The organism is Verrucosispora sp. WMMC514, from assembly GCF_027497295.1.
GTDB lineage: Bacteria > Actinomycetota > Actinomycetes > Mycobacteriales > Micromonosporaceae > Micromonospora > Micromonospora palythoicola.
In genome coordinates this window covers 6,520,805-6,578,475 of sequence record NZ_CP114906.1, presented here as the reverse complement: position 1 = coordinate 6,578,475, position 57,671 = coordinate 6,520,805, and the positions used below count along the sequence as shown (strand labels likewise).

General features: G+C 71.3%; 47 protein-coding genes and 1 riboswitch (2 of these 48 running past the window's edge). Of the genes, 30 read left to right on the top strand and 17 right to left on the bottom strand.

What is annotated here, in order from left to right:
• The 3 genes from O7597_RS30375 to O7597_RS30365 form a co-directional block, all read left to right on the top strand.
• Positions 1–661: the 3' portion of an alpha/beta hydrolase gene (locus O7597_RS30375; RefSeq protein WP_269742116.1), read on the top strand. 74 nt of this gene lie to the left of the window's left edge; the window shows 661 of its 735 coding nt (coding positions 75–735); its start codon lies beyond the left edge, outside the window; it ends in the stop codon at positions 659–661.
• Positions 662–729: 68 nt separating this feature from the next.
• Positions 730–941: riboswitch (cobalamin riboswitch) on the top strand.
• 110 nt (positions 942–1,051) lie between these two features.
• On the top strand, positions 1,052–2,977 hold the full coding sequence (gene metE, locus O7597_RS30370) for a 5-methyltetrahydropteroyltriglutamate--homocysteine S-methyltransferase (protein ID WP_281581497.1): 1,926 nt from the start codon (positions 1,052–1,054) through the stop codon (positions 2,975–2,977).
• Positions 2,890–3,288 carry a hypothetical protein gene (locus tag O7597_RS30365; RefSeq protein WP_281581496.1) on the top strand — a complete coding sequence of 133 codons (399 nt, stop codon included), beginning with the start codon at positions 2,890–2,892 and terminating at the stop codon, positions 3,286–3,288. The genes metE and O7597_RS30365 overlap by 88 nt, the downstream gene beginning before the upstream one ends.
• A 108-nt stretch (positions 3,289–3,396) precedes the next feature.
• Here O7597_RS30365 and O7597_RS30360 read toward each other — a convergent pair whose 3' ends face one another.
• The 4 genes from O7597_RS30360 to O7597_RS30345 all read right to left on the bottom strand — a co-directional run bounded on the left by O7597_RS30360 (position 3,397) and on the right by O7597_RS30345 (position 9,734).
• A complete protein-coding gene (locus O7597_RS30360; protein ID WP_281581495.1) occupies positions 3,397–4,815 on the bottom strand; it encodes a hypothetical protein in 1,419 nt (472 codons plus the stop codon).
• A 373-nt stretch (positions 4,816–5,188) separates the two neighbouring features.
• Positions 5,189–5,593: a tetratricopeptide repeat protein gene (locus O7597_RS30355; RefSeq protein ID WP_281581494.1), complete on the bottom strand. Its 405-nt coding sequence runs from the start codon at positions 5,591–5,593 to the stop codon at positions 5,189–5,191.
• Between the two features lie 58 nt (positions 5,594–5,651).
• A complete protein-coding gene (locus tag O7597_RS30350) occupies positions 5,652–6,929 on the bottom strand; it encodes an IS701 family transposase (protein WP_281580117.1) in 1,278 nt (425 codons plus the stop codon).
• A gap of 114 nt (positions 6,930–7,043) precedes the next feature.
• A complete protein-coding gene (locus O7597_RS30345) occupies positions 7,044–9,734 on the bottom strand; it encodes a BTAD domain-containing putative transcriptional regulator (RefSeq protein ID WP_281581493.1) in 2,691 nt (896 codons plus the stop codon).
• A gap of 487 nt (positions 9,735–10,221) precedes the next feature.
• On the opposite strand from O7597_RS30345, the gene O7597_RS30340 reads away from it, so the two are divergent.
• The 5 genes from O7597_RS30340 (at position 10,222) to O7597_RS30320 (ending at position 15,312) form a co-directional block, all read left to right on the top strand.
• Complete coding sequence (locus O7597_RS30340; RefSeq protein ID WP_281581492.1) at positions 10,222–10,995, top strand: (Fe-S)-binding protein; 774 nt, start codon at positions 10,222–10,224, stop codon at positions 10,993–10,995.
• Between the two features lie 17 nt (positions 10,996–11,012).
• Complete coding sequence (locus O7597_RS30335; protein WP_281583344.1) at positions 11,013–12,422, top strand: LutB/LldF family L-lactate oxidation iron-sulfur protein; 1,410 nt, start codon at positions 11,013–11,015, stop codon at positions 12,420–12,422.
• The gene (locus tag O7597_RS30330; RefSeq protein WP_269742111.1) at positions 12,419–13,015 is read left to right on the top strand and encodes an LUD domain-containing protein; all 597 of its coding nucleotides are present in this window, start codon (positions 12,419–12,421) and stop codon (positions 13,013–13,015) included. The genes O7597_RS30335 and O7597_RS30330 overlap by 4 nt, the downstream gene beginning before the upstream one ends.
• A 282-nt stretch (positions 13,016–13,297) precedes the next feature.
• Positions 13,298–14,164 carry a hypothetical protein gene (locus O7597_RS30325; RefSeq protein ID WP_269742110.1) on the top strand — a complete coding sequence of 289 codons (867 nt, stop codon included), beginning with the start codon at positions 13,298–13,300 and terminating at the stop codon, positions 14,162–14,164.
• Between the two features lie 185 nt (positions 14,165–14,349).
• The gene (locus O7597_RS30320) at positions 14,350–15,312 is read left to right on the top strand and encodes a hypothetical protein (protein ID WP_281581491.1); all 963 of its coding nucleotides are present in this window, start codon (positions 14,350–14,352) and stop codon (positions 15,310–15,312) included.
• Between the two features lie 37 nt (positions 15,313–15,349).
• Here the strand turns inward: O7597_RS30320 and O7597_RS30315 are convergent, their stop codons facing one another.
• Complete coding sequence (locus O7597_RS30315; protein ID WP_281581490.1) at positions 15,350–18,448, bottom strand: BTAD domain-containing putative transcriptional regulator; 3,099 nt, start codon at positions 18,446–18,448, stop codon at positions 15,350–15,352.
• 213 nt (positions 18,449–18,661) lie between these two features.
• On the opposite strand from O7597_RS30315, the gene O7597_RS30310 reads away from it, so the two are divergent.
• From O7597_RS30310 to O7597_RS30300, 3 genes are read left to right on the top strand one after another with little or no spacing between them, the layout of a single operon-like run.
• Entirely contained in the window at positions 18,662–19,003 is a 342-nt protein-coding gene (locus O7597_RS30310; protein WP_281581489.1) for a hypothetical protein, read from the top strand.
• Positions 19,004–19,023: 20 nt separating this feature from the next.
• Positions 19,024–20,088: a saccharopine dehydrogenase NADP-binding domain-containing protein gene (locus tag O7597_RS30305; protein WP_281581488.1), complete on the top strand. Its 1,065-nt coding sequence runs from the start codon at positions 19,024–19,026 to the stop codon at positions 20,086–20,088.
• Positions 20,088–20,579 (top strand): hypothetical protein, encoded by a 492-nt coding sequence (locus O7597_RS30300; RefSeq protein WP_281581487.1) that lies wholly within the window; start codon positions 20,088–20,090, stop codon positions 20,577–20,579. The genes O7597_RS30305 and O7597_RS30300 overlap by 1 nt, the downstream gene beginning before the upstream one ends.
• Positions 20,580–20,635: 56 nt before the next feature.
• On the opposite strand, the gene O7597_RS30295 is transcribed toward O7597_RS30300, so the two are convergent.
• On the bottom strand, positions 20,636–21,589 hold the full coding sequence (locus O7597_RS30295; RefSeq protein ID WP_269742104.1) for a LysR family transcriptional regulator: 954 nt from the start codon (positions 21,587–21,589) through the stop codon (positions 20,636–20,638).
• Positions 21,590–21,837: 248 nt separating this feature from the next.
• Here O7597_RS30295 and O7597_RS30290 point away from each other — a divergent pair, with 248 nt between their 5' ends.
• Both O7597_RS30290 and O7597_RS30285 read left to right on the top strand, forming a co-directional pair.
• Entirely contained in the window at positions 21,838–22,548 is a 711-nt protein-coding gene (locus tag O7597_RS30290) for a ThuA domain-containing protein (RefSeq protein ID WP_269742103.1), read from the top strand.
• Entirely contained in the window at positions 22,518–23,636 is a 1,119-nt protein-coding gene (locus O7597_RS30285) for a Gfo/Idh/MocA family oxidoreductase (protein WP_269742102.1), read from the top strand. The genes O7597_RS30290 and O7597_RS30285 overlap by 31 nt, the downstream gene beginning before the upstream one ends.
• A gap of 98 nt (positions 23,637–23,734) precedes the next feature.
• Here O7597_RS30285 and O7597_RS30280 read toward each other — a convergent pair whose 3' ends face one another.
• Positions 23,735–25,315 (bottom strand): SGNH/GDSL hydrolase family protein, encoded by a 1,581-nt coding sequence (locus tag O7597_RS30280; RefSeq protein ID WP_281581486.1) that lies wholly within the window; start codon positions 25,313–25,315, stop codon positions 23,735–23,737.
• A gap of 306 nt (positions 25,316–25,621) precedes the next feature.
• Between O7597_RS30280 and O7597_RS30275 the strand changes: the two genes are divergently transcribed.
• Positions 25,622–26,065 carry a hypothetical protein gene (locus tag O7597_RS30275; RefSeq protein ID WP_269742100.1) on the top strand — a complete coding sequence of 148 codons (444 nt, stop codon included), beginning with the start codon at positions 25,622–25,624 and terminating at the stop codon, positions 26,063–26,065.
• 32 nt (positions 26,066–26,097) lie between these two features.
• Here the strand turns inward: O7597_RS30275 and O7597_RS30270 are convergent, their stop codons facing one another.
• On the bottom strand, positions 26,098–26,301 hold the full coding sequence (locus O7597_RS30270; RefSeq protein ID WP_281581485.1) for a hypothetical protein: 204 nt from the start codon (positions 26,299–26,301) through the stop codon (positions 26,098–26,100).
• Here O7597_RS30270 and O7597_RS30265 point away from each other — a divergent pair.
• Complete coding sequence (locus O7597_RS30265) at positions 26,281–26,535, top strand: histidine phosphatase family protein (RefSeq protein WP_281581484.1); 255 nt, start codon at positions 26,281–26,283, stop codon at positions 26,533–26,535. The two genes, O7597_RS30270 and O7597_RS30265, sit on opposite strands and share 21 nt — an antisense overlap.
• A gap of 96 nt (positions 26,536–26,631) precedes the next feature.
• Here O7597_RS30265 and O7597_RS30260 read toward each other — a convergent pair whose 3' ends face one another.
• From O7597_RS30260 to O7597_RS30250, 3 genes are all read right to left on the bottom strand, one after another.
• Entirely contained in the window at positions 26,632–27,096 is a 465-nt protein-coding gene (locus tag O7597_RS30260; RefSeq protein ID WP_269742096.1) for a MarR family transcriptional regulator, read from the bottom strand.
• 8 nt (positions 27,097–27,104) lie between these two features.
• Complete coding sequence (locus O7597_RS30255; protein WP_281581483.1) at positions 27,105–28,352, bottom strand: NAD(P)/FAD-dependent oxidoreductase; 1,248 nt, start codon at positions 28,350–28,352, stop codon at positions 27,105–27,107.
• A 149-nt stretch (positions 28,353–28,501) separates the two neighbouring features.
• The gene (locus O7597_RS30250; protein WP_269742094.1) at positions 28,502–29,542 is read right to left on the bottom strand and encodes a PHB depolymerase family esterase; all 1,041 of its coding nucleotides are present in this window, start codon (positions 29,540–29,542) and stop codon (positions 28,502–28,504) included.
• Between the two features lie 271 nt (positions 29,543–29,813).
• Between O7597_RS30250 and O7597_RS30245 the strand changes: the two genes are divergently transcribed.
• Positions 29,814–30,449 (top strand): LysE family translocator, encoded by a 636-nt coding sequence (locus O7597_RS30245; protein ID WP_281581482.1) that lies wholly within the window; start codon positions 29,814–29,816, stop codon positions 30,447–30,449.
• A 48-nt stretch (positions 30,450–30,497) separates the two neighbouring features.
• Here the strand turns inward: O7597_RS30245 and O7597_RS30240 are convergent, their stop codons facing one another.
• Entirely contained in the window at positions 30,498–32,051 is a 1,554-nt protein-coding gene (locus O7597_RS30240) for an AMP-binding protein (RefSeq protein ID WP_281581481.1), read from the bottom strand.
• Entirely contained in the window at positions 32,048–33,619 is a 1,572-nt protein-coding gene (locus tag O7597_RS30235) for an NAD(P)-binding domain-containing protein (RefSeq protein WP_281581480.1), read from the bottom strand. The genes O7597_RS30240 and O7597_RS30235 overlap by 4 nt, the downstream gene beginning before the upstream one ends.
• Positions 33,620–33,692: 73 nt before the next feature.
• Here O7597_RS30235 and O7597_RS30230 point away from each other — a divergent pair, with 73 nt between their 5' ends.
• From O7597_RS30230 to O7597_RS30200, 7 genes are all read left to right on the top strand, one after another.
• On the top strand, positions 33,693–35,240 hold the full coding sequence (locus O7597_RS30230) for an aromatic amino acid ammonia-lyase (RefSeq protein WP_281581479.1): 1,548 nt from the start codon (positions 33,693–33,695) through the stop codon (positions 35,238–35,240).
• A 34-nt stretch (positions 35,241–35,274) separates the two neighbouring features.
• On the top strand, positions 35,275–36,855 hold the full coding sequence (locus O7597_RS30225; RefSeq protein WP_269742089.1) for an FAD-dependent oxidoreductase: 1,581 nt from the start codon (positions 35,275–35,277) through the stop codon (positions 36,853–36,855).
• A gap of 12 nt (positions 36,856–36,867) precedes the next feature.
• On the top strand, positions 36,868–37,971 hold the full coding sequence (locus tag O7597_RS30220; RefSeq protein ID WP_269742088.1) for an alpha-hydroxy acid oxidase: 1,104 nt from the start codon (positions 36,868–36,870) through the stop codon (positions 37,969–37,971).
• A complete protein-coding gene (locus O7597_RS30215; protein ID WP_269742087.1) occupies positions 37,968–39,335 on the top strand; it encodes a cytochrome P450 in 1,368 nt (455 codons plus the stop codon). Before O7597_RS30220 ends, O7597_RS30215 begins: the two co-directional genes overlap by 4 nt.
• A gap of 92 nt (positions 39,336–39,427) precedes the next feature.
• Positions 39,428–40,114, top strand: a complete 687-nt coding sequence (locus O7597_RS30210; RefSeq protein ID WP_269742086.1) for a response regulator transcription factor — start codon at positions 39,428–39,430, stop codon at positions 40,112–40,114.
• Positions 40,111–41,421 carry a HAMP domain-containing sensor histidine kinase gene (locus O7597_RS30205; protein ID WP_281581478.1) on the top strand — a complete coding sequence of 437 codons (1,311 nt, stop codon included), beginning with the start codon at positions 40,111–40,113 and terminating at the stop codon, positions 41,419–41,421. Before O7597_RS30210 ends, O7597_RS30205 begins: the two co-directional genes overlap by 4 nt.
• Before the next feature lie 169 nt (positions 41,422–41,590).
• Positions 41,591–42,802 carry a cation:proton antiporter gene (locus O7597_RS30200; RefSeq protein ID WP_281581477.1) on the top strand — a complete coding sequence of 404 codons (1,212 nt, stop codon included), beginning with the start codon at positions 41,591–41,593 and terminating at the stop codon, positions 42,800–42,802.
• Positions 42,803–42,900: 98 nt separating this feature from the next.
• Here the strand turns inward: O7597_RS30200 and O7597_RS30195 are convergent, their stop codons facing one another.
• The 4 genes from O7597_RS30195 to O7597_RS30180 form a co-directional block, all read right to left on the bottom strand.
• Positions 42,901–44,583: a hypothetical protein gene (locus tag O7597_RS30195; protein ID WP_269742083.1), complete on the bottom strand. Its 1,683-nt coding sequence runs from the start codon at positions 44,581–44,583 to the stop codon at positions 42,901–42,903.
• Positions 44,580–45,536: an ABC transporter ATP-binding protein gene (locus O7597_RS30190; RefSeq protein ID WP_269742082.1), complete on the bottom strand. Its 957-nt coding sequence runs from the start codon at positions 45,534–45,536 to the stop codon at positions 44,580–44,582. Before O7597_RS30190 ends, O7597_RS30195 begins: the two co-directional genes overlap by 4 nt.
• A 180-nt stretch (positions 45,537–45,716) precedes the next feature.
• Positions 45,717–46,478 carry an ABC transporter permease gene (locus O7597_RS30185; protein WP_269742081.1) on the bottom strand — a complete coding sequence of 254 codons (762 nt, stop codon included), beginning with the start codon at positions 46,476–46,478 and terminating at the stop codon, positions 45,717–45,719.
• Complete coding sequence (locus tag O7597_RS30180; RefSeq protein WP_269742080.1) at positions 46,475–47,428, bottom strand: ATP-binding cassette domain-containing protein; 954 nt, start codon at positions 47,426–47,428, stop codon at positions 46,475–46,477. The genes O7597_RS30185 and O7597_RS30180 overlap by 4 nt, the downstream gene beginning before the upstream one ends.
• Positions 47,429–47,806: 378 nt before the next feature.
• Here O7597_RS30180 and O7597_RS30175 point away from each other — a divergent pair, with 378 nt between their 5' ends.
• The 7 genes from O7597_RS30175 to O7597_RS30145 form a co-directional block, all read left to right on the top strand.
• Positions 47,807–48,022 carry an MbtH family protein gene (locus tag O7597_RS30175; protein WP_269742079.1) on the top strand — a complete coding sequence of 72 codons (216 nt, stop codon included), beginning with the start codon at positions 47,807–47,809 and terminating at the stop codon, positions 48,020–48,022.
• A gap of 39 nt (positions 48,023–48,061) precedes the next feature.
• Entirely contained in the window at positions 48,062–48,706 is a 645-nt protein-coding gene (locus tag O7597_RS30170) for an FMN-binding negative transcriptional regulator (protein WP_281581476.1), read from the top strand.
• A gap of 130 nt (positions 48,707–48,836) precedes the next feature.
• The gene (locus O7597_RS30165) at positions 48,837–49,493 is read left to right on the top strand and encodes an LmbU family transcriptional regulator (RefSeq protein ID WP_269742077.1); all 657 of its coding nucleotides are present in this window, start codon (positions 48,837–48,839) and stop codon (positions 49,491–49,493) included.
• Between the two features lie 74 nt (positions 49,494–49,567).
• Positions 49,568–51,142: an amino acid adenylation domain-containing protein gene (locus tag O7597_RS30160; protein WP_269742076.1), complete on the top strand. Its 1,575-nt coding sequence runs from the start codon at positions 49,568–49,570 to the stop codon at positions 51,140–51,142.
• A 17-nt stretch (positions 51,143–51,159) separates the two neighbouring features.
• Positions 51,160–51,390, top strand: coding sequence for an acyl carrier protein (locus O7597_RS30155; RefSeq protein WP_281581475.1), 231 nt, complete (start codon positions 51,160–51,162; stop codon positions 51,388–51,390).
• A 118-nt stretch (positions 51,391–51,508) separates the two neighbouring features.
• Complete coding sequence (locus O7597_RS30150) at positions 51,509–52,696, top strand: NAD(P)/FAD-dependent oxidoreductase (protein ID WP_269742074.1); 1,188 nt, start codon at positions 51,509–51,511, stop codon at positions 52,694–52,696.
• A 40-nt stretch (positions 52,697–52,736) separates the two neighbouring features.
• On the top strand, positions 52,737–57,671 hold the 5' portion of the coding sequence (locus O7597_RS30145; protein ID WP_281581474.1) for a non-ribosomal peptide synthetase. It continues 2,820 nt past the right edge of the window; only the first 4,935 of its 7,755 coding nucleotides appear in the window; its start codon is at positions 52,737–52,739; its stop codon lies beyond the right edge, outside the window.

Here is a 57,671-nt window from a genome sequence, read left to right as displayed (position 1 = left end):
TTTCCTGTGGACACCCGCGTTCGCGACCGCACCGGTTCCGCTGATCCTGCTCGGTCACCCGCCACTGGGGCTGGGCCGGATGTACCCCCGTCTGGTGGCGCGGGCCCGGGGCGCCGCAGCGGACGGCTTCGCCGCCGCCGCGGTCGAGCTGCCCGGCAGCGGTGACCGGCCGCGTTGGGCCGCCGCCGAGCAGGCTCGCGCCGAACTGCACCGGGTGCTGGCGGCGGGCGAGGCGGTGAGCGACGAGATCGTGGACGCTCTCGTCCTCCCGCTCGTCGACCGGGCGGTCCCGGAAGCACAGGCCGCCCTGGACTCCCTCCTGTCGCTGCCCGAGATCGGCGGCCCCGTCGGGTACTCCGGGGGAGTGATCTCGGTCGGCGTCCGACTCGCGGTGGTGGAGCCCCGGATCGTGGCCGCCGGTCTCTTCGCCGGAAGTTTCGTCCCGCGCCTCATCGTCGAACAGGCCCGGCAGGTCACCATTCCGCTGCACATGCTGTTGCAGTGGGACGACGAGGGCAACGACCGGCAGGCGGCGCTGGAGCTGTTCGACGCCTTCGGCTCCACGGAGAAGACGCTGCACGCCAACATGGGCGGACACACCGGTGTGCCCTGGTACGCGGGGGAGGACGCCGGCCGGTTCTTCGCCCGGCACCTGCGCTAGTGCGGTGTCCGGCCTGCTCGCGGTCCCGCAGGCCGGACACCTCGGGCTTAGCCGGCGGTGTGGCCCGTACGATGGCCGGTGGTGCTGGTTCGTCCCGCCCGGGTGGGTGGGGCGTCGTAAGAGGGAACCCGGTGTGAATCCGGGACTGCCCCGCAGCGGTGAGTGGGAACGACCGCCGTCAACAAAGCACTGGACCGTGAGGTCTGGGAAGCGACGGCCAGTAGGCGACCTGGTGTCATGCCCGCGAGTCCGAAGACCTGCCAGTGCTGCGCACGCCGCCGGCGTGCGTCGCCGGCGGTCCCGTGGGAGGACCAGGGCGGAAGCCGGTACCCGAGGTGTACCCGTCTTCCCTCCCGTGTCCGCCGGACACTTCGAGGGAAGGAACCCTTGGTGAGTACCGCATTCGGGCAGAGCACCGTGCTCGGCTACCCACGCATCGGCGCGAACCGTGAACTGAAGAAGGCCGTCGAGGCGTACTGGGCCGGCACCATCGACGCCGAGGCTCTGGCCGCCACCGCCGCCGGCCTCCGGGCGCAGGTGTGGCGGACGCTGCGCGACGCCCGTCTCGACGCGATCCCGTCGAACACCTTCTCCTACTACGACCAGATGCTCGACACGGCGGTCGCGGTCGGCGCGGTCCCGGACCGGTTCACCCGGCTGGGTCTGTCCGCGCTGGACACCTACTTCGCCATGGCACGTGGTGTCGACGCCGAGCCGGCGTTGGAGCTGACGAAGTGGTTCGACACCAACTACCACTACCTGGTGCCGGAGATCGCCCCGGACACCGTCTTCACCGCCAACCCGGCTAAGGCGCTTGACGAGTACGCCGAGGCCCGCGACCTGGGCATCACCACCCGGCCGGTGTTCGTCGGACCGGCCACGTTCCTGCTGCTGGCCAAGGGCGTCGACCCGTTCGCTCGGCTGGACGACCTGGTCCAGACGTACGCCCGGATTCTCGCCGAGCTGGCGCACGCGGGCGTCAGCTGGGTGCAACTGGACGAGCCCGCCTACGCCGCCGACCGTAGCCCAGCCGAGATCGACGCCCTGCGCCGCGCCTACACCCGGCTCGGCGACCTCACGCACCGACCGCGGATCTTCGTGGCGACCTACTTCGGTGACCTCGGCGACGCGCTGCCGGCCCTGCTGGACACCCCGGTCGACGCCGTCGGTCTGGACCTGGTCGCCGGCGCGGGCAACCTGCACCGTCTCGCCGCCGCCGGACCACTCGGTGGCAAGACCATCGTCGCCGGCCTGGTCGACGGTCGGAACGTCTGGCGTACCGACCTGCGGGCCGCTGTCGCGGCCGGCGCGACGGTCGCCGGGCTGGCCGACCACGTCGCCGTCTCGTCGTCCTGCTCGCTGTTGCACGTTCCGGTCGACCTGTCCGCCGAGACGCATCTCGACCCCCGGCTGTCCGAGCGGCTGGCGTTCGCCCGGCAGAAGGTCGACGAGATCGTCGTGCTCGGCCGCGCGCTGCGCGACGGCACCACCGCGCTGCCCGCGCCCCTGCCGGCCACCCCGGCAAACTGGCGTCACGACGACGTACGCGGCCGCCTCGCCGCGCTGCGCCCGGCCGACCGGCAGCGCGGCGACTATCCCACCCGGGCCGCCCGGCAGCAGGAACGACTGGGTCTGCCGGAGTTGCCGACCACCACGATCGGGTCGTTCCCGCAGACCGCCGAGCTGCGGAGGGCCCGCGCCGCGCACCGGGCCGGCAGCCTCGACGACGCCGGCTACGCGTCCCGGATGCGCACCGAGGTGGAGCAGGTCGTCCGGTTGCAGGAACAGCTGGGTCTGGACGTGCTCGTGCACGGGGAGCCGGAACGCAACGACATGGTGCAGTACTTCGGCGAGCAACTCGACGGTTTCGCCGCCACGCGGCACGGCTGGGTGCAGTCCTACGGCTCCCGCTGCGTACGCCCGCCGATCATCTACGGCGACGTGTCACGCAAGGCACCGATGACCGTCGCGTGGTCCACCTACGCGCAGTCGTTGACCAGCAGACCGGTCAAGGGCATGCTCACCGGTCCGGTCACCATCCTGGCCTGGTCGTTCGTCCGTACCGATCAGCCCCTCGCGGACACCGCCGACCAGGTCGCGCTCGCCCTTCGCGACGAGTGCCGCGACCTGGAGTCCGCCGGGATCCGGGTCATCCAGGTCGACGAGCCGGCGCTACGGGAGACGCTGCCGCTGCGCAGGGCCGACCAGAAGACGTACCTGGACTCGCGGTGGCGGCGTTCCGGCTGGCCACCAGCGGCGTCGCCGACGACACCCAGATCCACACCCACCTGTGCTACTCGGAGTTCGGCGAGGTGATCGGTGCCATCGACGCCCTCGACGCCGACGTCACCAGCATCGAGGCGTCCCGGTCCAAGATGGAGATCCTCGACGACCTGGCCGCGATCGGCTACGGCCGGGGTGTGGGCCCCGGGGTCTGGGACATCCACTCGCCCCGGGTGCCGTCGCGCGACGAGGTGGTCGAGGCGCTGCGCCGGGCCGTCGCGGCCGTGCCGGCCCGCCGGTTGTGGGTGAATCCGGACTGCGGCCTCAAGACGCGCGGCTATCCGGAGGTCGAGGCGTCTCTCCGGCACCTGGTGGCCGCCGCCGCCGAGGTACGCGGGAGCTGACCGCACCGGGCCGGGTGGTACCGACCTGAGCGGAACTGTATGAAGGACCGGTTGGCCGGCACGGGGTAACCCGTGCCGGCCAACCGGCCTCAGCATCGACGAGCGTTGTCAGCCGAGGGTGCCGCCGATGTGTTTCCAGTCGCTCCAGGTGCCTTGCCAGGTTTTCTGGTAGACGGTGCCGCCGGGGCTGCGGGCGAAGACGTCGTACTGGCCGTCGTGGTAGGTGACGGCGGGGGTGCCGGCGACGGTGCCGCCGAGGGATTCCCAGCCGAGCCAGCCGCCGGGTCGCCAGGTGTTCTGGCTGAGTTGGCCGCTGGGGCTGATGCCGAAGACGTGGTATTCGCCGTTGGCGTAGACGGCGCCGAGTCCGCCGTCGACGATGCCGCCGATGCTCTTCCAGTCGCTCCAGGTGCCTTGCCAGGTTTTCTGGTAGACGACGCCTCGGGGGCTGCGGGCGAAGACGTCGTACTGGCCGTCGTGGTAGGTGACGGCGGGGGTGCCGGCGACGGTGCCGCCGAGGGATTCCCAGCCGAGCCAGCTGCCGTTTCGCCAGGTGTTCTGACTCAACTGGCCGCTGGGGCTGATGCCGAAGACGTGGTGTTCGCCGTTGACGTAGACGGCGGCGAGGCCGCCTTGGATGATGCCGCCGAGACTTTTCCAGTCGCTCCAGGTGCCTTGCCAGGTTTTCTGGTAGACGACGCCTCGGGGGCTGCGGGCGAACACGTCGTACTGGCCGTCGTGGTAGGTGACGGCGGGGGTGCCGGCGACGGTGCCGCCGAGGGATTCCCAGCCGAGCCAGCCGCCGGGTCGCCAGGTGTTCTGGCTGAGCTGACCACTCGGACTGACCCCGAACAGGTGGTACTCACCCTCCGCCCGCACCACAGCCGGACCACCGGGCTCAGACACGGACCAGAGCGCCTCGACAATGCGTTGTGCGTCAGCGGCCTGGGGCTGGTAACGCTCCGGGAACTTCGATCCCTGTACGTCCTGGCACACGTCCCCGATCTGCGCGGTCATCCACGAATTGTTCGGATACTCGCGGATCATCTTGTCGAGGAACGCATTGGTGGCCCAGGTGGGGTTCAGACGCTGAGCCGCAGTGCCCCAGGAAGCACGCTGCTGGAACAGGCCGAGGCTGTCGTGGTCGAGTTCCACATTGATGTTCTGGATGGTGCTTTCCACGATCGTGGTGGTGATGGCGATGACCGCCGCGCGCGAGGCCAGGTCGCGGTCGCGGACCGTGTCGACGACCATACGAGCGCAGGAGACGCGGTACGCGGTCATCGCGCCAGCCATGGTGCCGGTCAGCTGACCGTTGAGTTGGCTTGCGATGGTGCTGTCGGACGTGGTGGTGCCGTTCGGGTCACACGGGCTCGACGGATATCGGTCGGCGACGTCGGTGGACAGGGGCAACGCCGGGCTCGGGTCGTCGGCAGCCGGCGAACCGCTGGCCGGTGCGGCGAGCAGGCCGGGCACCGCGACGGCGAACAGCGCAGCGAGTCCAACCCGCAGCAGTGTTCCGCTCATCAATTCTCCTCACTCGGGAGGTTGGATCGCCTGCCCATCCGCTGGGCAGGCGGCCCCGGTGGGTCACCGGGAATGGTGGGTTGTCGGCCCGCGCCCGCCCCCGATGCGTTTCCAGTCGCCGGAACCGGGTTGCCATGACCTGTTCGACTGATTCGGCTACTTCGTGCGCGGCACCGCTTCTCCACCGATCACTAGCCAGCAATGTAGTGAGCCTCGGCGGTGCATCCGTTGAGAGAATGTTGTGGAGGCTTGCGAAGACCTTGCGGCCGCCACAACTTCCCGAACTCGCAGTTCAGCACGGGCCACAGACGTACCGGAAGATGGGCCTACTCGCCGCCGCGCCCACCGGTCGGATAACGGAAGTCCGTACTCGTCACCGAACGGCGGGCTGCCGACGCTCCGCCTCGGTCAACCGCTTCTCCACCTCGAAGCGTTCCGGCATGTCGAGCTCGATCAGGAGCTTCAGGGCTCGCCGCCACAGTGTCCGAGCGCGGTCAGGCTCAGCGGCCACCAGGCAGCACGCGATGCCGTCGAGAGAAATTGCGAACTCGCGACGGTGACCGATTTCGCGCACCAGTTCCAGGGCAGCCTCGAAGTGCTCACGCGCGGCGTGAACGTCGCCGGCGGCGAGAGCGGCCCGTCCGAGCCCGTTGTGGGCTGCGGATTCGATGCCCGGGTTTCTCTTGTCCCGCAGCGCGTGGATCACCTCGTGGTACACCTGCGCGGCCAGATCTGGCCTGCCCAGGGCGAGTTCGATGGAGGCGAGCTCGTTGAGCACCTCGCCCTCGCCCCACTCGGTCCCGAAACGACGATAGTACGGCAGCCGCCGTTTGGGATCATGGCTGGAGTTCGAGGTTGAGTCGGCGTGTGTAGTGGGCTCGGCGGGCTCGGGCTTGATGCCGGCGTCTCCATCCTGACCAGTGCAAACGGTGGGCGAGGTCGGTGATCGGGCGGATGATGCAGGCGTTGATCAGTCGGCGGATCTCGTTGACGGTCAGCTTGATCAAGCCGTGGTCGGTGGAAGCGTCGGTCGCGGCGTCGGCGGCGCAGATCGCCAGGACGGCGAGTGCGGCCAGGGCGAGGGTGGTGAACCGGTGCCAGGAGTCCCAGCGGCGGACCTGGTGCTGGTCCAGGCCGACCTGGCCCTTGGCGGCCTGGAAGCTCTCCTCGACGGTCCAGCGGATGCCCGCGACCCGCACGAGCTGAGCGAGAGTGGCCGGCTTCGGGGTCCAGCAGCGGTAGAAGGCCAGCTCACCGGTGGTCGTGTTCTTTCGAATCAGGAGGCTGTGCCGTCCGCCGTCGTCCGGGTCGGCGTCGGTGCACACGTCGTCGAGCCAGGCCCAGTCGTAGAAGCGTGGGCCCTTGGATCCGGCCCCGGCCGAGCGGCGTTGCCATGCGGTGGCGGGCAGGTCGGCGGCCACCCGGTCGGCGCGGACGCGGGTCTTGCCGCCGTCGAGCGGCACCAGATGACTGCGGGACACCGCGAGGACATAGCCGAGTCCGCGTTCGCGCAGCAAGGCACGAAACACGCTGCTGTTGCCGTATGCCTCGTCCGCGGCGGCCCACCCCGCCGGGACACCGGCATCAAGGGCTGCGGTGATCATGTCGGCGGCCAGCTCGCACCGGGTCGCGAACCCGACCTCGTCGGGCACCCCCGCGGCGGCGCAGCGGTCACGGTCGTCGGTCCACGACACCGGCAGATACACCCGTCGATCGATCAGAGTGTGCCCGTGCCGGCTTGCGTAGGCGAGGAACACCCCGACCTGGCTGTTCTCGATCCGCCCGGCCGTGCCCGTGTACTGCCGCTGCACCCCGACGGTGTGGCTGCCCTTCTTCAGGTCTCCCGTCTCGTCCGGAACCAGGACCGCGTCCGGGTCACCGAACCGGCCCGCGACCAGAGCCCGCAGGTCATCACGAACGGCGTCGGCGTCCCACACCGCCCGGTACAACAACCGCTGCATCGCGTCCGGCCGGACGTGCCCGGCCTGCTCCGCCAACTGCCAACATGTCTTGACTTCAAGGTCAGATAGCAGACCAGAGACGAACTCTCCCGCCGCCCGCCGCGGCTCCACCCGCCCGAACCGGCCCGCGAAGCAGCCGAGCACCCCGGCCATGACCCGCTCCCACGCGGCGGGGTCTACGCTGTGGCCTGCGGCCACCGCCAGATCTGAAGTTATGTCCACAACGTACAGACGATCACGCGGTGGCCGCCTCGCGTCCACCCCACCTCAACAGCAAGATCTCAAACGGCGGCTGCCGTAATAGATCAGCAAGGATGCGGTGAGGAGACGCTTCGCGTACCCGTGCGCGCCCTGACGGGAGCGAATGGAACCGATGTTGCGGAGGACGTTGGCCACGACCTGCTGGTCACCGTTCTCCGCGGCGAGGAACAGCGAACGCCGTAGGTGCAGAAGCCCTTCTTCGTATCGCCCGGTGATCGCGTAGATCTCTCCGAGCCCACTCAGCAGACGGGGAACGTCCGGGTCCGGTTCGATCGTGTCACGCAACTCCCGAAGCGCCTGCAAGCCGTGGGCGATAGCCTCCGGATGTCGTCCGGCGTTCAGGTAGATGATGCTCACGTTGCCGTGCAGAACCGCGAGCCACGCCTTGTTACCGAGGCGCTGCCCCGCCGCCATCGCAGGCTCCATGAATTCCAGGCACCGCTGCGTCTCGCCCCGACGGAAGTAGGCGGACGCCAGATAGTTGCAGCTCGCGGTGAGCGCCTCGTCGTCGTCGAGCGCTTTCGCCGCAGCCAGCGCCTGCTCCTGCATGGCGATGAGCTCGTCAAGGCTGCCGGCTTGGTACAGGTGACGCCAGCACACTCGCGCCAGGCGCCACACATAGGAATAGCAGTGGACGTCCATCGCGAGCGCGACGGCCGCGGCCAGGTTCCGGCGCTCCACTGCGCACCAGCTGGACGGCAACGCACCAAGTTCCTCTACGAGGTCGGGGCGGCGGGGCGCGCCAGGCTCGAAGAAGCGGCGACTTCTGGGCGACTCGATGGACCGGCGGGCAACGTCGGCCGCGTGCAGATAGAAGTCCAGCAGACCCTCGACGGCGGCGCGTCGGTCGTCATCGCTGTCCGTGGCGGTGCACAACTCGAAGGCGTACTCGCGGACGAGGTCGTGCAGCCGGTACCGCCCGACGGTCGGCTCTTCGACCAGGTAGCTGTCAACGAGTTCATCCAGCAGCTGCTGCGTCCGCGGCAGCGGCAGCCCGACCAGCGCCGCAACGGCACAGGCGTCGAAATCGGCGCCGGTGTGCAGGCCCAGCAGGCGGAACACCCGGTGCGCCGGGGGCGACAGCTGCGCGCACGACAGCGCAAAGGCCGCCGCTACGGTGCGGGTCTCCGCCGTCAGCTCAGGAAGAGTCGGGCGATCGCCTCTCAGCCGTGCGGCCAGGTCGCTGACCCGCCAGTTCGGGCGGTGCGCAAGCCGCGTCCCGGCCAGGCGGATGGCCAATGGGAGATAGCCACACCGGCTCACGACCTCGGATGCCGCCGCCGGCTCCGCGGCCACCCGGTCGGAGCCCGCGATACGGGCGAGCAGTTCGGTCGCTTCCGCCGGTGTCATCACCGGCAACGGCTCCAGCCGTACGCTGTCGAGCCCCAGTCGCCGCCGGCTGGTGACCAACGTCAGACAGCCGGGCGCTGTCGGCAGCAGGGGTGCGATCTGGGCTGAGTTGCCGGCGTTGTCCAACACCAGCACCAGACGACGGCCGGAGAGCAGGGTGCGCCAGTACGCGACCCGTCCCTCGAAGTCCACCGGCAAGCGGTCCGGCGGGACCTCCATCTGCTGCAACAATGCCGACAGGGCCGTTCGAGGATCCATCGGGTCGCGCGCGCTGTGACCGTGCAGGTCGATGAACAGCTGGCCATCCGGATAGTCGTCCTGGAGCAGCACCGCCAGTTGCACGGCCAACGTCGTCTTGCCGCTGCCGGGCATCCCGTCGATGATCTGCACCATCGTCGACTGCTGGTCCTCGGCGCGCACCGCTACGGCGATTCGAGCAATGATCTCCGAACGGCCGGTGAAGTCAGGCGCCTGCCGCGGCAGCGTACGTGGCCGGTGAGCCAAGGAGCCGGCGATGGTGCTGAGGCCGGCAGCAGGTGCGCGGCTTGCGGTCGCGGAGGGAGTGGGCACCGGGGAGACGGCATCCGTGTCGGCCAGGGACGGCTCACCCCTGAGGATCGACAGGTGGAGCTGTTGTAGCACCGGGCTCGGGTCGACGCCCAGCCCATCGGCCAGCTGACGGCGGAATCCCGCGTACCGATCCAGCGCGTCAGCGCTTCGACCGGTGGCATGCAGGGCACGCATGAACACGTCGACCGGCGGTTCGACCAGCGGATGTTCGGCGCTCAGACCGGTCAACTGGGCGAGGACCTCGTCCGGGTTACCCTGCCGCAGTTCGATACGTGCCCACTCGACCACGGCGTCGACACGCTCCGCGTTCCACCCCGCGCGTACCTGGGCGGCCCATTCGCCCGGTACGCCGGCCAGCGGCTGCCCGCGCCACAACGTCAACGCCTCTCGGATCAGCCGAGTGCGATCGAAGTCGTCCAACCCTCGGCGGTCACGCGCCGACTGAAGCAGCAACCGAAACCGGTGCCCGTCTATCCTTCTCTCTTCCGCGCTCAGCAGGTAGCCACCCGGCTCGCGGGCCAACCGCACGGACGTCGACGGCGTCGGGTCCGCCCGGGACAGCAGTTGCCTGACCCGGGAGATGTGTGAGTGCAGGACTCGACGTGCCTGCTCCGGCTGTTCCTCTCCCCACACGCGGTCGATGAGGGTCTCCACCGGAACGACCCGTCCCGCGTCGACGAGCAGCGCGGCCAGAACCGCGCGTTGGCGCGGCTGCCCCGGGTCCAGTCGCTGATCCGCCGCCCACACTTCGATCGGACCCAAGAGCCGAAACTCCACCGACACCCCACTCGCTGGTCTGTCCGGGCGCCCAGCCGAAGGTCGGCAGCCCAGCCACGCAGATCACGTCTGTCCCAGAATCGGATCGCTGCCCGTGGCGTACTGCGGAGCGCGGTCGCGTTCGCAGCCAGGCGAGGTCATCTCGAGTGGTGCCCATAGTGACGGGTGGGTCACCCGCGCCACGGAACGCGGCTATCGCCCGCCGGCCGTGATGAAGCCGGCCGTGTGCGCCACCGTGGCCCACCGCCGGTGCCACCGGGGCATGTCAGGACGATCGATGTCCGGCATGAGCGGAGCCTAGCAGCGCCGCCCACGCGCTGCTGCCCTCCGCCTGAGCCGCCGGTGACCTGCCGGCACCCGCACCCTGCCCGGAACCGCCGACGGTCGATGGCGACCTTGCTGCGGTGCGGCGGCTCGTGCGGCAGACTCGGCGGATCATGCGTTACGGGCCCGGTGGCGGCGCGGGCCGGCGAGTGGGAGGTGTGACGTGCGGATCGCGTTGTTCGTGACGTGTCTGGCGGACACCCTGTTTCCGGCGGCGGCGAAGGCGACGGTGCGGTTGTTGGAGCGGTTGGGGCATGAGGTGGTGTTCCCCGACGGGCAGACGTGTTGTGGGCAGATGCACGTCAACACCGGCTACCAGGCGCAGGCGGTGCCGTTGGTGCGGCGGCATGTGCGGACCTTCGATCCGTACGACGTGATCGTGGCCCCGTCGGGGTCGTGTGTGGGGTCGGTGCGGCACCAGCACGCCATGGTGGCGCGGCGGGCCGGTGACGAACGGTTGGCGTCGCGGGCGGAGTCGGTGGCGGCGCGCACGTTCGAGTTGTCGGAGTTGCTGGTGGACGTGTTGGGGCTGACCGACGTGGGCGCGTTCTACCCGCACCGGGTGACGTACCACCCGACGTGTCATTCGTTGCGGATGCTGCGGGTGGCCGACCGGCCGGTACGGCTGCTTCGTGAGGTGCGAGGGCTCGACCTGGTGGAGCTGCCGGCGGCGGAGCAGTGCTGCGGGTTCGGTGGCACCTTCGCGGTGAAGAACGCGGACACCTCGACGGCGATGCTGGCGGACAAGATGCGCCACGTGCTGGCCACCGGCGCCGAGGTCTGCACGGCCGGAGACTCGTCGTGTCTGATGCACATCGGTGGCGGGCTGTCCCGGGCGGGGGCCGGGGTGCGGACGGTGCACCTGGCGGAGATCCTGGCCTCGACGGAGCAGGGCGGCACGATGAGCGAGCGAAGCGAACCGGCGGTGCGGTCGTGACCCGTACCTTCCTCGGTATGCCGGCGACCGCGCCGGCCGGTGTCGGGCACCTGCGCGGCGCGGAGACTTTTCCGGTCGCCGCCCGGCGGGCGCTGGGCGACCCGCAGTTGCGCCGCAACCTCGGGCACGCCACGGCGACGATCCGGGCGAAGTCGGCCGGTGTGATCGGTGAGGTGCCGGACTGGGAACAGTTGCGCGCGGCCGGGTCGGCGATCAAGGCCGACGTCATGGCCCGGTTGCCGGAGCTGCTGGAGCAGCTTGAGGATCGAGTGACGGCGGCCGGGGGAGTGGTGCACTGGGCGGCCGACGCCAACGAGGCGAACGCGATCGTCGTGGACCTGGCGCGGGGCACCGGCAGTGACCGGGTGATCAAGGTCAAGTCGATGGTGACGCAGGAGATCGGTCTCAACGAGGCCCTCGAGGCGGCCGGGATCGCGCCGGTGGAGACCGACCTGGCGGAGCTGATCGTGCAGCTCGGTGAGGATCGGCCGAGTCACATCCTGGTGCCGGCGATCCACCGTAACCGGGCGGAGATCCGGGAGATCTTCCTGCGGGCGATGCCGGGGGTGGATCCGGGGTTGACCGACGAGCCTGCGGTGCTGGCGGCGGCGGCGCGTCGGTTTCTGCGGCAGACGTTCCTGTCCACGTCGGTGGCGGTGTCCGGGGCGAACTTCGCGGTGGCGGAGACCGGCACGTTGGCGGTGGTGGAGTCCGAGGGCAACGGTCGGATGTGTCTGACCCTGCCGCGCACGTTGATCACCGTGATGGGTGTGGAGAAGGTGGTGCCGACCTGGCGGGACCTGGAGGTGTTCCTGCAACTGCTGCCCCGGGCCTCGACCGGGGAGCGGATGAACCCGTACACGTCGATGTGGACCGGGGTGAGCCCGGGTGACGGGCCGCAGGAGTTTCATCTGGTGCTGCTGGACAACGGTCGCAGCGCGGTGCTCGCCGACGAGGTGGGTCGGCAGGCGTTGCACTGCATCCGCTGCTCGGCCTGTTTGAACGTGTGCCCGGTCTATGAGCGCACCGGTGGGCACGCGTACGGGTCGGTGTATCCGGGTCCGATCGGTGCGGTGCTGTCGCCGCAGTTGACCGGGGTGGCCGACAATGCGTCGCTGCCGTACGCGTCGTCGCTCTGCGGGGCCTGCTACGACGCCTGCCCCGTTAAGATCGACATTCCGGAGCTGCTGGTGCACCTGCGCGACCAGGCGCCGCATCCGCGCGGCGAGTTGGCCGCGATGGCGGCGGCCGCGTACGCCATGGACCACCCGGCACTGTACGCGGCGGCGCAGCGCGCGACCCGGCTGAGCCGGCTGACCGGCCGGCGCGGTCGGGGCCTGCCACCGCCGCTGTCCGGCTGGACCGCCGGCCGTGACCTGCCCGAGCCCCCGGCGCAGACCTTCCGGCAGTGGTGGGCGAGCCGGTGACCGCCCGGGAGGTCATCCTCGCCCGGCTCCGCGCCGCCCTCGACCCCGCGCCGGCGCCGGTGGAGGTGCCACGCGACTACCGACGCGACGGCCCGGTCGACCTCGACCGGCTGGTCGACCGGCTCACCGACTACCGCGCCCACGTGCACCGGGTCGCCGAGACGGACGTCGCCGACACCATCGCCGCCATCCTGCCGACCGGCGCGACCGTCGTCGTGCCACCGGCACTGCCGCGAGCCTGGCTGCCGGCGACCGTGACCGCCCGACCCGACGACGACCTCGACAACCAGCAGATCGCCGCCGCCGACGCCGTGGTCACCGCCGCCGCCGTCGCCATCGCCGACACCGGCACCGTCATCCTCGACGGCTCACCCGACCAGGGCCGCCGCGTTCTCAGCCTCCTACCCGACCTGCACATCTGCGTCATCCGCGCCACCCAGGTCGTCGCGGGCGTGCCCCAGGCACTGACCCGCCTCACCCCACACCGACCCCTGACCTGGATCAGCGGTCCGTCAGCCACCAGCGACATCGAACTCAACCGGGTCGAAGGCGTCCACGGCCCCCGTACCCTGCACCTCATCCTGCTGCCCTGAGGTGATCGGAAGGTCGACGGCAGGAGCTCAGATTCCGAAGCCGCCGGTGCCGGCGAGGCCCGTGCCGCTCGCCCGCCGTGGTTCCTCCGGCTGTTCCCCCTTCTGCGCCGGTCGGCCACGATCGAGCGCGACGCGGAGCGGGCCCCCGTCGCCGGTGTGCCGGTCGGTCCGCCGTGACGCGGCGCTGAGGCGGCCGTGAGGCCACCCCGGATCGTGAGATACCTGCCGCACCGTCCCGCCGGGGCGTAAACGTCTCGCGGCAGGTACGAAGTGGAGTGCACGATGCGAACTCGATCCAGGCTCGCCCGGCTCTCGGGCGCGACGGCCCTGCTGCTGGCCAGCACCGCCGTTGCCGTGGCCACCGGTGCGGGGCCGGCGCAGGCGACGGTGGTGAACGTCAGCGTGGCGGGCGCCTTCCCCAACCAGTCCGCGGTGGCGACCTGTCCGGCCGGTGAGTTCCTCGCCGGTGGCGGTGGCTCCGTCGACGGTGGTGGCGGCGATGTCACGTTGACCGACATCATTCCGAACCTGGCCACCCAGTCGGTGACCGTCTGGGCGCACACGAACCCGGGCGGCGTGGCCGGGGCGTACACCCTCGTGGCGCAGGCGATCTGCGTGCCCGGCGCAGTCCCGGCCAACTACCAGCGGGTCACCTCGGCCAGCGGCAGCAACGCCGACCCGATCAAGAACCAGGTGGCCGCCTGCCCGGCCGGCACCGATCTGCTCGGGCTGGGCGCGGAGCTGCGCACCGCCAACGGGGAGGCCTTCTACCAGCGGATCGAGCCGAACGCCGCGCTCACCGCCGGGGCGGTCACCGCGGGTGCGGCCGGCGGCTTCGCCGGGCCGTGGGAACTCGTCGGGTACGCCATCTGCGCCACCCTGCCCGCCAACCTCACCGGCACACTCGTCAGCCTGACCGGGGCGGCCAACAGCGCCAGCCCCAAGGGGCAGGTGTCCGCGGGTTGTCCGGCCGGCGCGCTCGCCACCGGCGTCGGCGCCACGGTCGACGCCACCGCCACCGGCAACGTCCTGCTCACCCGGGTGACGGCGACCGTCGCCCAGAACAACGCCCAGGCGATCGCCGCCGAGGACGGTGTCTACCTGCCGCCGTGGGACCTGGAGAGCCACGCCATCTGCTGGGGCCCGTAACCGTTCACGGCCCGCGCCGCCAGCGGGCGCCACGCCTGGTCACGTCGGTCGACGTGACCAGGCGTGGGCGCTTCCGGGAGTCCGCCGTGCGCCACCATGACGTCACCGTGACGGGCCCCGCCGATGATTCCGGCAAGCGCCACGCGAACCGTTCGCGGCAGCGTCAGCAGGAAAGGACTGTCGTCATGAGCAGGGGAACGACACTCGGCACCCACACCCGGGCGAGGCGCGCTGCCGCGGCAACCGCCGCGGCGGTCGCGGTCGCGGCGACCCTCGTCCTACCCGGGACGGCCCACGCCGCGTACCGGCACCGGGCGGAGAGCGGCTACGACACCACGTCGTCCAAGAGCGTGACCGCGACGTGCGGGCCCGGCGAGGTGCTGATCGGCGCCGGCGGCCGGATCAGAAACGGCAACGGGGGAGTCCGCCTGGCCGCGATCGTGCCGGGCGCGACCTCGGTGGTGGTACGCGGCGAGGCGTACCCGGACCACACGGAACCCTGGTCGGTGATCGCCGCCGCCATCTGCGCGCCGGACGACGGCACGCCACGGGTCGTCGAGATCTCCCCACCAGGTTCGCGAACCGCGGCCTGCCCTGCGGACCTGGTGCTCAGCGGCACCGGGTTCGACCTGCCCGCCGGGGTGCCGCTGGCCGGGCTGGTCCCCGACGCCGACGGCGGGGGCGTGACCGTCCGCACCGCCTTCCAACCGGTCGGCGCCGGCCCGGTCGCCTACGCGGTCTGTGTGGACGGCAACCGTGCCTCGTGGGACGGCGTCGGACTGCGCTACAAGCGGTTCGCCGCGACCAGCCCGGTGGGTACGTCGTCGCCGAGGATGGTGACCGTGCAGCGTGAGTGGGAGGACGAATTCCCGTCGATGTCCGGCGTCGGCGGCGAGATCACCGTGCTGCCCGATCCCTCCGACCCGTTCCCGGCGCCCGTCTTCGACATCTTCATCGACGCGATGATGCCCAACGACGACGGAACCCGGGTGACCGTGGCGGCGGTCCAGCGGGCCGCCGTCGCGGCGGGCCGGTCCGTCGGTGGCGCTGCGGCGGCGGGCAACGGGCTGCGCTCGCTCGACCGCCACTCGACCGACGACACGTTGTGGACGGTCACCGGCTACAGCACCGACCACGACATCTACTGAGCCGCCGGAGGTGGGGGACCGGGCGACGCCCGAGCCCTCACCCCGACCGGGGTACGACCGTCGCCGGCGACCGTACCCCGGCCCGTGGTGCCAGGATGATCTCGTCCGGCGGCCGTACCCCGATGGCGCGCATCGCCGATCGGTAGCGGGCGAACGCCCGCCGTGCCTCGCCGTGCTGCCCGCCCGTCACCAGGGTGCGCACCAGCATCCGGTGCGCCGGCTCGTCGTACGGGTCCTGCTCCAGCAGGCGGAGCAGGCAGTCCACGGCCGCGCCGCCGCTCCCCGCCGAGCGGTGCGCGTCGGCCAACATCCGCAGCGCCGCGACGTACGCGGCCCGCGCCTGTTCCCGCAACGCCGAGGCCCAGTCGGCGTACGGCTCGTCGGAGAACACGTCGGCCCGGTAGTCCCGGACGGCCGCCGCGAGGATGGTGCGTGCCTCCGCCCGAGCACCGCGAGCCAGCAACCGACGGCCGTGGGCCACCGCACCGAGGAACTCCATCACGTCGACCCGCAGGTGGGTGACGTCCAGCGCGACGCTCGCCGCGTCGGTCACCAGGAAATGGTCGGAGGCGAAGATCCGGTCCGGATCGAGCACCCCGCGCACGATCGACAGCAACACCGACAGGCGGTGCCCGGTCCGGCTCGGATCGTCGTCGGGCCAGAGCAGTTCGCACAGCTCGCCCCGGGGCACCGGCCGACCCCGGCGTACCACCAGGATCCGCAGCAGGTCCCGCGCCCGTCGTGACTGCCAGGCCGACGGCGGCACGGTGACGCCGGCCACCCGCACCTCGAACCGGCCGAGGGTGCGGACCAGGACGCCGCCGGGACCGACACCGGTGGCCGGTCGGCCGACGGCCGACCGGTCCGCCGACGTCTCTTCCGGGTCGATCGCGACGCCACGGGCGGCGAGGCGCTCGGTCGCCAGCAGCGCGGCGAACCGGTCGTCGGCAGTGGCACCCGGCAGCCGACTCAGCGCCAGCGCGGTACGGGCCGCGTCGCCGACCGCCGACGCGTCGGCCCAGATCGCGTGCGCCTCTCGCAGCGCGGTGCGGGCCCGATCCGGGTCGATCTCGGCAGCGGCGCGCAGCTCCAGCGCCCGGGCCAGGCCGGCCCGCAGCCCACCGGACCGGGCCAGGTCGAGCGCCTCGTCGGCCAGCGACGCCGCCCTCGCGGCATCGCCGCCGGCCAGCGCCACCCACCCCTGCGCGAGCAGTGCCGGAACCCGAAGGTCGTCGGTGGCCAGCCGGGTCGCCGCGGCGGCGTGTCGGGCCGCCGCCGCCGCGTCGTCGGGCAGCAGCACCCGGGCCAGCCCGGCGTGCGCCCGCACCGTCAACTTCCGGCTGTCACCGGCATCGGCCAGCCGGACCGCTTCGACGAACGCGGCCCGGGCCTGCTCCCGCCAGCCTCGCATCAAGTGCAGCTCGGCCAGACCCAGGTACGTGTCGGCGCAGCGGCGCGAGCCCATCCGCCGATGCCGGGCGAGTACCTGGGCGTACCGCGTCGCCGCCTCGTCGTACCGGCCGAGCATCGCCAGCATGTCGGCCTCGGTGCCGGCGGCCATCGCCGACAGATTGGCGTGCCCGGCCGCCTCGGCGGCGTTGGCCGCCCGTTGCGCGGCGGTCAGCGCCGCCGGATAGCGGGCCTGCTCGACGAGGTGGTAGCTCTGGTTGACCAGGATCCGGGCCAGCAGCACGAGGTCGCCGGTGCGTTCGGCGATGCCCAGCGCGAGCCGGTAGTGCTCCTCGGCACCGATTTGGTCACCGGTGAGCCCGAGGCAGAGCGCGAGGCTGACGTGTGCGGTGGCCAGGGCGCTGTCGACGCCCGTCTCGGCCGCGAGGCGGTAGGCCCGCCAGGCGTGCGCCATGCCGGTCCCCGCGTCACCACTGCGGGCGGCGGCCGCCGCCGTCCAGGCCAGCAGCATCGCCTGGTCGGTGGGGCGACCCGGGGCCTCGTCACCCCGGGCGAAGTCGGCCAGGGCCCGGGGCTGGTCGCCGCGCAGGTAGTGGATCAGACCCATCCGCCAGGCGATGCCCGGCTCCCAGGCCGGCTCGGCCGCCGCCACCTCCTGATACACGCGGGCCGCCCCGGCCACGTCGCCGGCGGTGCGCAGCGCGTCACCGGCGAGCAGCCGCAGCCGACGGGTGCGCAGCGGCGCCGGGAGCGCGGCGACCAACCCGGCGGTCGCGGCGGGCCGTCCACCGACGATCATCCGGTCGCCGTGTTCGTCGAGCACCGCCGCCAGCGCCGCGTCGTCGCCGCCGAGCCGGAAGGTGTACGCGGCGGCGCGGGCCGGGCCGTGGTCGCGGTACCAGGCCGCCGCCCGCAGCAGCGTCCCGCGCGCCACCACCGGCCGGTCATGTCCGGCGACCGCGGCGACCACCGGTACCACCCGGGGCCCGGTGTCGGGCTCGGTGCCGACTCTGGTCAGTAGCCCGGTGCGGAGCAGCCGGCCGATCTGCGGCCCGGCCGCCGGGTGGCCGGCGATCGCGCAGACGCCCGCCGTCACCGGTGCGAGGTCGGCCATCTCGTGCAGCAACCGCCGGACGTCTTCCGGCAGTGGACCGAGCACCTCCTCGGTCAGGTAACCCGTGACCAGACCTCCGGGCTCGGTCACCGCCGGCAGCAGCGGCCCGGCGGGTACGCCCTCGGCGACCAGGGTCTCGGCGACCAGCCGGACCAGCGCGGGCCACCCTGCGGTGATCTCGTGCACGCGCTGCGCCAGGGTGGGCTCGGCCAGCCCGTACTCGGTGTGCAGCATCTCCTCGACCTGGTCGGTGGTCAGGCTCAACTCAGCCGGGCGGAGCTGCGCGGGCGCCATCCGGGTCAACCACGACGACGCGGCACAACCCACCGGCCAACGCGACGACAGTGCCAGGCGTACACCATCCGGCAGGCCGGCGATCGCGTGCAGCAACGCCTGCTCGGTCCGTTCCGACATGGCGGGCAACCCGTCGAGAACGAGCTGTGTCGTCCCGGCGGACAGCTCCGCCAGCTCACCGCCGAGCAGCGCGTCGACGTCGCACTCCCGCTGCCACCGAACGGTGGGGCCGGGGAACAGCCGGCGTAGCGCGCTGGTCTTGCCGTAGCCGGCGGCGGCGACCACCAGCCACAGCCTGCCGCGCTGCTGTTCCAGCATGGCCGCAGCGTGTCCCGTCGGGTGCGCCTGAGCAAGGCGATTCCCGCAATTCCGACAGCGACACCGTCCGAAGGGACCGGGCGACGCCACCGACGGCACGCTGCGGGCGTGCCATGCGCTGAAGTGATGACTTCTCCTACCAATCTGCAGTGGTGCTCATAGCTGTGCCCGCCCAGACTCATGCCCATGGGCGGTGTTCGAAGAGGTGATCAGATGCGGGTGGTGGACGCTGACCCGGCAGCGGCCTGGAATGGTCCGGAGGGGGCGCACCGGGCCGAGCACCATGATCGACGGGAGGATCTCGACGGTGCGCTGCTCGACCGCCTCTTCCGGATGGCCGAGATCGGTCCCACCGACGTGGTGCTCGACAGGTGCGGCACGGGGCGCACCTGTCGCACCGCGGCCCGAGGACGTGCCCCGGGTCGGGCGGACCATCCCGGGATCGCGCCGGCCGGGGAGCGCGATCACCTGCTGTCCGCCGTCGAGCCGTACGACGCGGGAGCCGGTGTCCGCCTCAGCGGTAGGCACCCGGTGGTCACGGCGAGGCGGCAGTGACCGGCCACGGGGTGGCCGTCGTGATCGGCGGATACGGCGCGGTGGGTCGGGTGGTGGCCACCACCCTGGCCCGAGATTCGGCGAACGAGGTAGTCGTCGCTGGTCGTGATCTGGCGCGTGCCGAGGCCCTGGCCCGCAGCGGCCCGGGCCGGCTGACCCCGCGCCGGTTGGACCTCGACGACCTGCGGGATCTCGACGGGCTGCTGGCCGACGCCGCCGTCGTGGTCATGTGTGTGGAGCATCGCAACGAAGCGGTGGCGCGCGCCTGCCTGGACCGTGGCGTTCCCATCGTCGACATCAGCGCGTCAGCCGACGTGCTGGCCGGCATCGAACGGCTCGATCCCATCGCGAAACGGACCGGAACGGCCGCCGTGCTCAGCGTCGGGCTGGCCCCCGGGCTGACCAACGTGCTGGCCCGACGCTGCGCTGGCCGTCTCCCGTCCGCCACCTCCGTCGACGTGACGGTCCTGCTGGGTACGGCCGGTGATCACGGACCCGACTCGGTCCGCTGGACGGTGGCGGGACTGATGGCCCCGTTCGACCGGACCCGGCGGCCGGGACGGGCTCGGGTGGACCTGCCGGGGTTCGGCCTGCGCACCGTGCATCCGTTTCCCTTTTCGGATCAGTACACGTTGAGCCGCACGCTCGGCGTCCCGGTGACCACCCGCCTCTGTCTCGACTCCGCTGCGGTCACGGCGGCATTGTTCTGGCTGCGTGGGATCGGTGCCTTCCGTCTGGCGAACCGGCTCGGCGGGGTTCGCCCGCTGACCGGCGCGTCGAACCTCCTGCGGCTCGGCGGGGACCGGTTCGTGGTGCACGTTTCGGCCACCGATGGCGGCGGCAGGCAGGTGTGGGCGGCGGCGACGGGCCGTCAGGAGTGCCACGCGACCGGTGTGGTGGCAGCGGAGGTCGCCCTCGGCCTGATGGGTCGCCGCTACCCGCCCGGGGTGCGTCACATCGACCAGGTCGTCGATGCGGGTGAATTCCTGAGCACGATCCAGCGGCACGGACTGACCGTGCACGAGCATCCGCCGCCGTCGCCGACCGGCCGGATTCCTGCCACTCTCGAAGGAGGCGAGGGGTGATGGAGCGAGGGTCGGCAGGGCGGCGTCGAGCCGCCATCACCTGGACGACGGTGCTCTTCCTGGTGACGTTCATCCACCACGTGTACGGCGGGGTGCGGTTCGACAGCCCACAGCGGACGCTCCTGGCTGTCGTGTTCAGCGCCGTGTACGCCGTCACGTATCTGGCGTACCGCCTCGGCTCGACGATGCGGTGGGCTCGCGCGATCCTCTGGTTCCTGGTCTACGCCTTCTGGGTGGCGGCGGTCGGCCTTTTCGAGGGTGGGTTCAAACACGCCCTGTTCGTCGTACTGCGGCTGCTCGACGCGCACGCCCTCATCGACGACCTCTACCCCGTGCACGGCGACGCGCGCATCTCCGACGACGTGCTGTTCCAGGGCACCGGGGTGCTGACCCTGGTCACCGCGGTGGTGCTGGCGGTGGCACCCGCCTGGTCCGGGCAGCGGCCGAGTGGGATCGACCGGCGACCGGCGACGGACGGCGGCGCACGCTGACCAGAGCCGCCGTCCGGGGCGTCTGCCGCTCATCCGGGGCTGCCGGCGGTCGTTCGTCACGCGTCGACGGTCTGCCGGCAGATCGCCGTGAGGATCTCGATCATCGCGGTCGCCGCCGGCGACCGGAACGGTGGGGCGGCGGCCGCGGCATACAGCCGGCGGGTCGGCAGGACCGGCACGGTGGGGCGCAGGACGATGTCCGGCCGTAGCGCGGCCTGGGTCAGCGTCGGCACGAGCATCACGCCGGCCCGTGCGGCGACCAGTGCCTGCTTACCGTTCCAGTCGTCACAGAAAAACGCGATCTGCGGGGGGCCGCCCAACGCCTCGGCGATCGGCGGGATCGGACCGAGGCAGTCCGGATAGGCGCCCTCGATCCACCGCTCGTCCTTCAGTTTTCGCAGCGGCACCCGTTGGCGTCGCGCCAACGGGTGGTCTGCCGGAAGGGCGACATGCAGCCGTTCGTCGCAGAGCGGCACCAGGTCGAGACCGTCCAACGCCTCGTCGGTGAGGCGCGACGCGGACAGGTCGTGCTTGGCGCTGACCGGGTCGGCGAACAACTGCCACGAGGTCAGCAGGGCCACGTCGATGCGGCCGTCCCGGACGGCCGCCAGCGGACCCGCCTCGTCCGGTCGGACGAGGTGCACCGCGACGCCCGGGTGGGACTCGGCGAAGCGACGAATGGCCTCCGGAGTGAGTCGGGCGTTGGCGCTCGGAAAAGCCGACACGTTGAGCTGCCCGCCGGTCAGGCTGGTGAAGGCACGCAGCCGGGCTTCCAGGGCGTCGGTCCGCACCAGGATGTCGCGGGCGAGCTCGACGGCGGTCTGCCCGGCCTGGGTGAGCCGTACGCCGCGCGGAAGCCGACGGAACAGTGGCACGCCGACGCGCCGCTCCAATCCGCTGATCTGCCGTGAGACGGCTGGTTGCGTCATGGACAGTGCCTCGGCCGCGGCGGAGAACGAACCCCGGCCGGCGACCTCCAGGAGCACCCGCAGGGTCCACGCCTCAATCATGCACGCAGCTTATATTCACGGTTCACGTTGGGGCCGCACGCTGGGCGTTGCCAGCGCCCGGAAACAGCGGCGCAAGCTCGTGGCTGAACCATTACTCCGGTGCATGGTAGGCAGGTCCGGATCGCGGTGCCTCGGCCGAGGGACCGAGTCAGGGTGTCGTCCCGGGTACGGTTGGCGGCGGTCGGATGTGCGGGTGTCGACCCGGGCGGCAGCGGTGGCCCGGTGCGGCGGACCGGGAAGGAGTGGGTGTGACGCGGCGGAAAGCCCTTGTGGTCCGAGGCGGTTGGGAGGGCCACCGGCCGGTCGAGGCGACGGAGTTGTTCATCCCGTTCCTCGAACGCAGCGGATACGCGGTACGGGTGGAGGGGTCGACGGAGATCTACGCCGACGCCGCCGAACTGGCCGACACCGACCTCATCGTGCAGTGCGTGACGATGTCGCAGATCACCGCGGAGCAGGTGGCGGGGCTGGCCGCAGCGGTCGTCGCGGGTACGGGGTTCACCGGCTGGCACGGCGGCGTCGTCGACTCGTTCCGCACCTGTTCGGACTACCTGCACCTGGTGGGCGGGCAGTTCGCCACCCATCCGGGCGTCGAGCCGTGCGACCGTGGCGGCGGCGAGGCGGACAATTTCCTGCCGCACTCGATCACGGTCACCGAGCTGGGCCGGGAGCATCCGATCACCGCCGGGATCGAGGACTTCGACCTGGTCACCGAGCAGTACTGGGTACTGCACGACGACCTGATCGACGTCCTGGCCACCACCACCCATCCGACCCGGGAGTGGCACCCGTGGCACCGGCCGGTCACCTCACCGGCGATCTGGACCCGACGCTGGGGCGCCGGGCGGATCGTCGTGACGACTCCGGGACACAGCCTCGACGTGCTGGAACACGGATGCGTCCGTACCGTCATCGAGAGGGGGATGGTGTGGGCGACCCGCACGGCGTCGGCGTCGTAGGTCTCGGGTTCATCTCCCGCGCGTACCTGAACACGCTGGCCAACCATCCCACCGTGCGCGTCGTCGCGGTGGCCGACCTGGACCCGGCCCGAGCCGACGCCGCCGCCGCCACGATTCCCGGCGCGCAGGCGGTCACCGTCGAGCGCCTGCTCCACCACCCCGACGTGGCGACGGTGCTCAACCTCACCATCCCGGCCGCGCACGCAGAGATCTCGGGCGCGGCGATCGACGCCGGCCGGAACGTCTACGTCGAGAAGCCGCTCACCGTCGCGTTCCCGCAGGCCCGGTCGCTCATCGACCGGGCGGCGGCGGCCGGCGTCCGGGTCGGCTGCGCGCCGGACACCGTCCTGGGCACCGGTACGCAGACCGCCCGAGCGGCGATCGACGGTGGACTGATCGGCCGACCGTTCTCGGCGTCGGCCGTCATGGTCACCCCGGGACACGAGCGCTGGCATCCCAACCCCGACTTCTACTACGTCCCGGGCGGTGGCCCGCTCATGGACATGGGGCCGTACTACATCTCCGCGCTGGTCCACCTGCTCGGGCCGGTCCGTGCGGTGATCGGGGCGGCCAGCCGGCTGCGAGACTCCCGGGTCATCGGCTCGGGCCCACGCCTCGGACAGCGGATCCCGGTCGAGGTGCCGACCCACGTGAGCGGTGTGCTGGAACACGCGGATGGTGCCCTGAGCACCCTCACGACCACCTTCGACGGTGTCGCGACGACGGCCGCGCCGATCGAGGTGCAGGGGGAGGAGGGCACCCTCGCCGTACCCGATCCGAACACCTTCGACGGCGAGGTCCGCCACCTCGCGCTCGACGGCCCCGGGTGGCGCACCCTGGAACCGCGGGCCGGCTACGTCGCCGCGTCCCGGGGGGTCGGCCTGATCGACCTGGTCCACGCCGACGAGCTGCGTTCACCACGGGCCAGCGGCGCGGTCGCGCTGCACGTGCTCGACATCATGACCGCCCTGCTCCGGTCGGCCGAGGAGGGTCGGCGGGTGGAGCTGACCACGGCGGTCGACCGCCCCGCAGCCGTCCCGCTCACCCCGGCCGAGGACTGGCTCTCCGCTCCCGCGTCCGAGCACTGACGACGCCGCCGCCCGCGCGGCGCCGGCCCGCCGGGCCCCGGGGTGCGACGGCGGGGCGCCCTGGCGACCCAGGGCGCCCCGCCGCTCGGCCGCAGGGTTCAGAGTGGGGGCAGGACCTGGGCAACCCGGGTAGCCATCGCCTGGTATCCCGAGGCGTTGGGGTGGAAGGAGTCGCTCAGCGGCGAGGTGAGGCCGTTGGCCCATACGCCGTTGGTGCTGCAGAGCCGGTGGCCGCGGAACAGGTCCAGTCCGTTGACGTAGACGACGCGGGAGTCGCCGGTGGCCAACACGGCGTCGCGGATCATCCTGTCGGTCTGGACGGTCGCCTCGTAGATCGCTCGCCGCTCGCTCTCGACGAGGTTACTTCCCAGGTCGGGGCAACGGTCCTGGGTCGGCTGCGGGTCCGCGGGGTCGTCCGGGTTGGGCACGATGGCCGGGTAGCTCAGCACCATGAGCTTCCCGCCGGGGTGCATCTCCGCCCTGATCTGCCGGTACAGGGTGGTGAGTTGGACCTGTACCTGGTACAGCTCCTGCGGGGTGACCAACGGTCCGGACGCGGAGCAGTCGGCGCCCAGGTAGCAGCCGGTGAGTTTGGCCGAGAAGCCGAGGTCGTTGCCGCCGATGGTCAGCGTGACGAGCCGGGTGTGCGGCTGTATCGCGTCCAGTTGGGGCGGCAGGCCGGATTGCTGGCTCGCGTACAGGTCGGTGATCCTCGCGCCGTGACACGCCGCCAGAGTCGGCCGGTCCACCGGCAGCCCGGACAGCGGTGTTCCCGTGATGAGGTTGGCGTAGGTCGCGGGCGACCGTCGGCATGACGCGTCGGAGTACGGTGGCGCGCCGGTGCCGGAGGAGTAGGAGTCACCGAGCGCGACATGGCGGATCACCGGGGACTGCAGCCCGGTCCCGAACGGCCCGGTGCCCAGCACGATGTGCAGCAGGTTGGTGCCGAGGCCCTCACACAGCAGGTAGCGCAGCCCCGGTATGGGGAAACAGCCGCCCCAGTAGACCCCGGCCGGAGCCACCAGGTAGAGCTCGAAGGCGATCTCCACGGTGCGGCCACCGTCGAAGAGTTCGCCGGGGATGCTGACGCCGCCCGAGGTCGCGCCGTAGTAGGTCGGCCCGTACGTCAGGGGTGCCGTGGTGTAGAGGAACTGGCCGTCGAAGCGGCCGCGGTCGATCACGCCGGTGGCGATGTAGGCCGCGTTCAGCCAGAAGTTGCAGCCGAACTCCGCCAGGTAGGAGACGTTCGCCGCGTAGTTGGTCTGGTTGGGCGTACCGCTGACGGAACCGCTCCGCGTGATCGCCTCGGTGCAGTACAGCCCGGTTGGCGGGTCGTCGGGGTCGGCCTGCGGCGACGTCCCCTGCAAGGTCGGCAGGTCGACCTTGCGGATCTCCGCACGGGCCGAGCTGTCCGCCTTGAGCGTGGCGCCGGGACCCTTCGAGGCGCCCGGCAGCGCCTCGGGCTGTCGCGGGGTCAGCGGCGTCGCGAACGGCGTGACCTTCTTGGTGGTGCCGGGAATCGTCACCGGGTCGGGGGCCTGGATGTCGGGTTGCCAACCTGCGCCCCGCGCTGCCGGTGGGGCTGCGGCGCCGTCATCGACGGGTGACGTTGCGGCCAGCGCGGGTTGTGCGCTGACGAACAGCCCACCGATGACCGCAACCATGGCGAGTAGTCGCATCTGCCGTCCCGGTGGCACGGCTCCGCGTGATGTCACGGCCTACCTCCCAGCGTCACGTGATCGTCTTGTGACGATCAGTGACATGGATGCTAGGCAATGGGTAGGAAGTCGTGGATCCGTGAAACTACGCAAAGAAGCGCGTGAAAGAGGCACCTCGTCGCCGTGAGTTCCACAACCTGGGCGGACGCGGGCCGCTCGCGGGAGCGGACGAGGGCGTCGCGGTGACGCGGCGGTGAGATCCTAAGCGGCATGGCGGTGCGGACCGGGAGACACTTGTCGTTGAACTGAAGGCAGCGGAGGAAAGCCATGACTGTCGCTGGGGTTCTCGGTGTGGTGCTGGCGCTGTTCGTCGCGGCGGCAGCGTTCGTCTACCTGGGCCGTCGGCGTGCCATGCCGGGCGCGCTGGGCCGGTCGTTGCGACTGCTCGCGCTCGGGGTGACGCTGTGGATCGCCGTCGCCGTGTTGCCCGACACGCTGTCGGACAGCGGCGCCGCGGCCGGCTATCTGCTGGGCGTGCCGACCGTCGCGGCCCTGTTGCCCCTCGCCGCGGATCTGGCGGGCCGCGCGGTCGGTGTCACGACGACGCTGGCGGCGATGGTGATGTTGGTCTGGGGGCTGCTGCTCGGCCTCGGCGACGGTGTCTACTTCGTGATTCCGGCCCTGGTCCTCGGCGCGGCCGCCGTCGTGTCGGTCACGCCACGGCGCGGGACGTCCGCCCCCGGGCGGCAGGATCGGGCCGCGGACGCGTAAGGGGTCCCCGGTTCGAGGGCGGCGCGGACGTGTCACAGGTTGTCGATGTAGATGATCACCGTGTCGTGTGGTGTCGCCGGTTCAATCGCGGTTGCGGGTTCGGGCTCGGTGTACAGCCAGATCCGGTGTGGACTCCAGTGCAGGAGTCCGCTGATCTCGCGGCTGCCGGAATAGCTGCCGGGTTCGGGTCGCAGCGGCCATCCACGGTCGCGCAGGTGCGCGACGAGTCGGGTCACGGTCGTTTCCCGGCTGGCACCGTCGGTGGCGCTCGACCGGAGGGCGACGCCGACCGACATGAACTGCTGATCACGCACAACTTCGTCATCGGCTGGTTCGTCCGCCACACCCTCGACGCCCCCACGTGGCGCTGGATCGGCCTCAACCAGGCCAACTGCGGCATCACCGTCGTGCAATGGGAAGCCGACCGGCCACCGACGCTCGTCAGCTTCAACGACACGGGGCACCTGTAGCTTCTCGGCTACGTCCGCGTGCGGTCGTCAGAGGCGAGGTGTCCGGCCTGCGGTGGCCCGCGACATGGGCGGACGCACGTCCGGCAGGGACACATGTCAGCTGCCGAGGTGGTCCAACTCGGCGAGGTACATCGCCTGCATGCGCTCGTTGTGCCGGACCAGCAGCTCGATCTCCTCGACGGAGTAGCCCTCGACGAGCCGTGCCGCCCGCGCGGCGAACCGCTCGTACGGTCGCTCCAACTCGGCGGTCCGCTCCGGCCGCAGGGTGACGACCACCCGCCGTCGGTCGGCCGGATCGCGCTCGGCCGTGACGTAGCCGGCCTGCTGCAGCCGCCGGAGCATGCTGGTCACGGCTCCGGTGGTGAGGTTGGTCCGCTCGGCGACCTGCCCGGCGGTGGCGGATCCGACGTCGGCCAGATAGTCCAGGCACTCCAGGTCGCTGACGGTGAGGCCGAGCCGCTCCGCGATGGCGTACCGGAACACCGTGGACAGCCGCGCGGTCTCCCGCCCGGCGCGCATGAGGTCGGCGATCGCGCAGGTACGGGCCGGTTCGGTGGACATGTCCGTCATCATGCCTCCGGCACGGTGACCGGGTGCAGCCGAGGTAGCAGGCGGGTCAGCACCCAGTGGGGTGCGGCCGCGCCGCCGGTGAGACGGCGCATCAGCCGGGCGGCGGTGTCGACGGCGCGGAAGGCGTAGGGCACCATCTCGTTCTGGTAGCTGGCGATCGCCTTCTCCACCGGGGTACCGCTCGTCCGGGCCTCGACCAGCCGGCGGCCGAGCAGGGCGGCGTCGCGCAGCGCGGTGTTGCCGCCGTGGGCGCCGAACGGCGGCATGGCGTGCACGGCATCGCCCATCATCGTCGCCCGGGGCACCGCCCATCGGCGTGGGCGCCGGCCGGTGGCGAAATGGTTGAGCACCGTGGCGTCGACCTCGGCGGTGTCGACCAGCCGCCGGACGAGCGGGTGGAAGTCCGCGCTCCGCCGGGCGGCCAGGTTCCACTGCGCCAGCAGGTGCCCCCGTACGTCGTCGGGCACCTCCTCCTGCGGAAGCAGCAGCGCCCACATGACGTAGTCGGCACCGGTGGGCGCGTAGCTGCCCGGAGCGAGGCGTGCGAACGCCTCCTGTGGGTGCTCGCCGAAGCGCATCGAGGTGAAGAAGAAGGCGCGGCCCGGCCGGTCGGCAATGGCCAGGACGCCGCTGCCACGCAGCGCGTCCGGTAGGACGTTCTCGCCGTGCCGCCACAGGGGCGACCGGCCGTAGATGCCCACCATCCCGGTGTTGGCCGGGTCCGCGTCGGGCATGAGCTGGGCGCGCAGTGCCGAGCCGACGCCGTCCGCGCCCACGACGACGGTCGCGGCGACGGACCCGCCCTCGGCGAACCGCAGTCGCAGCCGGGCCGGGTCGCCGCCGTCCACCGCGACGGCGGTCCTTCCGTAGTGGATGCGACCGTCCAGCCCGGACTGCAGGATCGACCGCAGGGTCAGCCGGTCGACCTGGCGGGAGGCGTGCGGCTCGTCCCTGAGGGTGATGGTGAACGCGTCCCGCAGTCGGCTGTCGGTGAAGCGCAGCTGACCGCCGGGCTCGTCACCGGTGCTCAGTGCCAGGCGGTACAGCGGTCGGGGCAGGCTCTCGCGCAGCGCCTCCAGTCCGTGCCGGTTGAGAATGATCCGGTAACCCTGCCGCCTGACGAAGGGGCCGGGATCCCGCTCGTAGACGTGCGCGTCGATGCCGGCGCGGGTCAGGTACTGGGCGAGGCAGAGGCCGGAGAGGCCGGCACCGGCGATCGCCACCGAGAAGTCAGTCGATACCCTCATGCTGTTATCTTAATGACTAAGACAATATGAGCCAAGGCTGCCCGCGCCGCGGTCAGGGTGCGGCCGGGACGCCTCGTTCCGGCCGCACCGGCGGATCAGGTGTTGCTGGGCACGCATCATCGGGGCGGCGGTGTCTCCACGCGAAATACTCATGGCATCGGGTGGCGCTCGGCGAACCGCCACACGATCTCGCTGGCGTCAGGGCCCGCGCGATCGGTGTAGCGGCCGTCGCCGTCCGGGCCCGGCCAGGCGTGTCCCATGCCCTTGACGTGGTACGACTCGACGATCGACGAGCCGTCCGACGCGGTGATCTTCGTGTGCGTGTACGCGTGTCGTCCCGCTGCGGGCGGTACGGAGACGGTTTCCTCGGTCGGGTCGAGGCTGTCGTTGGGCAGCCCGTCGTCGACGAGATCGCCCACCGCGGTCCACTGCGCGGCGAGTCGGGTGGCGACCAGGGGCGGCACGACCTCGTCGCGCTCGCCCTGAATGATCAGCAGCGGCACCCGCCGGGCCCGCTCGCCCATCTGTGCCCAGGCCTGACGTGCCGTGTCCAGCGGCGACGTGGCGTCCGGGTCGTCCGGATCGACCTGGTTGAGTCCGTACTCACCACCGGCGACCGAGGTCACCGTGGCGAAGACGTCGGGATAGGTCGCGCCGAGGATGACGGCGGTACCCGCTCCTGACGAGGCGCCGGCAACGTGCACCTGCCTCGGATCCGCGTGGTACCTCTCGACCACCTGGCGGGCGACACCGGCCAGCAGCGCGGGTTCTCCGGTGTGTCGCTGCTGATTTCGGGGGTCCGCCGAGTTCCAGCAGGCGATCACGTTGCGGGTGATCAACTGCGTGGGGTAGACGACGATGAAGCCCTCCCGGTCGGCCAGGCTGTTGAACTGCGTGGTCGCCTTCATCGAGTTCCACCCGTAGCCGGTCATCGCGCACCCGTGGATCGCCATGACGACCGGCAGTCGGGCCGTCCCGTGGTGCTGGGGCGGCAGATGGACCTGGTAGCGCTGGGAACCGGCGGGGCCTTCGTAGACATGGTTGCGGTCGCCCTCGCCCAGCTGCCAGGGCAGGCCGAGCTGAAGCGCGGCCACGCCGAGGCTGATGACGGCCGTGACGGTGGCGACGATGCCGGCGACGATCCAGCGCCGTCGAGGACGGCGGGACCCGACCACAGGGGTGACGGACATGTACCCATGACAGCGCGGAATCAGCCGACCTGTCAGTGTCGTGGTGTCATTACCGCGTGTGACGTGGTGTCACGGTCGCGGTCGTTGGGGGTGAACCGGCCGTCCGGCCCGTCGGGGCGCAAGGCGACCATCCGGTACGAAAGACGCAGTCCGGGACTACGAATGCTGGAGGTCAGAACGGTCGACCGGCGGCCATCCGAGGCTGCGCGGCAGCCAGAAACAGGGGCGGTGTGAAACCATGTTCGCCGCCGTGGACAGCGGGGGAGTGGTGATGACAACCGGGCAGCTGCTGACCTTCAGTGGTGTCGTCGTGCTCGGTGCCATGTCACCCGGACCGGACTTCGCCGTCGTCGTACGCCGCTCGGCTCTCGCCGGCCGTGCGCACGGCATGGCGACGGCGGTCGGCGTCGCCGCCGGGGTCCTCGCCTGGGTGGTCGCCGCCGCCACCGGTGTCGCCGCGGTGGTCGCCGTGACGCCCGTCGCCTTCACCATCATCAAGCTCGTGGGCGCGGGTTACCTGGTCTACCTGGGTGTCAACGCGCTGCGCTCGGCGTGGCGCTCGGGCGATGTCCGATCCGCTCCCGACACCGGGCCCACCGTCGAGTCAGGAATGTGGGCGGCGTTCCGCGATGGTCTGCTGTGCAACGCGCTCAACCCGAAGGCGGCCGTCTTCTTCGTCGCGCTGCTGCCACAGTTCCTCCCGGCCGACGCCGGCCTCGTTTCCCTGCTGGCGCTGTCGGCGATCGCCGTGGCCATCACGGTCGGGTGGTTCCTCACCGTGGCGAACCTGGTCGCCGCGGCTCGCCGGGCGTTCTCCCGGCCGGCGACCCGTCGCCTCGTCGACGGGCTGAGCGGCGCGCTGCTGATCGGCCTCGGCGTCCGGCTCGTGTTCACCAGCGCCAGGTAAGCCCACTCCCGGTCGCCCCGGGCTGTCGGCGGGCCCGGTCACCGCCGGTCAGCCGGGGGCGTCGTGCGCGTGCAGTGTGCCGGCCAGGCGTCGCTTGTCGGGCTTGCCGGCGGCCGTGACCGGCGCCTCGGCGATGAAGGTGATCGTCCGGGGAGTGCTGGGCTCGCCGAGCTGCTGTCGGACCAGCGTGCGCAGCACGTCCGGATCCGGCTGCCGGCCCGCGGCGGGAACCACGAAGGCGTGCACCGCCTCGCCGGTGTCCTCGTCGGGCGCGGCCACCACGTACGCCTCGGCCACGTCGGCGCAACTGGCCAGGACACGTTCGATCGGGCCGGCGTACCGGAGGTCGGCGTTGACGATGACGACGTCCCGGGACCGCCCCAGCAGGTGCAGGTAGCCGTCGTCGTCCAGCCGACCACGGTCGCGGGTGCGTACCCAGCCGTCGGTGAACACCTCGGTGGTCTCCGTCGGGTCGTCCCAGTAACCGCTGGCCTGCGACGGGGTGCGAACGAAGATCTCCCCCTCGACGCCGGGGACGACCGGCCGCCCGTCGGCGTCGCGGACCTGTACGTCGACCACGGCCGGCGGGCGGCCCACCGAGGCGAGCCGAGCCGGGGCGGCGAGCATCTCCGCCGGGGTCAGCATGGCGATCATGCCGGTCTCGGTCTGGCCGTAGCCGTGGTAGACGACCGGCCCGAGCACGTGGAGCGCCTCGGCGAGCCGGGCCGGGTGCAGCGGCGAGCCCGAGACCAGCAGGGCGCGCAGCGCGCCGAGGTCGGCCGGCGCGGCGCGCTGGGCGGCGACCAGCTTCGCCAGCCGGCCCACGGTGATCACGCTGGCGCTCGCCCGGTGCCGCACCAGCGCCTCGGGAAAGAACGGCACACCGGCACGGTTTGGTTCGGCGATCACCATAGTGCCGCCGGCGGCCAGGGTGAGAATGCCGTACTCCAGCATCACCTGGCTGGCCAGTGAGCCGAAGACCAGGTAGCGGTCGAGGCGGCCGGCGAGGTCGCGGACCGGCGGCGGCCACCGGTCCGGGTGCGCCGCCCAGGCGGCGTCGAGGGACGCGTATGTCTGGAGGCAGCCCTTCGGGTTGCCGGTGCTGCCGCTGGTGTAGACGACCCGGCCGATGTCGTCCGGACGCCCGGCGGGCAGCGTCGGTGTGCCGTCGGCCCGGGTGGCGGTCAGGTCGGGTGTCCCGTCGACCGGGCCGACGCCGAGCAGCGGGAGGCCGGCGGTGACCGCCCGCAGCTGCGGGGTCACGGTCGAGCGGTCGACGAGCACCGCCGAGATCCGGTGGCCGAGCAGGTGTCGCAGGTGCTCGTGGGGGAGTCCGGGGCGTACCCCGGCGACCCGGGCACCGACCAGGTGTGCCGCGACGACGGCGGCGAACGCCTCCGGGGACACACCGAGCAGCACCGCCACCCCCGTACCGGGACCGATTCCCGCCGCTCGCAGTCCGGTGGCGATCCGGGCGACCAGTTCGGCCACCTCGTCGGCGCGGACGATGCGTGAGCCGTGCTCGAAGACCGGCCGGTCCCGCCCGCCGGCCAGCAGGTCGAGGATCGCCTGCGGGTAGCCCGGCACCGGCTCCGTGCTCACCCGGACGCTCCCGCGGCAGCGGCGACGCCGGCCAGGGACTCCTTGACGAACACCGTCAGCGGCTGCTGGTGCACGGTCGGCAGGTTCCACTCGTTCTCCAGGTTCTCCGCCAGGTGGTGCACCGCCACCACCTGCCCGTCCCGGTACTGCCGCACGACCGGGTGCAGGTACGTCGCCTGGTGCGCGGCGTACGCGTCGTTCTCCGCCACCCGGGGCACCGCGACGTCGAACGGGTCGACGCAGTCGTGGTCCGGCCCGTACTCGAGGGTCACGGCGAGCGCCCAGCCACCGCCCAGCCCACCGTCGGCGAGGTACGCCATCGGCACCTCCTCGTGGTAGTACGCGGTGCCGTCGCGGACCGTCACCACGTCGCCGAGCACCCCGAACTGTTGCCAGAGCGCCGAGGAGCGGTTGATCCGGGCGACGATCGCGTCGGTGATCGCCTCGGGGGTCGCCGCCAGCCGGGTGGTCGGCCAGTCCGCGTCGTGGTAGCGGGCGGCGAGGATGCGGTGCAGCGCCCGGACCCCGTACCGGAAGCCGTGGATGAAGCCACTCGTCGACCGTTTGAAGTCGCGCTGCTGGGTGAGGGTGCCGGCGAAGTAGAGGTCGGGGACCGTGGTCGACTCGTACGCCGAGGTCTGCTCCGGGAACCGGTCGTCGATGACCAGCCGGGGCCGGCAGGTGTCGTCGAAGATGCTGGCGTCGAACCGGAATCCGGTGCACACGATGACCCGGTCGTAGCGGATCTCCCGGATCGCCTCGACCGTGCGGGCGTACCGGAAGCGGACCAGGTAGCCACCCTCGGGCCGGCGGTGGATGCTCTCCACCGTGCCGTCGAGCACGGCGTTCTGCGACTTCAACTGGTAGCTGTCGAGGAAGTTGTTGTTCACCGCACGCAGGTGCCCGACGTAGTGTGACTGCCAGGCAAAGCGGACCGAGCGGGGACCGGCCAGGTGCACCACGGCGGCGGTCTCCATCAGCGCGTCGGCGGTCTCGAAGCCGGAGTTCCCCTTGCCGATGATCATGACGCGTTGGTCGACGAAGTCGGCCGGGTCGACGCTGACCGTGTCGTACCGCTCGGCGTTCTCGATGCCGTCGATGGCCGGCAGGTACAACCGCGAGACGCCGGTCGCGACGACCAACCGACGTCCCCGCCAGGTGTGACCGTGGGCGTCGAGGGCGTGGAAGCCGTCGTCGTCGCGGCCGATCCGGACCACCGGGGTCTGGTAGCGCACCCGCACTCCGGTCGCCTCGGCGAAGTCGGCGAGGTAGCGCAGCAGGTCGTCGGCGGCCGGGAAGTAGCGCTTGCTGTACCGGCCGAACCGCAGCTCCGGGTCGTCGCTGAGCAGGGAGTTCCAGTCCATCCGCAGGTTGAACTCGGGATCGTCGGAACCGGTGTGGACCTTGTTGATGGAGATCAGCTTGCGGTGCCGCGGATAGCTGCGGAAGAAGGTGCCGGGTGCGGCGCCGGCCTCCAGGACGACGTAGTCATGACCGTCGCGTTCGAGCAACGCGCCGAGTTGCAGTCCCGCCGGCCCGGCGCCGATGATCAGGTAGGCGTGCGTCATGTGCCGGACGGTAGCCACCGGTCATCAGAGATAACTCAGACCGCTCTGAGAATCCACGGCTACGGTCGGCCCGATGACGACCCACACCGTGTCCGCCGTGGCCGCTCCGATCGACCTGGCCCGCCCGCTGCGGGTGGCGGACCTGCGCCGGGCCGCGACCGAGGTCACCGTCGAGATCACCGCCGAGGTACGCGACCGGGTGCGGCGCTCCCGCGAGCACCTGCGCGCGGTGCTCGGCGACGACCGTCAGGTCTACGGCGCCACCACCGGGTTCGGCGCGCTCGTCGGGTTCGCCGGTCGCGACGACGACGCGGACCAGTGCGACAACACCCTCGCCCACCTCGGTGCCGGCCAGGGCCCGGACATCGACCCGGCGGTGGTCCGGGCGGCGATGCTGGTCCGGGTCTGGTCGCTGGGCCAGGGTGCCTCCGGCGTCTCGCCGCGGGTGGTCGAGGGACTCGCCGCGATGTTCGGTACGACGTTCGTGCCGGCGATGCCCCGCCTCGGTTCGGTCGGGGCCAGCGGTGACCTCATTCCGCTCGCCTACGCCACCCAGTCGCTGCGCGGTCGGGGCTGGGCCTATCTGGACGGTGACCGGATGCCGGCCGCCGAGGCGCTGGCCGGGGCCGGGCTGACACCGCTGCTGCTCGACGGACGCGACGCGCTGGCGTTGGTGAACGGCACCTCGCTGACCACCGCCGCCACCGCCCTCGCCCTGGACGACATCCGCCGGGCGCACCGGGCCGCCCAGCTGCTGAGCTGCCTGCTCGTCGACGTGCTCGGCTGCGACCCCGGCCAGTTCCTGCACCCCCGGCTGCTGGCCGCGTACGGGCACCCCGGCGCGGTCGACGTCGGCGCCCGGATGCGGCGGTGCCTGACCGGGGCGGTGCCGTCGAGCGGGCGCCCGCTCCAGGAGGCGTACAGCATCCGCTGCACCCCGCAGTTGCTCGGCGCGGCCGAGGACGCGCTGCGCTACGTCGACGGCGTGGTGGAGTCGGATCTGGGTAGCGTCAGCGACAACCCGGTGTTCGTCCCCGACGAGGACCTGGTGCTGCACGGCGGCAACTTCTTCGGTCAGCCGGCGGCCTTCGCCGCCGACCTGCTGGCGACGGTGGCCGCCCAGCTCGGCAACCTCGTCGAGCGTCAACTCGACCTCCTGGTCGATCCGGCCCGCAACGGTGGGCTGCCGCCGATGCTCGCGGCCGGGCCGGGACGGCAGCACGGGTTGCAGGGTGCCCAGCTCGCCTCGACGGCGATGGTCGCGGAGATCCGTCGACAGGCCATTCCGGCCGGGATGCAGAGTCTGCCCACGAATCTGCACAACCAGGACGTCGTGCCGTTCGGCACCCAGGCCGCGCTGCGCGCCGTGGACCAGGCCCGGTTGCTGCGGCTGATCTGCGGAACGCTCGCGGTGGGGCTGCGTCAGGCGGTCCACGTCGGTGCGCGTACCCCGACCGCGCCGGCCTGCGTCGCGGTGCTGGAGCGGCTCGCGGAGACCGTGCCGGCGATCGATCCGGACCGGCCGCTCGACGACGACGTCCGTCGCGCCGCCGACCTGCTCGACCTGCTGACCGGGGCACCGAACCGGCCGGCGTCGACGGCGGTCGGGATCGACGGCTGATTTTTCTCTGAGTTCGCCTTCGTACGGTCGCCTGGTGACCGGAGAGATGCTCGACTATCTGATCATCGGGGCGGGACCGGCCGGGCTTCAGCTCGGTGCGCTGCTCGAACGGGACGGCCGCCGGGACTACCTGGTACTGGAGTCCGCCGACGTTCCCGGCGCCTTCTTCACCCGGTTTCCCCGGCACCGCCAACTCATCTCGATCAACAAGCCGCACACCGGATCCGACGATCCGGAGCTGAACCTGCGGCTGGACTGGAACTCCCTGCTCAGCGACGACCCGGAGCTGCGCTTCACCCGCTACACCGAACGTTACTTCCCCGACGCCGAGGTGATGGTCCGCTACCTGGCGGACTTCGCGGCGGCCACCGGAGTCCGGATCCGCTACCGCAGCCGGGTGGTCCGGGTCGCCCGGCCCGACGACGCCGGCTTCCGGGTCACCGACGAGGAGGGTACGACGTACCGGGCGCGTCGGGTCGTCGTGGCGACCGGTGTCTCACAGCCCTACGTCGCGCCGATCCCCGGCATCGAGCTGGCGGAGCGGTACGACGCGATGCCGGTCGACCCGCGCGACTTCCTCGACCAGCGGGTGCTGATCATCGGCAAGGGCAACTCCGCCTTCGAGACCGCCGACGCGCTGATGGAGACGACCACGCTGGTGCACGTGGCGGGGCCGAGTCCGGTCCGGATGGCGTGGCGGACCCACTACGTCGGGCACCTGCGGGCGGTGAACAACAACTTCCTGGACACCTACCAGCTCAAGTCGGCCAACGCGATCCTGGACGGACACGTGCGCGGCATCGCGCGTGACGACGACGGCTACCGGGTCACCTTCGGTTTCTCCCGGGCCGACGAGGTCGTCAAGGAGTTGCGGTACGACCGGGTGCTGGCCTGCACCGGTTTCCGCTTCGACGCGTCGATCTTCGCCGACGACTGCCGCCCGGCGTTGGTGATCAACGATCGCTTCCCGGCCCAGACCCCGGCGTTCGAGTCGGTGAACGTCCCGGACCTGTTCTTCGCCGGCACGCTGACCCAGGAGCGCGACTTCAAGCGGTCGACGAACGGCTTCGTCCACGGTTTCCGGTACGGTGTGCGGGCCTTGCACCGCATCCTCGAACACCGCTACCACGACAATCCGTGGCCGGCGGAGAAGCTGGACGCGACGCCCGAGGCGGCGGCCGACGCGATCATCGAGCGGGTCAACCGGTCCTCCGGTCTCTGGCAGCAGTTCGCGGTGCTCGCCGACGTGGTCACCGTGGCCGGGGCGGACGCCCGCTACCACCAGGAGGTGCCGGTCGACCACCTCGGGCAGGCCGGGCTGGCGACCGCCGATCATCCGGTCGAGCACGCGTTCGTCGTCACCCTCGAGTACGGCCCCGACCACGACCAGGTCGACCCCTTCGACATCTCGGTGCGCCGGATCGCCCAGGACGTCGCCGGTCAGGCCCACGACGCGGCGTACCTGCATCCGGTGGTGCGCCACCGGCGCGACGGCCGGGTGGTGGCGGAACACCATCTGGCGGAGAACCTGGAGAACCAGTGGAACAAGCCGCAGGTGCACCGGGTGCCGCTGGTCGCCTTCCTGCACCGCTGCCTGACCGGCACCGTGGGCTGACCCGTGTCGTCGGTGCCCGCACAGACCACGCCGGGGCTCGCCGCCACCGCCGAGCCTCCTCCGCTGTACCGCGTCGACGACCTGGAGGCGGAGGCGCGGCTGCGGCTCGATCCGGTGCACCGGGACTTCTTCGCCGGGGGTGCCGGCGACGAGCGCACGTTACGGGCCAACGAGACGGCCTTCGACGGATATCGGATCCTGCCCCGGGTGCTGCGCGGCGGCGGCGAGCGTGACCTGCGGATCGAGCTGTTCGGTGAGACGCTGCCGATGCCGGTGCTGGTCTCGCCGACGGCCTTCCACCGGCTGGCACACCCACAGGGCGAGGTGGCGACGGCCCGGGCGGTCGGGGCGGCCGGCACCGTGCTGGTGGTGAGCATGGCCGCCACCACGCCGATCGAGGCGGTCGCCGGGGCGGCGGGCCGCCCGGCGCGGCTGTGGTTCCAGCTCTATCCACAGCCGGACCTGGGTTTCACCGCCTCGGTGATCCGGCGGGCGGAGGCGGCCGGTTGCCGCGCCCTGGTGGTCACGGTCGACTCACCGGTCTTCGGCCGGCGCGACCGTGACCTGCGCAACGGCTTCCTCGACCTGCCGCCCGGCTGCCGCTGCGAGAACATGCGGGATCCGGCGAGCGGCCGGGTCCGGGACATCGTCATGGACGCCACTCTCGACTGGGCCCGGATCGAGTGGCTGCGCGCGACCACCCGGCTGCCCATCGTGCTCAAGGGGATCCTGCACCCCGCCGACGCCCGCCTCGCGGTCGCACACGGGGTGGACGCCGTGCTGGTCTCCAACCACGGCGGGCGGCAGCTCGACGGGGCACCGGCGAGCATCGACGCGCTGCCGGCGGTCGTGGCGGCGGTCGAGGGACGCATCCCCGTCCTGCTCGACGGCGGGATCCGCCGGGGGACCGACATCCTCACCGCGCTGGCGCTCGGGGCGGTCGCGGTCGGGATCGGCCGGCCGGTGGTCTGGGCGCTGGCGGCCCGCGGCGAGCCCGGCGTGCGGCAGCTGCTCGACCTGCTCCGTGCCGAGCTGGCCCGGGCCATGACGCTTGCCGGCGCGGTCCGCCCCGCCGACCTGACCCGCGAGATGATCCTCGACCGGATGCCGGTATGACCCGGCCGTTGGTGCTGTGGTGTGGGCTGGCCGGTCTGCTGGCCGTGGGGTGGCTGCTGCCGCGCCGGTTGCCGCCGGCGGTGGTCCGGCTCCGAGAGTGGATCTTCAGGCGGGTGAACGGCACCGAGGGGATCCCGGTGCCCGGCCCCCGGATCGGGCCCGAGCACTTCGCGCGGATCTACGCCCATCCGGCGGCCAGCGGGCGTAGCCGGGGAGCGGGCCTGTCCGACCTGTTCTGGTACTGGCTGGCACCCGGCCCGCAGATGCACCAGGAACACCTGGAGCCGGGCGAGCGTTACCGCACGGTCGCCCGGACGACCAGACGGGTGGTCGCGCTGTCGCAGCGGCGTTCGACCGAGCTGGCCGGTGCGGCGACCCGACGGATTCTCGACGAGTTGCCGGCCGGCCGGACCCGCCGCGTCCGGTTGCGGGACCTGATGATGCCGATCTGGGCGGAGGTCTACTACGAACTCGTCTTCGACGCGGCGTGCCCGCCGGAGGTACGGGCGCTGATCGTGGCCAACGCCGACGACGTGGTCACCGCGCTCAAGTGCTGCGGGCTGCGACACCTGGATCGGCGCGACCCGCTCACCCGTTATCTGCGCGCCCGGGTCGAGGCCGGCACGGCGCCGGTGACGCTGCCGGAGCCGTTCACCGCCGAGGAGACCGCCTGGTACCTGCAGGGCACCTTCTTCAACACCGCTGTGGTGCAGATGTCGGAGGCGATGGCGCACCTCCTGCTCGCCGTGGCGCAGCATCCGGCGGTGCGGCGTGACCTGGTCGCCGCCCTCGACGACCCCGACGGCGACGCCGCCCTGGACCGGGTGATCGACGAGACACTGCGGGTACATCCGCTCTTCGGGGTGGCGCACCGGATCACGTCCGGCCCGATCGAGGTCGACCCGGAGCTCACCATCCCCGCCGGTTCGGTGCTGCTGTTCAACTACCTCGCCTACCAGCGCAGCGGACCGGCGGCCGACGACACGTTCGAGCCGGCCCGCTGGCTGACCCTGGAGCGCGGTGCCGCGCACTTCGTTCCGTTCGGTGTCACCGCCAACCGGGCCTGTCCGGCACGCGGCGTGGCGCCGGTGATGATGCGCGCGGTGACCCGGGAGGTGCTGCGCCGGTACGCGCTGGTCTCCACCGTGCGGCACACCCGGTCGTTGCCGAACCGTGGACCGTGTTTCCTCGTCCCGACCGGGGCCCGCCCGCCCGCCCGGTTCCGGCTGGCGGTGATGCGTTGGGGTGACCGCTGGTCCGACGTGTGGCGCAGCCTCGTCCAACTCGTGCTGGGTACCTGGATGGTGCTCGACGCCCGGCGCCAGCGCCTGTGTGCGAGCTACTTCGAGGAGGTCCGGCGATGACCATGGCGGATCGACCGGAATGATCTCCGGCGCAACAACATAGAGACATTGGTCACAATCAATACTACGGACGGGTGTGGGATTCTCGACATGTGCTACAGGTAAGCGAGGTATCACCAGGCGTACACCGGCTGCTTCTGGTCGAGGACGACGCGGAACTCGCGGACATGCTCACCGAGGTGCTCGCCGACGAGGGCTACCAGGTCGATGTGGCGCGAGACGGACAACGGGGCCTGCATCTCGGGCTGACCCGACCCTACGACGTGATGGTGATCGACCGGCTGCTGCCCGCGCTCGACGGGCTCAACCTGCTGACCCGGTTGCGTTCCCGCGCGATCGGTGCCCGCGCGTTGCTGCTCACCGCGCTCGGCACCGTCGACGACCGGGTCGCCGGCCTGAACGCGGGCGCCGACGACTACCTGATCAAGCCGTTCGACCTGGACGAACTGAGCGCCCGGATTCGGGCGTTGTGCAGACGCACGTCGGACGGCGCCGAGGCGCTGCCGATCGGTACCGGCCGACTCGACCTCGGCCTGCGCGACGTGGTGCTCGCCGACGGCACCCGGGTCGCGCTCTCCGCCCGGGAGTTCGAGCTGCTCCGCGTGCTCGCCGTCCGACCCCGGGCGGTGCACACCCGCGCCGAGCTGCGCCGCCGGGTCTTCGACGCGGCGGAGGCCACCTCCATCGTCGACACCTACGTGTACTACCTGCGCCGCAAACTCGGCCGCACGGCGGTCCGTACGGTGCACGGCCTCGGCTACCGGCTCGGTGAGTTGTGACGCCGTGGCGAAGGGCGCGCACGGCGCCCGCCGGTCTCTCCTGGCTGGCGGCCGAGCGCGTCGTGGTGGCCCGGGCCCGCCGCCGGGTCGGCCTACTGGTCGGGCTCGCGGTGACCGTTCTGGTCACGGCGGTCGGCGTGCTCTCCTACGGCATGCTGATCCGTGGCCAGGAGCGCCAGATCAAGCGGGAACTCGCCTACACGGCCAGCCGGGGCGACCCGTCCGGTCCACCCGGTTGCACCTGGCTCTTCCTGCTTCACGACGGTGAGATCTCCGGCGGCGCGGTGCCGGCACCGTCCGGGTTCCCGCTCGCGGCGGCGATGAGCGCCACGGCCCGCACCGGAATCCCGTCCGAGACGACGATCGAGCGCCACGGCACGGTCTACTTCGTGCTGACCGAGACCCGTGGCGAGGACGTCGTGCAGGCGATCTTCGACGCCCGGTACCAGCTCGCCGACCGGCGTCACCTGCTCGTCGCGCTCGCTGTCGCGGAACTGCTCGGGCTGGTCGTGGCCGTCGCCAGCGGGGCGGTGGTGGGCCGGCTCGCCGTCGCGCCGCTGGCCGACTCCCTCGCCCGGCAGCGCCGGTTCATCGCCGACGTCAGCCACGAACTGCGTACGCCCATCGCACAGGTGCACACCCGGGCGCAGCTGCTGGCGCGACGGGCCGGCGCGGCCGGTGTGCCGGTGGAGTACCAGGCGGAGCTGAACCGCCTGACCGGCACCACCAGACGGCTCGGTGAGGTCGTCAACGACCTGCTGCTCTCCGCCCGGCTGGCCGCCGCGCCGGGTGACGGGGCGGCCGCCGATCCGGTGGACCTGGCGGCCGTCGCCGAGGCCGCGGTGCTCGCCGAGAACGACCGGGCCGGCGAGCAGGGCGTGCGGCTCACCTTCAGCCGCCCGGACGTGCCGGTCCCGGTCTCCGGGGTGGAATCGGCGCTGCGGCGGGTGATCAGTGAGCTGCTGACCAACGCCCTGACCCACACGCCGGCCGGCGGGCGGATCGACGTGACCGTGCGGCTGCCCGCCCACGACGTGGCGGAACTGATCGTCGCCGACACCGGCAACGGCTTCGATCCGGCCGACCGCATCTTCGACCGGTTCCACAGCGGTGCCGGCCCGGACAAGCGGCACACCGGGCTCGGGTTGGCGCTGCTGCGGGAGGTGGTCACCGGACACGGCGGCACCATCGACGCCCGCAGTCACCCCGGCCGGGGAGCCCGGTTCGCGGTGCGGCTGCCGGTCCGGCCGAGCCCGCGACCGGCCGCGTCGACGCCGACGCCCGCGTCGGTCTCCGGCAACGCCTGAGCAGGAGGAGGGCGTTGCTCGCCGTCCTCCTCCGGGTGCAGCATCCGGTGCCAGCCCGTGGCGAACTCACCGGGGCCGGTCGGCAACGAGCAGGCCGGACCGGGACGCTCCACCCCTCGGGGCAGCGACCGGCTGGTATGCCACGGGAGGCAACGGGTAACGACCGGGAATGAATCGGCTGCATCTCAGCTACGCCCTGGTGGGGGTCCTGGCACTGTTGCTGGCCTTCTGGTCCAGTGCCGTGCGACGGGCACCGGTCAGCGAGCCGCTGCTCGCGCTGTCGTTGGGTGTCCTCGCCGGTCCGGTGCTCGGCCTGATCGACCTGCCCGCCGGCCAGATGACGGCGCTGATGTTGGAGTCCAGTCGGATACTGCTGGCCATCTCGCTGATGGCGGTCGCGCTGCGTTTTCCGCTGCCGGCCTACCGGTCGGTGATCCGTCCGGTCGGTGTGCTGCTCGCCGTCGCGATGGTCGGCATGGCGGTGGTCAGCGCCGGCCTGGCCTGGCTCGTCCTCGGTCTTCCGCTGGCCCTCGCGCTGCTGCTCGGCGCGTGCGTGACACCGACGGACCCGGTGCTGGCCTCCAGCGTCGTCTCCGGTCGGCCCGCCGAGCGGGAACTCCCGGCGCGGCTGCGGCAGGTCATCAGCGGCGAGTCGGGCGCGAACGACGGCCTGGCCTTCGCCTTCGTCGTGCTCGCCCTGGCCGTCGTCACGTCCGGGTCGCTGGGTGGTGCTCTCGTCGAGGTGATCTGGGCGGTCGTTGGCGCGCTGGTGATCGGCGTGGCCGTCGGTTGGACCGCCGGCCGGGCCATCCTGGCCGCCGAGGAGCGGGAGGACGTGGACCGGGGTTCCCTGCTGGTCTTCACGATCGTGCTCGGCGTCGCCGCGCTGGGAGTCGCCCGGTTGGCGTACACGGACGGGATTCTCGCGGTCTTCGTCGCCGGTCTCGCGTACAACGCGGTCGTCGGTGGCCGCTCCCGCGCGTCGCAGCAGCGACTCGACGACGCACTGACCCGCTACCTGGTGTTGCCGCTGTTCTTCCTGCTCGGCATCGAGGTGCCGTGGCGCGACTGGCTCGAACTCGGGTGGCCGGTCCTCGCCTTCGTCGTCGCGCTGCTGCTGCTGCGTCGGCTGCCGGTGGTGCTGGCGCTGAAGCCGGCGCTGGGGATGTCCTGGCGGAGCACGGTGTTTCTCGGCTGGTTCGGCCCGGTCGGGGTGTCGGCGCTGTTCTATCTCACGCACAGTCAGGAGCACGGGGTCGCCGACCCCCGGCTGTGGGCTGCCGGGAGCCTGGCGGTGGTGGCGAGCACGGTGGTGCACGGTGTCACCGCCACCCCGGGCCGTCGCTGGTACGCCCGGCGGCCTTCGGCGTCCACCGGGTGAACCCGGCTCGGTGTCGCCGGCGGCCGTAGCGCCGATGGCCCCGGCCGTGGGGCCGGGGCCATCGGGAACCGCCCGACGCTGGGCGGTCGAACAGGTGCTCAGCCCGCGCTGAGGTCACGCCGGCGGAAACCGGCGACCGCCAAGGCCAGCAGCGCGGCCGCTGCCACGCCGAGACCCACCAGGTGCGCCGGATCGAGGGGCGCGTTCGGGTAGCTGCCGACCCACCAGAACGGCGAGAGGGCCTTGACCGCCGTGGGTAGCTGGAGGACCGATCCGAAGAACCGCTCCACCACGATGATCCCGCAGAACACCCACGCGAGCGCGCTCGCCCGGGGAACCCAGGCGTAGAGCGCCGCGGTGAAGGCGATCAGGACCGCGATGCCGAGCGCGAACGCACCGGCGCTCTTCAGCAGGATCAGCAGACTGGTGTCGCCGCCGGAGAGGGAGGCACCGACCCAGAGCGGCAGGGCACCGCCGGCGACGAGCAGCACGAGCGCGCCGATGCCGGCGACGCCCAGGTGCGCGAGCAGTGCGGTGGTCCTCGACGTCGGCCGGGACAGGCCCAGCCCGAGCCGTCCCTCGTCCTCCTCGGTCTGCACGCGCAGCACCGACGCGGTGGTGAACACGGCCACGGCGAGCGCGTTGTGCAGCATCATGATGGCCAGGAACGCCAGGATCGGGTCGTCACCGAAGATGGTCTCGGTGAGTTCGTTCTGCTCGGCGATCCGCTGGAGGGCGTCACCGGAGTCCGCGCCGAGGAACAGCCCGGCGGGGCCGAACATCGCCACACACCCCACGAGCCACCACAGCAACGCCCCGCGCTGCTGGCGAACGACGAGCGCGAACGGACTGGCCAGCGACGGCGCGGCAGCGGCGGGGCCAGGCCGGCCGTGCAGGAGGGCACCCCCGAGGTCACGCCGGGATGCCAGGACGGCCCCGACGACCAGCGCCACCACGATCGCCAGCACGCTCAGGCCGAGCGGCCAGAGCCGGACGTCCGCGTACGGTCTGGTCTGCTGCGTCCAGGCGATCGGGGACAGCCAGGACAACCAGCTGCCGTGTTCCTGCTGGATGTCGCCGATGCCCCGGATCAGCACCGCGGCGGCGAGTGCCGCGAAGGCGAGGCCGGAGGCACCGCGGCTGTGCACGGTCAGCTGGCTGGTCACCGTCGTGACGGCGGCGAAGACCAGGGCGGTGAGCATCACCCCGGTCAGGAGGGTGAAGGTGTCCGCCGCGGCGAGCTGCCCGGCGCTGATCATCAGCGCGCTGCCGAACAGGGCGAAGGCGGCGTCGGCGATCATCACCATGAGGAACGCCGCCACGGTGCCCGCGTGCCGTCCGATGGGCAGGGCCCGGACGAGTTCGGTGCGGCCGCTCGCCTCCTCGGCGCGCGTGTTGCGGGCGATCAGCAGGATGTTCATCGTCGCCAGGAGCGCCATCAACCACAGCGCCATCTCGTTGGCGAACATCCTGCCGATGGTGTAGTCCTCCAGCCCGTAACCCGGTCCGGCCAGCAGCGTGCCACCGGCGTTCGCGATCGAGTCGGCCCGGTTCTGCCGGTCGGCGGCGGTGGGGTAGACCGCCGCGATGGCGACCACGTAGTAGCCGCAGAACGCCACCAGGGAACCCGTCCAGACCGCCAGTCGGACCCGGTTGCGTCGCAACATGAACCGCAGGAGGTAGCCGGTGCCCGCCAGGGTGGCGGTGGACGCCGGAGTTCGTGCCGTCGCGGGGCGGGTGGGCGGCGCCTGCCGAGCGAGGTCGGCGGTCGGCGTGCTCATCGGGTCACCGCCTCGACGTTTCGGGGCGCCGCGGCGGCCGGTTCCGCGCCGTAGTGCCGCATGAACAGTTCCTCCAGCGACGGTGGGGTGGCCGTGAGACCGCGTACGTCCAGCCGCGACAGCGCGGCCAGGACCGCGCCGATCTGTGCGTTGTCGACGGAGAGGTCGACCTTGGTGACGTCACCGCTGGCGGCGGTGGTGGTGACGTCGTGGACACCGGTGAGTCCGGTGATGGCCGCCGGGTCGTCGACGACCAGCGCGCTGACCGTGGTACGGGTCAGGTGGCGCAGCTCGGCGAGGGTGCCGGACTCGACCGTGCGACCGCTCCTGATGATCGTGACGGTGTCGCAGACCTTCTCCACCTCGCTCAGGATGTGCGAGGAGAGCAGCACCGCCCGTCCCGCGTCCTTGACCCGCTGGACGTGCTCGGTGAAGACCGCCTCCATCAGGGGATCCAGGCCGGAGGTCGGCTCGTCGAAGATGTAGAGCTCGGGGTCGATGAGGAAGGCGGCCACGAGCGCCACCTTCTGGCGGTTGCCCTTCGAGTAGGTGCGTGCCTTCTTGGTCGGGTCGAGCTCGAAGTGGTCCAGCAGGGCGGCTTTGCGCTTTCGTCGCTCCGCCCGGTCGGACGTGTCGTGCAGCCGGGTCAGGTAGTCGATGGCCTCGCCACCGGTGAGGTTGGGCCACAGGCTCACGTCACCGGGAACGTAGGCGAGCCGGCGGTGCAGGGCCACGGCGTCGCGCCAGGCGTCGCCACCGAAGAGCCGGGCGGTACCGGAGTCGCGGCGCTGCAGGCCGAGCAGCACCCGGATCGTGGTCGACTTCCCGGCGCCGTTGGGGCCGAGGAATCCGGCGATCTCACCGGGACGGACGGTCAGGTGCAGGCCGTCGAGCGCTTTGACGGAGCCGAACGACTTGCGCAGGTCGGCGATTTCGACGGGGTTCGCTGTCATTGTCACTCCCAGGAGAGAGGCGGGTGCCGCGGTGTGAGCGTTGGCCGGTCGGTGCGGCGTGTCGACCGTGCGGCACCGGCTCGGCGATCAAGGCTCGTCGAGCCGGTGCCACGGGGGCCGAGGTACCGGGGGCGTCCGCCTTGGTGCCCGGGCCCAACTACATAGTGAGGGATCGATGTGTCACGCGCGCTTGTTGAAGGTGGAGACCGACCACAGGTATCCGACGAACGCCAGCCCGAGACACCAGGCGACGGCTGCCAGCGCGCTACCGGTCGAGGGTTGGCCCATCAACAGTCCGCGCAGCGTCTCGATGATCGGGGTGAACGGCTGGTACTCCGCGAACTGCCGCATGCCGGCGCCCATCGAGTCCGCTGGCACGAACGCGCTGCTCAGGAACGGCAGCATGATCAGCGGTACGGTGGCGATGCCGGCCGACTCCACGGTCTTCGCGGCGAGCCCCAACGCGACGGTGAGCCATCCGGCCGCGAAGCCGAGCAGCACGATCACGCCGATCGCGGCGAGCCAGTCGACGGGACCGGCACTGGGGCGGAAGCCCAACCCGAAGGCAACTCCGATGATGGCGGCGCAGGCCACCAGGCAGCGCAGGGTGGTCATGATCACGTGCCCGGTCAGCACGGATCCCCGAGAGACGTCCATGACCTTGAAACGATTGATGATGCCTTTGGTCATGTCGGAGTTCACCTCCGTCGCGGTGGCCCCCAGCCCGTAGCTGACCGCCATCACGAGCAGGCCCGGTGTCGCGTAGTCGATGTAGCTGGAGCCGACGTCGAACGCGCCGCCGAACACCTTGACGAACATCAGCATGATCACGATCGGGAACAGGATCGCGTTGAACACCGTGGTCGGGTTGCGCAGGGTGTGCCGGAGGTTGCGGCGCAGCATGACGGTCGAGTCACCGAACGAGGTCGCGACAGTGCTCATCGGACGATCGCCTCCTCACGCGGGCGGCTGGTGGCGGAGTGCTCGGTCAGGGACAGGAAGACGTCGTCGAGGTCGGGGGTCCGGACGGCGAACTCCCGGAGCGTGATCGACTGCTCGTCGAGGCGGTTGAGCAGGGCAAGCAGCGACCGCGGCTCACCGTCGTGTGGCACCTGCAGGGTCAGTTCGTCGTCGTCCCGGGTGACGGCGCCCAGGATCCGGGCCGCCGCGTCGAGGTCGTGCGCCTCGGCGAACCGCAGTTGCAGGTGTGCGCCGGGGACCTGGCGCTTGAGCTGCTCGGGGGTGCCCTGGGCGACCAGCCGGCCCTCGTTGAGGACCGCCACCTGGTCGGCGAGCTGATCGGCTTCCTCGAGGTACTGGGTGGTCAGGAAGATCGTGGTGCCGTCGGCGACCAGCTCGCGGACGATGCTCCACATCGTGCGCCGGCTACGCGGGTCGAGGCCGGTCGTCGGCTCGTCCAGGAAGATGATGTCCGGGTTGCCGACGAGCGTCATCGCCAGGTCGAGCTTGCGTCGCATGCCGCCCGAGTAGGTCGAGGCAAGCTTGTCCGCCGCCGCCACCAGGTCGAAGCGTTCCAGCAGCCGCGTGACGACCGTGTCACCGGCACGCAGGTGCTTGAGGTCGGCGACCAGGCGCAGGTTCTCCCGGCCCGACAGCAGCTCGTCCACCGCGGCGAACTGGCCGGTCACGCCGATGGCCGAGCGGACCTGCCTGGTCGCGGTCGTCACGTCGTGTCCGGCGACGTGCACCGTGCCGGCGTCGGCCCGCATCAGGGTCGTCAGGATGTTCACGGTCGTGGTCTTGCCTGCCCCGTTCGGGCCGAGCAGGGAGAAGACCGATCCCGCGGGGACGTCGAAGTCGATGCCGTCGAGGACCACCTTGTCGCCGTAGCTCTTGCGCAGTCCCGAAACAGAAACCGCTGAACGTCTCACTTCTCCACCGTCCTCGTCGTGTCCGAAACGCAGCGCGTTCGCCGTGATCGGGCACCGGCGTCCCTCTCAGGATGGTTCGGCTCAGCGTCTGCCGAGTAGTAAGCGTATTTGTCGCCAATGCGGTGTCTACGTCCCGAAGCCACCTATAGGGGTTGCCGGACGAGAATAGGGGCCCGACTCGGGCGGGACCGTTTCTGCGACAGGGGCCCCGTAAATGGTCGGGGGAGAGCCCTCCGGAACAGGGGTATCGCCATCCTTGACAGGTATCTGCGGCTGACGCCTACGATGACCTGGCATTTATTCGGCGGCCGTTGAATGTCGGACGTCATCTCGATTCGAACCCGAGTCATTCCGCGACGATCACAAGGACGGTGGCACGTGAGCACGAACCCTTTCGATGACGAGAACGGCAGCTTCTACGTCCTGGTCAACGACGAGGACCAGCACTCCCTGTGGCCGGTCTTCGCCGAGGTGCCGGCCGGCTGGCGGGTCGTCTTCGGCGCGGACGTCAAGGCTGCCTGCCTGGAATACGTCGAGCAGAACTGGACCGACCTGCGCCCGCGGAGCCTACGGGAGGCCATGGCGGCGAACTGACCGTCGTCGTATCTCGCGGAGGAGTGGAGCGTCATGTTTGTGCCCAGCATGTACCGGGAGCCCGACCCACAGTGGATCGGGGAGTTGATTCGGCGGAATCCGCTGGCGTTGTTGATGACCAACGGTGCCGACGAGGACGGGCCGTTCGGCACCCACCTGCCGGTCATCGCGGATCCGGCCGCGGCCGCCCACGACTCGCCGGACCTGACCGGCACCACGCTGCTCGGTCACATGAACCGGGCGAATCCGCAGTGGAAGGCGCTGCGCACCGGCACGCCCGCCGTGCTCAGCTTCGCCGGCCCGCACGGATACGTCTCGCCGACGCTGTACCCGTTCACGCCCGCGGCGCCGACCTGGAACTACACGGCCGTGCAGCTGCGCGGCGTGATCGAGCCGATCGGGTCCGCGGCGGAGACGCTGTCGGTGGTGCGGGCGACCGCGGGGACCCTGGAGGCTGAATTCGGCAACGGTTGGGACATGACCGATTCGATGGGCCACTTCCGCCGGATTCTTCCCGGGGTGGGTGCCTTTCGTTTCACCGTCACCCGGTCCGATGCGATTTTCAAGCTCAGTCAGGAACAGAACCGCGAGACGCAGGGTCAGGTTTGCCGACACTTTCAGGAAGCAGCCGGGGGGCAGCGCGAAGTGGCGGAATACATGACCAGGATGGCCGAGCGCGGCTGAGCGGGCCGGGCGGCTGGAAGTTCGATCGGGTGAATTCGCGCCGCCCGCCTCTGGTTTCGACAAGGAATGGGGGACATCAGTGAAGACCGTGGACGAATGCCGAACCAGACCGGTGAGCGCCGGCGGACCCGTGCAGCACGATCTCGTGGTCTCGTTCGTCGGCAACCAGGCGACGGTACGGAAGTCGGGAATGGTCTTCCCGCAGGGTCTGTCCGAGCGATCCTGGGAACAGATCGGCAGCAGTCTCCGCGAGCTGGCGAACTCGTCGGCCTGGTGGCTCGCCGACTGGCTGATCTTCGGAGAGGCCACCTACGGGTGGCGGCGCTACCGGGAGGCCATCGAGCGGACCGGCCTTGACTACCAGACGCTGCGCAACTACGCGTGGGTGGCCCGGCGGTTCGAGCAGGGCCGCCGGCGGGACACGCTCAGTTTCGCCCACCACGCCGAGCTGGCCCGCCTGGCACCGGCGGAGCAGGACTACTGGCTCCGCAAGGCGGAGCAGCAGAAATGGTCGCGCAACGAACTCCGCAAGGCGGTTCGGGCCAGCCTGGCCGAGCGCGGCGCGAACGCCGCACCCCCGGTCGCCGAGGGCGACCAGAGCCAGGGCGTCGTGCAGCTGGCAGAGGCGAGCGACACCGAGAAACGCAAGGGCTCGACCACCAAGATCACGATCGAGCTGTCCGCGAACCAACTGGACTGCTACTCGAGGTTGGCCGCCGCGCGCGGCCTCTCCGTCGACGAATGGGTCACCCGTGTCCTCGACGCCGTCGATCGGCGCGTCGCCTGACGACGCCGCACCGTCCCCCTCGTGGTGATCCGGCAACCAGGCCGGCCGGCCACCCGTCACATCGGAGTAGGTTGATGATTCTTCCGGGTAAACGAGTACCGCTGCCCTCGGTGCCGGTGGTCCACCACCGATTCGAGGCACACGCCGCGGACACTCCCGACGCCATCGCGGTCCACTGCGCCGGACAGCGGTTGTCGTACCGAGACCTGAACGCCAGGGCCAACCAGTTCGCGCATCTGCTCGCCGAGCGCGGGCACGGCCCCGGTGCCAAGGTCGGTGTCTGCCTCGACTATTCGGTCGACATGCTGGTCGCCATCCTGGGCACCCTCAAGGCGGGTGCGGCCTACGTACCGCTGGACCCGGCCTACCCGGCCGCACGCCTGCGGCTGCTGTTGGGGCAGATACCGCAGCTCGCCGCGATCGTCGCCGCGCCCGCCACGGTCGAGCTGGTGGAGTGCGCGAACGCCCCGGTCATCGACCTGACGCAGGCGTCCGACGAGCTGGCGGCGATGCCGGTGGTCAACCCGGACGTGCCGCTCACCGGCGAGGACCTCTGCTATGCGGTCTTCACCTCGGGCTCGACCGGTACGCCGAAGCTGACCGCCGTCCGGCACGAGAACTGGTTCAACCTCCTGAACTGGCTGACCTTCGAGTTCGACCTGCACCGTGGGTCGCACAACCTCGTGGTCAGCGCGTTCGGATTCGACCTCTCGCAGCGCAGCCTGATGATGCCGTTGTTCTGCGGCGCCACCCAGTACCTCATGGCCACCCGGAACTTCGACGCCGCGATGGCCTACCGGATGTTGTCCGAGCACGACATCCGGACGGTCAACTGCGCCTCGTCCACCCTCTACGTCCTGGTGGACTGGGAGGTCGCGAGCGGCGGAGACGCCCTCACCCGGCTGGACTACGTGCTGTTCGGCGGGGAGCCGCTGCACGTCGAGCGCGTCCTGGAGTGGGCCAGGGCCGAGGGGAACACCTGCACCCTGCTGCACCAGTACGGCGTCGCCGAGTGCGCGGACGTCGCGACCTCGTACGACCTCGCCGACTATCGCAGCGACGAGCACGACATCGCGCCGGTCGGCCGGCCCGGCTACAACACCGACATCCACATCCTCGACGAGCAGCTGCGGGGGATTCCCACCGGGGAACCGGGGGAGATCTGCATCGCCGGCCGCAGCGTCGGCGCGGGCTACCTGAACGGCTCGGGTCCCGAGTCGGCGCGATTCACCACGATCCAGATCCACGGCGCTCCGGTGCGGATCTACCGCACCGGCGACCGCGGTTACGTCACCGACACCGGTCAGCTCATCGTCCTGGGCCGGATGGACACGCAGGTGAAGGTGCGTGGCATGCGCATCGATCCGCACGAGATCGAACGGGCGCTGGGCCGGCTGACCGGTGTCCGGCAGGCCGCCGTCGTGGTGAGCCCCGACGACTCCGGCGACTGCGAGCTGACCGCCTTCCTGGTGCCGACCGGTGCCGAGCTGGCCGACAACGACGTGCGTGCCCGCCTGCTGGAGTCCCTGCCGCGGAACATGGTCCCGGCCCGATTCCGCACCATCGCCCGACTGCCGTTGACGCCGCACGGGAAGGTCGACCGCGCGGCGCTGCTCGACGAGCTGCGGACCGGCTCACCGGCCCGATGACCGACGAAGGGAACGTGATGATTACCGAAAGAGTGCACGCGATCTGGCGCCGCGAACTGGGGCGGGACGACGTGGCTGTCGACGACGACTTCTTCGCCCTCGGTGGCCAGTCGGTGACAATGGCCCGAATTCAGCGGTCCCTCATCGTCGAACTCGGTGTCGAGGTGCCTGTGGACCAGCTGTTCCGCAATCCGACGGTGGCGTCCATCTCGGCGTACATCGAATCCGCGCGGGCCACGACCGGATAGCGGCACATATACCGGCCTGCCGACGCTCGACAGCGGTTTTCCGCGCTGTGTGAACGCTTACCTCACCCGGCCCCGTCCGGGACCGTATCAATCGTGAAGCCTGGTTAAGAGAGGCGCCATGTACGACGTCATTGTCATAGGTGCCCGTTGCGCGGGTTCGCCGACGGCCATGCTGTTCGCGCGGCAGGGGTACCGGGTCCTGCTCCTGGAGAAGGCGAAGTTCCCGCAGGACACCCTCTCCTCGCACTACCTGCACTCGCAGGGCGTGGCGCTGCTCGACCGGTGGGGGCTGCTCGACGAGCTGCGCGCCACCGATGTCCAGCCCATCACCCACCAGGTGTACGAGGCACCCGGAGTGCGTGTGGAGGGGTTCTCCCTGCCGATCAACGGCCTGCGGACCACGTACGCGCCCCGGCGGTACGTCCTCGACCCCATCCTCGCGGCGGGTGCCGTGCGGGCCGGGGCGGAGTTCCAGCAGTCGTGCGCGGTCAACGACCTGATCTACGAGGACGACCGGGTCGTGGGGGTCAGGTACACCACGCCCGCCGGCGTGCAGACGACCGAACGGGCGCGGCTCGTGGTCGGCGCGGACGGCATGCGTTCGCTCGTCGCCCGTAAGGTCGGCGCGCCGAACGTGATCGAGCACGCCCGGCTGACCTGCGTCTACTACAGCTACTGGGCCGGCGTGCCGGCGAACTTCGAGCTCTACGAACGGCCCGGTCGCTGGATCGGCGTCGTACCCACGAACAACGACCTGACCCTGCTGATGACCTACTTCCCGCAGGCCGACTTCGGCGATGTCCGCAAGGCGGTGGAGCCCGCCTACCTGGAGGCGTTCCGCACGACTGCACCCGAGCTGTACGAGCGGATGCGGTCCGGCGAGCGGGTGGAGCAGCTGTACGGCACCGGGCACCAGGAGAACTACTTCCGCAAGGCGTACGGGCCCGGCTGGGTGCTGGTGGGCGACGCGGTCAACCACAAGGACTCGATCACCGCGCGTGGCATCACCGAGGCGTGGGTGCAGGCACAGACGCTCACCGACTACGTCGGCGCGGACCTGCACGACGACCGTGCGCTGCGCTCGGCGCTGCGGCGTTACGAGCGCAGCCTCAGCAACGAGGCCCTCAACCACTACCAGGGCGCGCTCAACGTGGCCGAACTCAAGCCCGAGGGGCGCACGGACATGCTGCGCAAGCTGGTCGGTCACCAGGAGCACATCGATCGCTACTTCTCGACCCTGTCGGGGGCGATCTCCATCGACGACTTCTACAACGAGGAACTCCTGGCTCTGCTCGACCAGGACTGACTGACGTTCCGCTCACCAGGTTCGCCGATTTGGAGAAACAATGATTCCGTTGTCGTTCGCGCAGCGCCGGTTGTGGTTTGTGGACCGGTTCGAGGGGCCGTCGCCGACCTATAACGGCGCTTTCGCCTTGCGGTTGACCGGTGAGCTGAACGTCGGTGCGCTGGAGTCAGCGCTCCGGGACGTCATCGACCGGCACGAGGTACTCCGTACGGTGATCGTCGAAGGCGACGACGGCATCCCGTATCAGGAGGTGCTGCCGTCCGGAGCCAGGCCCTTCGCCCTGCCGGCCGTGCAGGTCGCGGAGGCGGACCGGCGGGCGGCGGTCGACGAGGTGGCCAGGGAGACCTTCGACCTGGCCACCGACCCACCGATCCGCGCCCGGCTGCTGCGCACCGGACCGGAGGCGCACACCCTCGTCCTGGTGGTGCACCACATCGCCCTGGACGGGGAGTCGCTGGGGCCGCTGCTGCGCGACCTGAGCACCGCGTACGCGGCGCGTCGCCAGGGACGGGCGCCGCAGTGGGAGCCGCTGCCGCTCCAGTACGCCGACTACACGCTGTGGCAGCAGGAGATGCTCGGTGACGAGTCCGACCCGGAGAGCGTGGCCGCCCGGCAGTTGGCGTACTGGCGTGCGGCGCTCGACGGTCTGGCGCAGCCCCTGGCGCTGCCGACGGACCGGCCCCGGCCGCGGGTGATGCGCTCGCACGGCGACCTGGTGCAGTTCCCGATCGAACCCGAGCTGCTCGCGGCCGTGCAGCGACTCGTCGCCGAGCAGGACGTCACGGTGTCGATGGTCATGCACTCCGCGCTGGCGGTGCTGCTGCGCCACCTGGGCTGCGGCGACGACGTGCCGATCGGCGCGCCCATCGCCGGCCGGGTCGACGAGGAACTGCGTGACCTGGTCGGGTTCTTCGTCAACACCTGGGTGCTGCGGGTCGACCTCAGCGGCAACCCGACCTTCCGCCAGCTGCTCGACCGGGTGCGTGATCGCTGCCTGGGCGCCTACGACAACCAGGACCTGCCGTTCGAACGGCTGGTGGAGCTGCTGAACCCGGACCGCTCCACCGCGTACCACCCGTTCTTCCAGGTGATGCTCGCCTGGCAGGAGCCGCTGGGCGAACTCAGCTTCGCCGGTCTGCGGACCGAGTCGGAGACCCTGGAGACGGGAACGGCGAAGTTCGACCTGTTCTTCAACATCATCCCGAACGGTTCCGGTGGCGCCGGCGTCCGCCTGGAGTACGCCACCGACCTGTTCGACCGGCACACGGTCGAGGACGTCGCCGCCCGCTTCACCCGCGTGCTGCGCCAGCTCGTCGCCGACCCGGACCGCGACGTCGACCGGACCGACGTGCTCGCGCCGGCCGAACGCGACAGGTTGCTCACCCGGTTCAACGACACCGCCACGACCGTCGACGAGCAGACGATCCCGGAGCTGGTGCAGCGCCAGACCGCCCGCACCCCGGACGCGGTGGCGGTCGTCTGTGGTGACCGGACGCTCACCTACCGCGAACTCGACGACCGGGCCGAGCGTCTCGCCCGGGAACTGCGGCGGCGCGGAGCCACGCCGGAGGACCTGGTGGTGTTGGCGGTGCCGCGCTCGGCGGACCTGGTGGTCGGCCTGCTCGGGATCCTCAGGTCCGGTGCCGGGTACCTGCCGATGGACACGCGGTACCTGGGCGCCCGGGCCGCGGGCGTACTGGCCGAGGCGCGTCCGCGTTTCGCCGTCACCGACACCGCGACCTCGGCGGAGCTGCCGCACGACGACATGTCGGTCGTCAACCTCGACGACCGCGACGAGTGGGCCTCGCCCGACGGGACCAGCCCGGTGCGGCAGCCGGCCGCCGACAACCTCGCGTACGTCATGTACACCTCGGGCTCCAGCGGCCGGCCGAAGGGCGTCGCGATCACCCACCGCAACGTCGTCAACGGGGTCCGGGCGTTGGCCCGCCGCCTGGACGCGCCAGCCGGCTGGCGGATGCTGGCCGGCACCTCGGTCAACTTCGACGTCTCGGTCTTCGAGCTGCTGACCACGTTGTCCACCGGCGGCACGGTCGAGGTGGTGTCCGACGCGCTGGCACTCGCCGAGCGTGACGGCTGGGACGGGCACGTGGTCAGCGCGGTGCCGTCGGTGCTCGGCGAACTGACCGCTCACCTGGACCGGGCACCGAACGTCCGGACCGTCGTGCTCGCCGGTGAGGTGCTGCCCGGCCGCCTGATGCGGCAGATCCGCGAGGTCCGGCCCGACGTGCAGATCGTCAACTCGTACGGGCAGAGCGAGAGCTTCTACGCCACCACCTTCTCCCTGCCGGCGAACCAGGACTGGACGCACAGCGACGTCGCGCCCATCGGCACCCCGCTGGACAACGTGCGTGCCTACGTGCTGGGTCCGGGACTCGTGCCGGTACCGCAGGGGGTGCTCGGTGAGCTGTACGTCGCCGGCGCCTCGCTCGGGCGCGGCTACCACGGTCAGCCGGGCCTGACCGCCGAGCGTTACGTGGCCAACCCGTTCGGCCCGGCCGGCGAGCGGATGTACCGCACCGGCGACCTGGTCCGCTGGCGGGCCGACGGCCAACTGGAGTGCGTCGGTCGCGACGACAGCCAGGTCAAGGTGCGCGGTTTCCGCATCGAGACGGCCGAGGTGGAGGCGGCCTGCACGCAGCATCCCGGCATCAGCGAGGCCGTCGTGATCACCCGCGAGGTGCCCGGCGGCGGGCGGCGGCTCGTCGCCTACGTGGTCCACACCGGCGACGGTGGGGTCGGCGACGACGGTGCCGGCGGCATCGGCGACGTCGACGTGCAGGCCGGCGCCTCCGCGGCCGAGCTGCGCGAGTTCGTCGCGGCCCGGCTGCCCGACTACATGGTGCCGTCGGCCTTCGTCGCCCTGAGCCGACTTCCGGTCGGCCCGACCGGCAAGTTGGACCGCGCTGCCCTGCCCGAACCGGAGTTCTCCGGCGGGACCTACCGGGCGCCGCGCACCGAGGCCGAGTCGATCATCGCCACGGCGTACGCGGACGTGCTCGGGGTCGACCGGGTCGGTATCGACGACGACTTCTTCGGCATCGGCGGGGACAGCCTGCGTTCGATCCAGGTGGTCGCCCGGGCCCGGGCGCGTAACCTGCACCTGACCACCCGGGAGATCTTCGAGGGCCGCACCGTGGCCCGGCTCGCCGAGCTGGCGAGCGCCCGAAGTGACCGTAGCCCCGCGCTCGTCGAGGACGCCGGTGGCGGGATCGGCCCGATGGTGCTGCCCCCGGTGGCCCGGCAGGTGTTCGAACACGGCGGCGCGATCGACCGCTTCGCCATGGCCATGACGCTCGAGCTGCCGGTCGGCATCGACGCGGACGGGCTGACCGCGACGCTGGACGCCGTCCTCGACCGGCACGACCTGCTGCGTGCGCGGCTGGTCCGCGACGGCGACCTCAGCCTCGACGTCCGCCCACCGGGCAGCGTACGCGCGGGCGACCTGCTGCACCCGGTCGCCTGCGACGGCAACTGGGCGGAACCGTCCGCGCTGGCGCGGGCGCAGGCGGAACTGCAGGTTGCGCTCGGCCGGCTCGACCCGGAAGCCGGGATCATGGCCGACTTCGTCTGGTTCGCCGCCACCGACGGCACCGGCCGACTGCTCGTCGTGCTGCACCACCTGGTCGTGGACGGTGTCTCCTGGCGCATCCTGATGTCGGACCTCGCCGAGGCGTGGGACCACATCGGCTCCGGACGCCCGGCCGACCTGCCCGCGGTCGGCACGTCGGCGCGCCGGTGGACCGCCGCCCTGGCCGACGAGGCGCTCTCCCCGCAGCGGGAGACCGAGTTGGCCTACTGGCGTGACCTGCTGGAGCTGCCGAACCCGCCGCTGGGACAGCGGATGTTCGACCCGGCGGTGGACCTGATGGGCACCGTCGACACCGTGCGGCTGCGGCTGCCCACCGAGGTCACCGACGTGGTGCTGACCGAGCTGCCGGCAGCCTTCCGGGCGACCGGGACCGACGTGCTGCTCGCCGCGCTGGCGCTGGCCCTCGACCGGTGGCGCGGTGCGCCGCAACCCACCGTGGTCCGGCTGGAGGGGCACGGCCGCGAGGAGGACGTGGTGCCCGGCGCGGACCTGTCCCGGACCATGGGGTGGTTCACCAGCATGTACCCGGCCCGGGTGGCGGTACCCGGGGTCGACCTCGCCGACGTGCTGGCCGGCGGTCCCGCCGCCGGTACGGCGATCAAGCTGGTCAAGGAGCAGTTGCGCGAGGTGCCCGACAAGGGGCTGGGCTACGGACTGCTGCGCTACCTCAACCCGGAGACCGGCGAGCAGCTCGCCGACTACCCGCCACCGCAGATCGGCTTCAACTACCTCGGCCGGATCTCCGACACGGACGTGCCCGAACACCTGCGTGCCCACGGGTGGGTGCCGGCGTCCTGGTCCACCGAACTGATCGCGATGCCCGACCCGGACCTGCCCGCCCTGTCCGCACTGGAGGTCAACTCGGTCGCCGTGGACACCGCCGACGGCACCCAGCTACAGACGATCTTCATGTTCCCGTCCGGGGTGTTGTCCCGGGAGCGGGTCACCGAACTGGCCGACCTGTGGGCCGACGTGCTGCGGGGCATGGCCGCGTACGCCGCCCGTACGCCGATCGGTGGCCTCACTCCCTCGGACGCCCCGCTGGTCTCGGTCCGGCAGGACGAGATCGAGAGCTGGGAGCAGCGCTACGGCCGGCTGGCCGAGGTGTGGCCGCAGGCACCGGGCCAGTCCGGCATCCAGTTCCAGGCCGCGCTCGCCGACGACACCTTCGACGTCTACCACATGCAATTCGTGCTGCACCTGTCCGGACCCGTCGAGCCCACGAGGATTCGGTCGGCGGGACAGGCGCTGCTGCGCCGGTACCCGAACCTGCGCTCCGCGTTCCTCACCGCGACCGACGGCGATCCCGTCCAGGTCGTGCCGGAACACGTCGCCCTGCCCTGGCGGCACATCGACCTGACGGGG

Coding starts and splice junctions, on each gene's coding strand:
- O7597_RS30200 (WP_281581477.1), top strand. CDS start 41,591: ATGAATCGGCTGCATCTCAGCTACGCCCTGGTGGGGGTCCTGGCACTG.
- O7597_RS30335 (WP_281583344.1), top strand. CDS start 11,013: ATGCCGGCGACCGCGCCGGCCGGTGTCGGGCACCTGCGCGGCGCGGAG.
- O7597_RS30255 (WP_281581483.1), bottom strand. CDS start 28,352: ATGAGGGTATCGACTGACTTCTCGGTGGCGATCGCCGGTGCCGGCCTC.
- O7597_RS30195 (WP_269742083.1), bottom strand. CDS start 44,583: ATGAGCACGCCGACCGCCGACCTCGCTCGGCAGGCGCCGCCCACCCGC.
- O7597_RS30320 (WP_281581491.1), top strand. CDS start 14,350: ATGAGCAGGGGAACGACACTCGGCACCCACACCCGGGCGAGGCGCGCT.
- O7597_RS30310 (WP_281581489.1), top strand. CDS start 18,662: ATGCGGGTGGTGGACGCTGACCCGGCAGCGGCCTGGAATGGTCCGGAG.
- O7597_RS30250 (WP_269742094.1), bottom strand. CDS start 29,542: ATGTCCGTCACCCCTGTGGTCGGGTCCCGCCGTCCTCGACGGCGCTGG.
- O7597_RS30160 (WP_269742076.1), top strand. CDS start 49,568: ATGATTCTTCCGGGTAAACGAGTACCGCTGCCCTCGGTGCCGGTGGTC.
- O7597_RS30280 (WP_281581486.1), bottom strand. CDS start 25,315: ATGCGACTACTCGCCATGGTTGCGGTCATCGGTGGGCTGTTCGTCAGC.
- O7597_RS30190 (WP_269742082.1), bottom strand. CDS start 45,536: ATGACAGCGAACCCCGTCGAAATCGCCGACCTGCGCAAGTCGTTCGGC.
- O7597_RS30275 (WP_269742100.1), top strand. CDS start 25,622: ATGACTGTCGCTGGGGTTCTCGGTGTGGTGCTGGCGCTGTTCGTCGCG.
- O7597_RS30245 (WP_281581482.1), top strand. CDS start 29,814: ATGACAACCGGGCAGCTGCTGACCTTCAGTGGTGTCGTCGTGCTCGGT.
- O7597_RS30360 (WP_281581495.1), bottom strand. CDS start 4,815: ATGAGCGGAACACTGCTGCGGGTTGGACTCGCTGCGCTGTTCGCCGTC.
- O7597_RS30235 (WP_281581480.1), bottom strand. CDS start 33,619: ATGACGCACGCCTACCTGATCATCGGCGCCGGGCCGGCGGGACTGCAA.
- O7597_RS30325 (WP_269742110.1), top strand. CDS start 13,298: ATGCGAACTCGATCCAGGCTCGCCCGGCTCTCGGGCGCGACGGCCCTG.
- O7597_RS30215 (WP_269742087.1), top strand. CDS start 37,968: ATGACCCGGCCGTTGGTGCTGTGGTGTGGGCTGGCCGGTCTGCTGGCC.
- O7597_RS30295 (WP_269742104.1), bottom strand. CDS start 21,589: ATGATTGAGGCGTGGACCCTGCGGGTGCTCCTGGAGGTCGCCGGCCGG.
- O7597_RS30185 (WP_269742081.1), bottom strand. CDS start 46,478: ATGAGCACTGTCGCGACCTCGTTCGGTGACTCGACCGTCATGCTGCGC.
- O7597_RS30150 (WP_269742074.1), top strand. CDS start 51,509: ATGTACGACGTCATTGTCATAGGTGCCCGTTGCGCGGGTTCGCCGACG.
- O7597_RS30155 (WP_281581475.1), top strand. CDS start 51,160: ATGATTACCGAAAGAGTGCACGCGATCTGGCGCCGCGAACTGGGGCGG.
- O7597_RS30300 (WP_281581487.1), top strand. CDS start 20,088: ATGGAGCGAGGGTCGGCAGGGCGGCGTCGAGCCGCCATCACCTGGACG.
- O7597_RS30260 (WP_269742096.1), bottom strand. CDS start 27,096: ATGTCCACCGAACCGGCCCGTACCTGCGCGATCGCCGACCTCATGCGC.
- O7597_RS30315 (WP_281581490.1), bottom strand. CDS start 18,448: ATGCTGGAACAGCAGCGCGGCAGGCTGTGGCTGGTGGTCGCCGCCGCC.
- O7597_RS30230 (WP_281581479.1), top strand. CDS start 33,693: ATGACGACCCACACCGTGTCCGCCGTGGCCGCTCCGATCGACCTGGCC.
- O7597_RS30350 (WP_281580117.1), bottom strand. CDS start 6,929: ATGGCCGGGGTGCTCGGCTGCTTCGCGGGCCGGTTCGGGCGGGTGGAG.